This is a genomic window from Pseudomonas sp. Irchel 3E19 (genome assembly GCF_900187585.1).
In the GTDB taxonomy this organism is placed as follows: domain Bacteria; phylum Pseudomonadota; class Gammaproteobacteria; order Pseudomonadales; family Pseudomonadaceae; genus Aquipseudomonas; species Aquipseudomonas baetica.
Window position 1 is genome coordinate 1 of record NZ_FYDT01000027.1, and the last position, 54,109, is coordinate 54,109.

A 54,109-nucleotide genomic window follows, 5' to 3' on the forward strand; every position below is an offset into this window, starting at 1 on the left:
GGGCTGGAGCACGATCTACATCACAGGCAAAAAGCCTAAGGAGCTGCACGGCTTCCAAATCCCTCCCTCGATGATCAGTCGAGAACTATCGCTCCTGATGGAGCGATAGTCGAGATACAAGGAGCTGCCGCAGGCTGCGATCTTTTGATCTCGCGTTTAAAAAAACAGATCAAAAGATCGCAGCCTGCGGCAGCTCCTACAGGGGGAATGCGTGTTTTCTTGGGGGCTCAGGTACGGTCGCGAGGGATCAGGCTCTGCAACTGTTGAGCGAGGAAGTTTGCGTCGAAGGCAAACGTATCCGGATCCTTCAGACCATTGGTCTTGCGCCACTGCCACTCACCGCTCGGCAACCCCACCAGCGAAATACTGCCGTAGCGCGCCGCCGTCAAACCCATCACCGCCAGCGAAATCTGCCCCGCGCTGCCCATCACATCCGGCACGAACTCCACCGGTTTGCCGGCAATCACGATCGTCAGCTTCTCGGTCTTGAAGGTCGAAGTCTCGACCGGCGTGCTCGGCCCGAAGGCAACATACGCCTCACGGCTGACCTCCAGCAGATTCGGTGCCTGCACCGGTTCCAGCCATTGCTGGATCTGCCCGAACAATTCGGTAATGCGGGCTGCCCACGCCTGCGACTGCGTTTCGAACAATTGCTTCTTGTGCGCCTCACTCTCGGCATAGTGACGAAGCATTTCGCCCAGCTGTTGTACGTCGTTCATCGGTACGTTCCTCGGGAGAGAGCCTGCGATAGTCGATAGTGACAGATCGAAGCGCTGCCGTACGTTTATCCTCGAAAGCCGACACCGGGACACTTTGCACAAGGATCGACAGTACAGTTGGCTTTGCACTGGCATGCGCCCTTGAACAAATGGACACTCTGTCGCAGCCCAACCTTCATAACCAGGGAAAACCCAATGCGCACCATCGGTCTGATCGGCGGCATGAGCTGGGAGTCCAGCGCCGAATACTATCGAATCATCAATCAACAGGTGCGTGATCGCCTCGGCCCGTTGCGCTCGGCGCAGGTGCTGATGTACAGCGTCGACTTCGGCCCCGTCGAACAGGCCCAGCACGCCGGGCGCTGGGACGATGCGGCGGCGATCCTGGTGGATGCGGCGCGCAGGCTCGAAGCCGGCGGCGCCGAATGTGTGGTGCTGTGTACCAATACCATGCACAAGGTCGCGGAGCAGATTCAGGCGGCGATCAGCATTCCGTTCCTGCACATTGCCGAACCGGCGGCGCACGCCGCGCTGGCGATGGATGCACGCACCGTCGGGCTGCTCGGTACGGCGTTCACCATGGAACAAGACTTTCTCAAGCAACGCCTGGTCGCCCAAGGCCTGACGGTTTTGGTACCGGACGAGGCCGAGCGCAAGGAAGTACACCGGATCATCTACGACGAACTCTGTGTCGGAGTGATCAGCGAATCGTCGCGCAAGATTTACCAGCAAGTAATCGAATCCCTGACCGCGCGCGGCGCCCAGGCGATCATTCTTGGCTGTACGGAAATCGGCCTGCTGATCAAACCCGAACACAGCACCCTGCCCCTGCTCGACACCACCGAACTGCATGCGCAGTCGGCGGTGGCCTTCGCGCTGGGTGACTGAGTCAGGCTTTAGGCGGGCGGCGCAGGCGGGCCATGCTCAGGGTGTCGACCCATTGCCCGTCGCGCACCGCGTAGTCGCGAAACAGCCCTTCGTCTTCAAAGCCGAACTTGCGGTACAAAGCGATGGCCGCTTCGTTATCGGCATACACCGTCAGTTCGACACGGTGCAGGTTCATCCAGTTGTCGGCGACGTCCAGCGCCGCCGCCAGCAACGTTGAACCCACGCCTTTGCCCTGCCAGGCCACCGCCACACCCATGCCGAAGCTGCCGGCGTGGCTGCGGCGAATCCGTGAATAGTGCTCAAGGCCCAAATGGCCGATCACCTCGCCCTGATGCAGCGCCACCAGTTTCAACGCCCGCTCGCTATCCGCCATCACCCGTTGACGCCAGACCTCGACGGACTGAAACGGCATCTGCAGCACCTGGCGGGCCACGGCCGGGTCGTTGTACAGCGCGGTGACAGCCTCGACGTGGGAATCGTTGAAACGTTCGAGATCAATGGTGGGGTTGTGCTCGGGCATGGCAGATCCGTCCTGGATCGATGTGTGGCCGACCACTCTAAACCGCAAACCTCGAATCTGGCGAGATCAATATGTGGGAGGGGGCTTGCTCCCCAAAGCAGTGGGTCAGCCCCCTCATCCTTGAATGGTCCAGCGCATTCGGGAGCAAGCCCCCTCCCACAGGGGATTCGGGTTTCAGGAGGAAATGGGCTCAGTGCTGAAACCATTCCTGGCGTTCGTTGAACGTGTGGTGAATCAGTTCCACCAAGGTTTGCACTTCGGCGATATGTTGCGACTCGATGTTCACCGCCAGCCATGCCTTAAGCTGCATCGGTTCGCTGAACAAACCCGGCAACGCCACCAGTCCGCGGTCGTAGCGGCTCATGTACGCCGGCAGCAAACCGATGCACGCACTGCAGCGGATCATTTCCAGCATCAGGTCATAAGATTGCATCTGCACCACGCCGGCCAGACGTTGCTCGACCAGTTCATTCCACGGGCGGAAGCTGTCGATCTGCCGATCGTGTTGCCATTGCACCAGCATGAAATCCGCAAGGTCGTCGGGGCTGTCAGGGCGTGCGGTGACGCGGGAGTAGCGTTTGGCGATGTGTGGCAAGTAGTCAAGGCTCGCCAAGGGCTGCGGTGGATTGGTGGCGAAGGCCGGGCCGGGCAGCGGCGTCTCGCCGTGGGCCAGCCACAGGACGACGTCAGCGCTGACCGCACGCAGCGACAGTTCGCTGTCAAGGGCGATGATTTCCAGGCGTACGCTGGCATTGCGGCGCAGTAGCGCAATCAGGTCGCGGCCAAGGATGTCGTGCAGGATCGATTCGGCGACGGCCAGGCGGATCAGCGGCTGTTCAACCACCGGTAGTTTGCGCTCGTTGGCCAAGGCGAGCAGTTTTGCCTGCAACTGCTGACCTTCGCGGGTCAGGCTCAAGGCGCTGCCCTGAAAGCTGAACAGGGAATGCTGGAGTGCCTGCTCAAGCTGCGCCAATTGTTTGCGCAACAGGGTCGAACGCACGTTCAGGCTGCGCGCTGCTTGCATAAAGCAACCGCAACGGGCACTGACCAGAAAGTACTGCGCGACCTCGGCGTCGATGGTCGCGGCGTGTGACAGCCAGGGTTCGCTGGCGTCCTGCGCCCAGCGAAATTCGGCGCCGCCCTGTCGTCCTGCGGATTCGGTGAATGACATCGATGACTCCCTGTCGATCTTTGTACTGGAAAACGCCTAGGTTTAAATGTGGGAGCGAGCCTGCTCGCGAATGCGGTGCGTCAGGTACCAACGATATTGGATTGACCGACGCTTTCGCGAGCAAGCCCGCTCCCACAGGGGATTTGCGCTGCATCAGGACTATTGTTTTTCCTCGAGGACTTTATTGAGTTGCGCCCCATCAATACTCAGCGTCGCGGTATTAAGCATGCCGTCCAGATACGCCTGGGCAATTTGCTCCTGACGCTGGGCCCGCAAGGCCTGGGTCAGTTGATCGCGCAATTCATCCAGCGTCGCGGTACGCGCCGGTTGTTGCTCGGTGAGCTTGATCACATGAAACCCGGCCGCGCTCTGCACCGGATCAGACACGCTGCCAACCTTGAGCCGTGCCACCGCACCACGCACCTCCGGCACCAGCTGCTGCAACGGTTGCAGGCCGCTATCGCCGCCGCGCTCGGCGGTGACGCGGTCCTGCGAATACTGGCTCGCCAGTGCGGCAAAGTCCCCCGGTGTGGCCTGCGCCTTCTTGCTCAAATCCGCTGCCTGCTTGCGTACGGCTTCAAGGTTCTGCGGCTCGTTCACCCCAAGAAAAATCTGGCTGACCCGGTACAACGCCGGGGTCTGCCAATTCGCCTTGCCGGCGTCATAGGCTTTGTGCAAATCCGCCGCACTCGGGTAATCCGCCGGCACCTCGCTGACGGAGCGCAGGTAATCGCGAAAGACAATCTGCTCAGTCGCCGCGCGAGTCTGCCGCGCAACGTCCGGGCGCTGCGCCCAACCCTGCGCATCGGCCTGCTCCAACACGGCTTTTTCCGCCAGTCGCGTGCGAATCCAGCGCTCCAGCGCTTCACGATTAGCGCGCAGTTGTTCACGGGTTTCAGGCGCGACGGTCGCCAGCAACGCCTGCAACTCCTGTGGCGACACCTGCTGATTACCCAACCGCGCCACCGCTGGCCCGCCAGCAACCGCCGCCACTGGCGACGATTGCTGGGCGGCGACCGGGTCACTGCCCGGCCGCACCACCAGCGCCACGGCCACCAACAACAGCGCTACTGCTCCAGCGCCGATCACCATGGCAGGTTTTTTCACAGCGCGACTTCCTCTTGCTCGGCAACGGCCACTTTTGCCGACGAGGCTTGCGCGGCCTGACTGAAGTCACGCAGGTAAACGATGAACTCCTGCAACAAGCGATCCCACAATTCCAGGTTGCCGCGCAGGTGATCGTTGCTGACGCCAGCGGCCAGCACCACGTCCATTTCCATCACCAGAAACTCGCCCTGCAACGACAAGCGGGCAAAACGACGGGTCGCGTTCCACTGCTCGGCCACACCCTGCGGTAATTCACCCTGCACCCGCAGCGCACAGCTGAAAGTGAAATCGACATAGCTGCCCTGCTCCACCGCCGGGTTGCCGAAGCGCACGGCGTAGCCAATGCCCTGGCTGGCGCTGAGCAACTGGACGATGCCGTTCTGTTCGGTCTGGTTGACGCGATAACCGGCGGCTTGCAGGACGTCGGTCAACGATTGCGGGGAAACGTGGCTGATCAATTGAGTCATTGTTTCTTCCTTGTTTATCAGTCTTTTAAATCAGGCTTTTTAATCAGTGCGAGAGCGCGGCTTGCGGCGCGTCGAATTGAGTCTTGTAGAGCTCGTCGCCGAACCCCTGGGCCAGTTCATCGAACTTGACCCGGGCGCTGCCCGCGAAGGGCTGGCGAATCTTCATCACCTCGGCCACATCGATGGTTTCGTAGGCGCTGAGGATCTGTTTGGCGACGCCGTACATCTGCTGATTCTTGACTGAACATTGCTGCACTTGTGTGTCACGTTCAGCCAATTGCGCTTGAAGCTTAGACCGTTCTGCCTCTTTGGCACGGGCCATGACCAGCAACTCGTCATAGGCCTTTTTGAACTTGCCGGTCTGCTCAGCGCTGGCCGCGACTTGCGCCAGAGCCAGGCTGTGCAGGCTCTGTTGTTGCCCGGCCAGTTGCTCGGCGACGCCTTTGGCCTTGGCCAGTTCGGCGCTCAATTGCTTGATTTGCGCCTGCGCGGCCTTGACCTCGTTCTGCGCCGCCAGTTGCGCGGCGCTGGCCTGGGCCTGCTGGCTTTGCAGGGCCTGCAACTGCTGAGTGGTGCTGCGCAACTGGGTACGCAGGCGTTCTTCCATGCCTTCGGCGCTAGCGTTCTGGGCGATGAACAAACTCAGCCCCAGCAGTAAAACTCGTGCGTGCATGATCGTTCTCCCGGCGCCTTAGAAGCGCGTGTTGATCTCAAGCTGCATGACGTCGATGTCGAACGGTGCGCCGTACACCGCTTCCGTGCTCATCCAGCGACCCGTCGCATAAACGTTCTTCGCCAGGCCGTAGTTGCCGCCGATGAAATAGCCCTTGGCGTTGGTGCCGCCGAGGTGGAACGACGAGTCGTTGAAGCCGTCCGGCAAGGCATCCGGCTGGATGTACTTGTAGCCGGCAAACATATTCCAGTCGCCCTGCTTCTTCAGGTCCAGCGCATTGCCGAGGGTGAACTGCACCATCCACGCATTGGCGCCGCTTTCGATATCGCCATTGCTGTTGAGGTTGTTGACGACCTGTCCGGCCGAACGCTTGCGCATATCGCCTTCGTCGTAACCGAGGTTGTGGATGTAGTTGCCCTGGCTGCGCAGCTTGAAGTCTTCCGGCAGGTCGGCATCCCAGACCATGTTCAGGTCGAGCAAGTTGAATTCGGAGGCGAGGCCGACAAATTGCGGCTGCGGCGTGGTCGTCGGGTTGAGCGGGTTTGGCGTGATGTCACGCAGCAGGAACACGCTGTTGCCCTTCTGCATGAACGCCGCGCGGCTGCCATCGCTGTCGCAACCCGGGGCACCGGCCCACGGAGTGCAAGGGCTGGAGCGCTGGCCTTCGATGTCGTCGAAACGGTAGTAAGCCAGTGCGCCCTTCAAACGGTTGTTGCTGTTGATTGCCCACTTGGCGCCGATCTGCGCGCCGTACAGCCATTTGTTGTCGCTCTCTTCCTTGTCAAAACCGTTGCTGCTGGCGGTGTCGTTGGTGTAGTCCACCGGGAATGCGCCGACGGTACCGAACACGCCCCAGTCACGATTGAGCTTGTGGTCGAAAATCGCCGCGACGCCGTCGAAGTTCAGGTCGTTGGAATACAGCATATCGGTGGACATGAACGGGTTGGCGAAGCGGCCACCGGTCAGGGTCAGCTCATCCGTGGGTTTCCAGTTCAGGTAACCCTGATCGAGCCAGATGTCTTTCTTGGCGAAACCGCCGCCGAGGTTCTGCGTGGTCGACACCGGGTTGTTGTCGGAGCCGGTACCGATGCGGATGCCGGCGGTCCATTCCGGCGAAATAACGGCTTTCATGCCCAGCCGTGCGCGCAGACGGAACAGGTTTTCGCGGTCTTCGCGGGTGTTGAGCAACGGCGGCAGGTTGGTGCTGCTGTTGGGGTTCACGTCGTAGGGGCCGTTGTTGTTGAGTTTGGCAAAATCGACGATTTCGTTGCTGTTGCTGCCCGAGTAGTAGCGCGATTCGTCACGCAGACGAATATCACCGTCAAAGCTGATGCGCGAGGCCCAGTCCGGGAAGGTGTTGGGCGCGGCCCAGTTTTCTTGCTTGGCGGTGGCCATGACTTCAGCTTTGACCTGATCGCGGATCTGGTCGCGCACCGCCGCCGGCACGTATTGCACGCGCACATCGCCCGGTGCAGCAACAGGCCCTGCCGCCACCGCCGTGGTTGCCGCCGCTTGCTTGGCCTGCGCCGCTTCGTTCTGCGCCTGAGCGATCAGGGCGTCAGCCTTGTCCTGCTTCAGAATGCCCTGCTCGACCAGCAAGCGGATCAGATTGATCGTGGCGTTCTCCGAGGGCGCAGGCGCCGCTGCGGCCTGACCGACCAGGGTCGCGATGACCATGCCGGCCGCCAGGGACAATCGACTCACGTTGGAAATCATCTGCACACAACTCCTTTTGGCAAAAATCTAAGAATTCGGTTAACCCGGACGCCGCCCTTGCAGGGACAGGCGTACAGGCAAAGTCATGGAGGCCGGTGGCCGTTCACTTAAGTGCGGCGCGTTGCGCAGTGCCGCCAGAACCTGGGTATCGATTTGCGGGTTGCCACTGGACTTGATCAGCTCGACCCGGGTGATCTCACCGACGCTGCTCAGCCAGACATCGGCCTGCAGGGTGAAAGCGAGGTTGCGCAGCTCGGGGTTCTCGCGCAGCAGCTTCTGAAAGGTGAACGCGAGGAACTGGCTGTACGTGCCGTTACCCAAGCGCCCGCCCCCAGCGCCGGCCATGCCGCCGCCCTTGCCCGCGCCGATGTTGAAGGCGTCGTCGCCGGACTGCGCATCGCCGTCCATTTGCATCGGGTTGGCCAGATCGTCCGCCGGCGATGGCGGCGCCTCTTCTTCGGGCTTGACCTCTTCGGGTTCGGGCGTTGGCTCGGGCTCGACGACTTTTTCTTCCACCGGGGTTTCCGGCTCTGGCGGCTTCTCGGGTGGCGGCGGTGGCGGTGGCGGCAACGGAATGATCGTCGGCACTTTCGGCGCTTCGCGGCGCACACCACTCATGTCGTTGGCCCACTGCCACAGGAACCACGCGGCGAGCGCACCGAGCAGCAGCCCGGCGCCCCACTTCACAAAGCGCAGTGGCGACGGCTTCACCGGCAGCGGCTCGATCGGGAGTTGTGCGGTCATCACTCAGCCCTGCGTCGGTTTGCCGGTCACGAGACCGACCTGGGACAGTTCGAGCCGGCGCAGCAGATCCAGCACTTCGATGACTTTCTGGTATTGCACCGTCGCATCGCCGCGCACGATCACCGGGAAGTCCGGGCTCTGCGCCTTCTCGATGCGCAAGCGTTCTTCCAGTTCGGCCAGCGTCACCGGGTAGGCATCGAGGAATACCTGACCGCCATCGTTGACCGAAATCGCCTTGGTCTTGGCTTCGGACAAAGACACTGAAGCGCTGGCCTTGGGCAGGTTGATCTGGATCCCGGACACCTGCGCGGTGGCGGTGAGGATGAACATCACCAGCACCACCATCAGCACATCCACCAGCGGGGTGATGTTGATGCTGTCCACCGCCGCGTCTTCGTCATCGTCGTGGGAGGCATTTACGGACGCCATGTCAGTGCTCCTCAGGCCGGTACGGAGTGGTTGGCGTGATGGCCGCGCTGATGCGCCGCCTCACTGAACTGGCTCTCGCCGTGCATCTCTGCCAGACGGGTGATGAACTCGTCGACGAACACGCGCATGTCGGCGCTGACTTCCTTGTTGCGGGTGATCAGGCGGTTGTAGCCAAACAGCGCCGGGATCGCGACGAACAGGCCCATCGCCGTGGCCAGCAACGCGGCGGCCATCCCGGGAGCGATGGCGTTGATGTTGACGTCGCCGGCCATCGCAGTGCCGAGGAACACCACCATGATCCCCAGCACGGTGCCGAGCAGGCCGATATACGGGCCGCCGGCGATGGCGTTGGACAGGGTCGAGAGTTTCGAGCTGAGGGCCTGGTTTTCTCGGGTGCGCACGCCGTCCATCGAGCAACGAATGGCTTCGATGGTTGCAGCGGAAACCGAGAAGGTATCGGCGCCCTGCTCGCGGCGGGTGCGGATTTCTTTCACCGCCACCAGATACAGGCGCCACAGCGACGAATGTTGCAGGCGCTGAGCGAGTTGCGCGTCGTCAGCGAACATTTCCAGACGCGTGCCGACCTTGGCGAACTGCTCGCGGAAGGCTTCGTTGGCCTTGCTGACGCGACCGAGCGTGCGGTTCTTGCGCAGCATGATGATCCACGACTGGAACATCATCAGCACCAGCACGGCGATGATCACCCAGGCGTCCACCGGTACTGCGTTGAGCAGGAAGCCGAGGCTGCCGAAGCCGTAACCGGACTGTTCTTCATCAACGCCGTAAGCCACCAGTTTCGACTCGGCACCTTGCGAGGTGGCATCGGCCAGGATCAGCGGCGCAGGACGGGCGACTTTCGACAGACGCAGTTCGTCGATGGCGCCCACGAATGGCTGCAAGGCACTGGCGGAAAGATCCGCGCCGATGGCCATGACCGAGTTGAACGCGGGCATCGCGACCGCCAGTGTCGTGCCTTCGCGGCCATTGATGTACAGGGTGACTTTGGAGCCTTCGGCGGTCAGCGCGACGTGTTGCCATTGGCCCGGATTGAGCGGTTGCGTGGCGACCGCGCGCTGGCCGTCGATTTCCACGAACGGCACGCCTTGATTGACGCCGACCAGCAGACTGTTGGCGCCTTCCCGACGGGCCAGAATCAGTTGCTCGCCATTGGCCTGATCCAGGCGCAGCCAGGCACTGAAGGTGAATGCGCTGCCAGCGTTGTGCTGCAACGACGGACTGGCCGGCAGCAGCAATGGCTGGTTGCTGAACTGCAAGGCCCGCCCGACTACGCCGTCAATCGCCGCGCCGGTCGCGCTTTGCGCGGTGTTGCCGTAGGCGGTGGTGTCTTTGGCCGGGGTGCCGGTGCCGGTGGCGCCGTCGAAGTGATACAGCGCGGTGTAATTCGGATCGAAGGTCAGTTGACCGTTGCCGGTGGCCGGAGCTTTCTGGTTGCCGTAATACATCCAGATGTCTTGGCGCTGACCGCCCTCGACATTCGGTACATCGACCCAGATCAGCGCCATGCCCATCAGCGCATCGAAGCTTTCGATCTGGTGATTGAGCACGGTCTTGTCATCGGCGCTGACAAAGCGCAGGTCCGAGCCGTCTTCCTTGACGCCGTCGAAGGTGAAGTTGCCGGTGTGCAGACGCACCAGCAGCGCGGTGCGGCCCAGGGCCTGATTGATTGCTGCGCCTTGCGGCGTGGTGTCGACGGCGATCTGTTTGCGGTAATGCCAGTCGTCCTGCCACCAGGCCTGAGCCGTGGCCGGGAGCACGAAGCCCAGGCAGATCAACAACGAAAGGAAGAGGCGCTGCATGTACGTGCTCCTTTAGAAAGTGGCTTGAAGGTTGAAGTGCAGGCGCGATTCCTGTTTCGAGGTGTTCGGCCCTTCGAGTAGCGGATAGCCCCAGTCGAGGCTGCCGGACAGCCATTTGCTCAGGCTGGCGCGGGTGCCGAGGCCGACACTGGCCAGGGCGTAATTGGCGTCCTGATCCGGCAGTTCGTCGCGCAGGTACAACTGCGCGCCTTCGGCGAAGGCGTAGAAACGCCAGTCCTGCATCCACGTGCCGGCGTACTTGGCCAGCGATGGCGTGCGCAGTTCCTGGCTCAGCAAGTAGCCGTCATCACCCGTGCGTTCGGCGGCCAGATAGCCGCGTACCGAGGTCGCGCCGCCGGCGGAGAACTGTTCGTTGGAGACCAGTGGCCCCGAGGCCAACTGGAACGCGGCTTTGCTCGCGCTCTGCCAGTCGTTGGCGAAGGTCCAGGTGAAATTCGTGTCGCCCTTGAGCACGGCGAAACTCGGCTTGGCGCGGTAGCGTTTGTAGTCGAAGTCTTCGTCGGAACTGCCGTAGCCGAAGAGGCTGCGTGTGGCGGCGACCAGGCTCAGGCCGAGGCCGAGCTGGCTCTTTTCGGTGTAGCGATAGCCGTTGTAGGCGAAGGTGAATGGCGCATATTGCAGCGGCACCTTGTCGCTTTCGCCGGACAGCGTCAGGCGTTCGTCAAAGTCCTTGAAGTCGATGCCGGCCGACAGCGAGTTCGACCAACTGCCGCTGGACGGCAGCGTGTAGATCGCCGACACGCCGTAGGAATGGCCCTTGCCCAGCACGTTGCTGCCGCCGATGGTCGCGACGTTGCTGTCGGACTGGTAACCGGAGAGCTGCACGCTCCAGCGATCCGTCAGCGGCGCGGTGTAGGAACCGGACCAGACTTTGGCGTTGTCGGTGTCCTGTGGCGCGGTGAAATAGGTCAGGGAAATGCTGTGACCGAGTTGCCAGAGGTTGTTGTAACCAAGGCTGGTGACGGCGCGCAGCTTCTCGGTGTCGGCGCTGTAATCGTTGTTGAGGCCGACGCTGGCCGTCCACGGGTTCTGGTCTTCAACCTGCAAATCGACGTCCATGGTGCCGGGGCGCTGACCTTCGCGCACCAGCGGCATGACCTGGCGGCCCGGGGTTTTGTTGAGTTGCGCCAGTTCGCCCTGAACCTTGGCAAAGTCCGGTACCTCGCCTTCCTTGAGCGCCGGCACTTCGTCGCGGATGTCCAGCGGCGAATAGTGTTTGGCGCCGACCACACGCACCCGGCCGACCTTGGTTTCGCTGACTTGCAGATAGACGATGCCGTCCGCCACGGCTTGCTCTGGCAGTTCAACGAACACCGATTGATAGCCACGCTGCTGATAGGCCTTCTGCAAGGCATCCCGGGCGCCTTCGATATCGTTCATGCCTTTTTGCGGGCCGAGAAACGGGTACACCGCTTCTTCAATCGCCCGGGCATCGAGCACGGTGTTGCCGCGCACAAAGTATTCGTTGACGTCGACCAGACGCTGCGCCGCTGCGTTTTCGGTGGCCTCCTCGGCCAATGCCGGCTGCACGCCCGCCGTCACCAGCAGCCAGCCCCACAGCGCCAGCCGTGACTTGAAAATCGGTTCCACACTACCCCCTGAATTCGCGTTGACCTGTTGGCGCTTGTGCACCTTGTGTGTTGCGTCAGTTGCTGGCTGTCGAAGCGCAGGCGTGTTTGCCGAGCCACGTGTGCAATAGCGCGAAGTTCAAGGAGAACTCGGGCATTTGCAGCAAGGCACCGCAGAACACTTCGCCGATGATTTTTTGGATGAGTTGCACCGCCTGCGGGTTGTTGAGCAGCGTGGCGATGTCGCGACTGAGGGCGTTGAAGCTCCAGACTTTCTGATGCAGGCCCAGGCCAACGAACCAGCGGAACAGCAGGTTGTAACTGAGCTGTTCGTAGAGCTGCTGCTCACTGGGCACCGAATACAGCAGTTGCAGAAGCAGGATGTGCATGACCGTTTGCGCAGGGATCAGCCGGCCGGGTTCGGCGTTGAGGTCGTGCAGAAGGTCGCGGTGGGCGTCGAGCAAGTCGTCGATCTGCGGGCGCAGCAACACCAGCGAATGGCCCGGCGGAATGTAGCTGGAGACCTCTTTCAAGGCGCCCTGCCAGTCATCCTGCGAGACGATCCAGACCCACGGCGCGCCGTAGCGATACACCGAAACCGGCTTCTTGCGCGCGGCTTCGACGATCTTCGACAGGCGTTGATCGAGTTCCTGCATGCCCACTTTCGAGTAGCGTTCCATAGTCCCCATTGCCTCACTCCCGGCGTCCCGCCTCGGCTTGTGAAAAGCGCCCCGTTGGGCCCCTCAAGCGCGTTACATAGGCATGACCGGACTGGCGATGTGCTACCGAACTTTTGTCATAAAAGCTTCATTACAGGATTGCTCGAGATTTAACAGGCGACACTAAACCTGTGGGAGCGAGCCTGCTCGCGAATACGGTGTGCCAGTCAAGTAGAGGGTGACTGACAAGACGCTTTCGCGAGCAGGCTCGCTCCCACAGGGAGATTTACGGTGGGTTGGGGTCAGGTATAGACCGCCCAGGTATCGACGATCTTGCCGCCACGCACCGCCAGCAGATCGCCGAATTGCAGAAGTACGGCTTCGGTCTGGGTCGGGCGCAGGAAGACCTGATCTTCCACGGTCAGGCCCACATTTTTCGAGCCATTGACCATCTCCTGATTCGAGCTACGGCCATACACCCCGTTGCTCTGCAACCCCGACGGCGATTCGAACTCCGCCATCCAGTTGCCGCCGTAGATGAAAAACGTCTGGCGCTGATTTTGATCCCACCACGAAAACAGTTTCGACTTGTCATCCAGCGCCGGGATGTTCACCGCGCCCGTGCTCTTCAACACCGGCGTGGCGATGTAGGCTGCCGGCACGTGCTCGACCAGCGACGGCAAATCATAGTGAGTCGGCTTGAGCATCGCCGTGCCCACCGAGACTTCCGTGCTCAGCTGTTCGTTTTCATGAATGCGATAACTCGGGCTGCCGGCGGTGTTCAGGCACAGGCCGTCGTGCCACAACGCCGGGAACTGCTGCCGGGTGAAATCAACGCAGCGCTGATAAATCACCATGACCTTGGCAAACAGCTCTTCGGGCGAACCCAGAATCCCCGGTACGCCCATGCCCACGAACGGGTCGTAGCCCATGAACCCGGCAAACTCCAGATGCTGCGGGTTGGCGTTGATCAACGTGAGCATCTGCCCTAGCGCTTCAACGTCACTCACGCCGCCACGATGCAGGCCCACATCCAGTTCAATGTTGATGCGCATCCGCGTGCCCAACCCCTTAGCCAGCGCGAGGTATTGCTGCAACCGTTCAGGGCCGTCGAGCAGCCATTGCAGTTGCTTTGCCGGATCAAACGGGCCTTTGTGGCTTTCGTAGAACAGCTCTGCCGAACGCACCGGCAGCGGCTTGCCAAGCAAGATGTCGGCTTGCGCGAAGGTCACGGCATCATGATTGAGAAACGGCTGATGGAACGACATCAACCTATGCGTCCCGGCACGTTGCGCGATGTAATTCAACAATCCCGGCGACGGTAGAGACTTCTCTACCAGCCGCAACTGCTTGGCGCTACGCTGCAGCGATTGCATCACCACATCGATGTTGTGATCGAGGCGATCCAGATCGATCAGCAGCACCGGACGCATCGGGCCTTTTTCCTTCAGCTCCCGGTTCAGCGCGCGGAAGTATTCGTTATACGGCGCGCCGCGATCACCCGGCCTTAGCCAAGTGCCAACACCCACCAATACAGCGCCGACACCCAACGTGCCGAGGAGGAAATTACGTCGGTTGACCGCCATCAGCTCACCCCCAGAATCGACGACAGATGCGCATTGAGAAACCGTCCACTGGGGTCCAGCGCCTGGCGCACATCGATAAATTCGCGCCAGCGCGGGTACAGCGGTTGCAGGGTTCGCGCATTCAGCGTGTGCAACTTGCCCCAGTGCGGCCGCCCGTTGTACTTCCAGAAGATTGGCTCGACGGCGGCGAAGAAGTTGTGATGGTCCATCTGATAGTGCTGGTGCACCGAAATCGAACAGCTGTCACGGCCCTCGAACATGCTCAGCGGAATATTGTCTGCCTTGACGTAGCGGTACTCGATGGGAAACCAGGTGCGCAGATCCTTGTCCTGAATCAGCTTGAGAATCTCGCGCAAGCACGCCGGGCCGTGCTCGGCGGGCACTGAATACTCCATTTCGTTGAAACGCACCGTGCGCACGTTGGCGTAGATGTCGAACGAGTCGCCCACCCGCTCATCGAAGCTCGCCAGATGGCGCAGGCTGTTGAGCAGCGTGCGGCGCAGCTCGGGAAAGTCGCTGCCGTACTTGTCGATCTTTTCGATCAGGGTGACGAACTCGTTGCCGCCCTCCTCTTCGGGGCTGATCGGCGGCGTGGCCGGGTCGTCGGTTTCGTTGAGGGCGATGGACAAGGCGTAGTCGGAATGGGTGACGACGAGCATTTCCCAGTGCTGGTTTTCGCGGGTGTTGTTATCGAGGTCTTCCAGCAACGCTTCGGTCTTGGCGATCCATTGGCGTTCGCGCAGGCGATAGGCCGGGCGGTTTTGCAGGCGGATCTTTGTCGCCACGCCAAGCGCACCCAGGGAGACGCGAGCGGCATTGAACACCTCGGCATGGCGCTGGCTGTCGCAGTCCAGTACCTCGCCGCTGGCGGTCACCAGTTGCATGCCGCAGACATGGGCCGAGTAGGACTGGAAGTTTTTGCCGGTGCCATGGGTCGAGGTGGCAATCGCCCCGGCGAGGGTCTGGTAATCGATATCCGCCATGTTTTGCAGGGCCTGGCCGACATCTTTGAGCGGCACGCCCATGCGCGACATCGGTGTGCCAGCGGCGAATTCGGCTTGCAGGGTTTTCGCGTCGTGGTCGAGCAGACCGCTGAAATAGCTCAGGGATAACAGTGTGCCGTCGGTGGGCACCAAAGCGCTGAAGGAATGCGCCGAACCGACCGGGCGAATCTTGCCCTGGGCCTGGCGAATCACCGTCGTCAGTTCATCCAGATTTTTCGGCGCCAGCCGCGCTGCTGGCAGGCAACTTTGTCCACCCGACCAGTTGCGCCAGGGAATCAGCCGTGGCGCGCGCATCAATTGACCCAGTGCCGGGTTGCTCGCCAATGCGCTGAACGCGCCGATGATGCTCGCCCGTTGCAACAACTGACGCCGTGTCAGATCCATCGTCATGCGTGCACCCTTATTGTGGGAGAGGCTGGTCGGCCATGAAGCCGATCAATTGCAGGAACTGGTCTTGCGAACACTCGACGCACTGGCCCATCGGCGGCATGCCGTTGTAACCGTTGATGGCGTGGTCGAGTAGCGTAGCGGCGCCCTGCTGAATGCGCGGCGCCCAGGCTTTGCGGTCACCGGTCAGCGGCGCGTTGGCGGCGGGATTGGCGTGGCAGAGTTGGCAGTTGTTGATGTAGATCTGCGCCAGTGCCGGATCGGACGGTGTGGCGTTGGCAGCTGTTGTCGGCGCTTGGGTTTCGTCGCCACAGCCGGGTAGCGCCACGGCCAGCGCCAGCAACATAGTGAATCGGATTGCCCGCATAACGATCCTCGCGTGGGGATGGCGCTTATTGTGGTGAGCACACCTTAAGACAGCCGCACCAGACGGCTGAGGGCTTTGCCGGACAGTGAGGGGGGCATACGGGGCCAGCCGAAAATTCCGAACCGCCACAATTCAACTGTGGGAGGGGGCTTGCTCCCGAAGGCGGTGTGCCAGCCAAAAATGGACTTGATGACCCTCCGTCTTCGGGAGCAAGCCCCCTCCCACAATGAGATTCATGTCACTCCTGCTGCTCTGCTCTGCACCTTTGCGTGACATTCGGGTGACATTTGCGGGTTTAAATTCCGGCGCATACAGGCGTATAACCTGTACAGACTTTTTGATTTGCACGCGGACATCAACACGGGGTAGCGACATGACCACAGCAAACATCCTTGGCAATCTGTTCCCTTCTGTCAGCGACATCCCGGAAAAGTACCGTCTCGACGGCCAGATCGAACAACGCGAATATCTGGTCGACGGCCAGTTGCGCCGCTGGGACGGCCCGCTCGCCACCGTGCGCAGCCCTGTCTATCTGCACAGCGACAACGGCGACGAACAAGTGATCCTCGGCAGCACGCCGCTGCTCGACGCCGACACTGCCCTCACCGCCCTCGATGCCGCCGTCCGCGCTTATGACCGTGGCCAGGGCCTGTGGCCGACCATGCGTGTGGCCGAGCGTATCCAGCACGTCGAAGCGTTCCTTGGCCGCATGCGCCAGCAGCGCGATGCGGTGGTCAAGTTGCTGATGTGGGAGATCGGCAAAAATCTCAAGGACTCGGAAAAAGAGTTCGATCGCACCTGCGACTACATCGTCGACACCATCAATGCCCTCAAAGAACTCGACCGCCGCTCCAGCCGTTTCGAGCTGGAACAGGACACGCTCGGGCAGATCCGCCGCGTGCCGCTCGGCGTGGCACTGTGCATGGGGCCTTACAACTATCCGCTGAACGAGACGTTCACCACGCTGATCCCGGCGCTGATCATGGGCAACACCGTGGTGTTCAAACCGGCCAAGCTCGGCGTGTTGCTGATTCGTCCATTGCTTGAAGCGTTCCGCGACAGCTTCCCGACCGGTGTGATCAACGTGATCTACGGCAGCGGCCGCGAAACCGTCAGCGCACTGATGGCCAGCGGCAAGATCGACATCTTTGCATTCATCGGCACCAACAAGGCCGCCAGCGACCTGAAGAAGTTGCACCCCAAACCGCACCGCTTGCGTGCCGCATTAGGCCTGGACGCGAAGAACCCGGGTATCGTCCTGCCGGAAGTCGATCTGGACAACGCCGTCAGCGAAGCCGTCACCGGCTCGCTGTCGTTCAACGGCCAACGCTGCACCGCGCTGAAAATCCTCTTCGTGCATGAGGATGTGGTTGATAGCTTCATCGAAAAATTCAACGCCAGACTGGCCACGCTGAAACCGGGCATGCCGTGGGACAGCGGTGTGTCGCTGACGCCGCTGCCGGAGTCGGGCAAGGTCGACTATCTGCATGGGCTGGTGGCCGATGCGCGCAGCAAGGGCGCCGAGGTGGTCAACCCCAATGGCGGTGAATCGCGCGAATCGTTCTTCTACCCGGCGGTGCTGTACCCGGTGAATCCGCAGATGCGCGTGTATCAGGAAGAGCAGTTTGGCCCAGTGGTGCCGATCGTGCCGTACCGCCACCTCGATACCGTGATCGACTATGTGCTGGAGTCTGACTTCGGCCAGCAGTTGAGCATCTTCGGCACCAACCCGGTAGCTGTCGGCCGCCTCGTCGACACCTTTGCCAACCAGGTCGGGCGGATCAACCTCAATGCCCAGTGCCAGCGCGGCCCGGACACGTATCCGTTCAACGGTCGCAAGAACTCCGCCGAGGGCACGCTGTCGGTACACGATGCATTGCGGGTGTTTTCGATCCGCACCCTGGTGGCGACCAAATTCCAGGACAGCAACAAGGATCTGATCAGCGAAATCATTCGCGGGCGCGATTCGAGCTTCCTGACCACCGATTACATTTTCTGACGAGGGCCTTGCACTGAGTACGTTCAGCACCCACCGACTGCCACCGCTGTTGCGCCGAATCCTGCGTCCGCTGCTGGACCCGTACCGGCGCTACCGCCACGCCCGATTGATCCATGCGGTGCGGGTGGCATTAGGGTTGCTGGCAACGATTGTGCTGACCACCGGCATCAACCTGCCCCACGGCGAATGGGCGTCGGTGACCATGCTGGTGGTGATCGGCGGTTTGCAGCACCACGGCAACATCGGCAAGAAAGCCGCCGAACGCGCCACTGGCACGCTGATTGGCGCGGGCGTCGGTCTGGTGCTGGTGGCGCAGCAGGCGTGGCTCGGCATGCCGTGGCTGACCTACTTCGCCATGGCCGTGGTTTGCGGCTTCTTTTCCTATCACGCCATCGGCAAGGGCGGTTATACCGCCCTGCTCGCCGGCATCACCGTGTTCATTGTCGCCGGGCATGGCGACAACCCGATCACTGACGGTTTGTGGCGCGGAGTCGATATCCTGATTGGCATCGCCCTGGCCCTGGCGTTTTCCTTCGCCTTGCCGCTGTACGCGGTGTATTCGTGGCGCTACAACCTGGCGGACGCCCTGCGCGACTGCGCCACGTTGTATGGACGGATCATCAGCGGCGAAGCGATCAGCGCCGATGAGCATTTGAAGCTGATGGGGCGAGTCTCCACGGTGATGGTGCAACTGCGCTCGCTGATGCCGTCGGTGTCCAAGGAAGTGAAGATTTCCATGACGGAACTGGATGCGATTCAACGCAACTTGCGCATGTGCGTCAGCACGCTGGAGATCCTCGGCAACACTCGCCCGAATGCCAGCGACCGCGAAGCCATGGCCCATCTGCAGTCGGCGTTGAAGGCCGAGCACCGATTGATTCGCGTGCAACTGATCGGCATGGCGCGGGCCTTGAAATCCGGTGCTTCCAAGCGGTTGGAGCGGCCTCTGGAGTTGGCCGACGCCAGCCTTGATGCACCGGTCTATAACGCGCTGGACGGTTACCGATTGCTGACCCGGCAACTGGCGGCGAATATCGGCGAAATGCGCCAGCGCCTGGCCAAGTCGGCGCCGCGCTGGAACATCTGAGCAGTAAAAAATCCATGTAACAAAGCCGACAGGATCACTACAATGCGGCCCACAACGGATGTGGACATGGATGCATAAATGCTGTTCAGGAAGAATATCAACGCGTTACGCGCGCTCGCCGTGCTCTCGGTGGTGCTGTTTCATTTCAAGATCCCGGGTTTCGGCGGCGGATTTGCCGGCGTTGACGTATTTTTCGTCATTTCCGGTTTTCTGATGACCGGCCTCATCTTCAACGGCCTGCAACAACAGCGCTTTTCCCTGCCAGGTTTCTACGCGTCGCGGGCCAGACGGATCATTCCGGCGCTGCTGACCCTGTGCATCGTGCTGCTGATGTTCGGCTATGTGTACCTGCCGCTGGAAGACTTCCGCGAGACGATCAGAACCCTCAAAAGCAGCCTGCTGTTCAGCTCCAACTTCACCTTCGCCAAAGACGGCAACTACTTCGAGGCCCCCCCTGCACGAAAACTGGTTGTTGCACACATGGTCACTGTCGGTCGAGTGGCAGTTCTATTTGCTCTATCCCGTGCTGATCATGGGCTTCTACAAATTCCTGGGTGCGCAAAAAACCCGGGTTGCCCTGATAGCGCTGGCCTTGTTGTCGTTCGCTGCCTCGGTGGTGCTGAGCAAGACTCATCCGGTCTTCGCCTTCTACATGCTGCCCACTCGCGCTTGGGAAATGATCGCCGGCGGGCTGGTTTTTCTGTATCCGCTGCGTCTGGGCAGCCGCAACGGCTCGATCTGCGAGGGTTTGGGTCTGCTGGCGATTTTCATCAGTGTGCTGTGTTTCTCGCAGGATGATCTGTGGCCGGGTTATCTCGCACTGCTGCCGGTCCTCGGTACGATGCTGGTGATTTACGGCAATACGCAGTCGGTGTTCAGCCGCAATCACACGATGCAATTTGTCGGCAGTATTTCTTACTCGGTTTACCTGTGGCACTGGCCGCTGGTGGTGCTCTTGTATCTGTGCGGTCTGTTGAGCAGTTGGCCTCATGTGCTGGGCGCGATCGTGCTGTCGTTGGTGCTCGGGGCCCTCTCGTACTACCTTATCGAATCGAGAGTCAGCAAAGTCACGACGGCGCCGCGGACACTGCTCAAGTTCGCTTCGTGGACCGTGGCCGTCATCGGGCTGTCCGCCCTATCGGCCTCGCTGGTGAAGAAATACCCCGACGCCCGCCTTGCCTTCGTCGACCTTGGGCAACCGGAATACACCAGCAAGCTCTACCCACAAGAGTGCTACCCCAATGCCTACGCCGCGGCGGACTGCAAATTGGGGACGGGTGATGTTTCGGTGATTCTGTTTGGCGACAGCCACGCCCAGTCTACGGCGGCGGTGCAAATCGATAACCCGCAAGCCGCGTTGTCCTGGTCGCTTGGCGGTTGCCCGGCTTTGCAAAACTTCGCCATGCGCGACAAGGCTCTGGAGAGCAAATGCCGCGCGTTCAACCACGAAAAGCTGCAAGTGCTGAAAGACTCATTCCAGGGTGTACCGGTGGTGCTTTTCAGTCGCGCAGCGCTGTACGCCGACCCGAGCAGAAACAACCCTTGGCGCATTCACTTCCCTGACAGCCCGCTGGTTGGCGAATCGGCGTTTATCGATGCTTACATCGCCGAGTACGCCAATACCGTCTGCGCGATCGCTGAAAATCATCCGGTGTATATCGTCAAGCCGATTCCGGAAATGCCGTTCAGCGTCTATAAAGGCCTGAACTTGAACCAGCGCCTGTTCCAGCAGACGGCAGACATTTCGATTTCGCTGCTCGATTACGGGAAGCGCAACAGGATCGCCAACTACACCATTGAAACGGTCGCCCGGCGCTGCAACGCTTCAGTGATCGACCCGACGCCGTACCTGTGCCCGAACGGCAACTGCATGGGGTCCAGGGACGGTGTACCGCTGTACTTCGATGACAATCATCTGGTCGATGCGGGTAACCAGCAGCTCAAAGGTCTGTTCAAAGGCCTGATCAAACCCATCTAGGGCCGCGCCGCTACAGCGGCCCGCGCCTTCAAACCCCAGCCCTGTTGCATCCCGGCGGCGGCCAGCAGGATCGCCGCCACGCCAACCCATTGCAGGGTTTCGAGGCGATGGCCGAAGGCGAACCAGTCAACGAAGATCGCGGCAATCGGGTAGATGAATGACAGCGCGCCGGTCAGTGCGGTTGGCAGTTTCTGAATGGCACCGTAGAGCAACACGTACATCAGGCCGGTATGCACGATGCCCAACGTCAGCAGGCTGAACCAGGCACTCGGCGCCTGCGGCATCGCGTGAAAGTGCGCGAACGGCGCGAGCAGCAGCACCCCGGTGCAGACCTGAACCAGTGCGATCAGGTGCGGCGGCGTACCGGTCAGACGCTTGATGATCAGCGCAGCGATGGCATACAGAAGCGCCGCGCCCAGTGCCAGAGCGATCCCCTGCAAGTAGTCGCCGCCGCCCTCGCCTTGCCCGCCATGGGCACTGACAATCGCCAGCATGCCGAGAAAGGAAATCACCAGCCAGAACAGCTTCTGCAGGGTGATTTTCTCGCCAAGAAACAGTGCCGCCAAACCAACCAGCATGAACGGCTGGACGTTGTACACCGCGGTGCCGATGGCAATCGAAGCCCGTGAATACGAGGCGAACAACAGTACCCAGTTGCCGACAATGGCCACCCCGCTGAGCACCGCCAACAGGAACGTCGTGCGGGTCAGAATGCCCGGGCGCAGAAAGCCGAATGCTGCGCAAATCAGCAGCAACGTCCCGGCGCCGAACACGCAGCGCCAGAACACCACATCGAGCACCGGTTGCCCGGAGACCAGCACAAACCAGCCGATCGTCCCGGATATCAACATGGCGGCAGTCATTTCAAACGAGCCGCGACGCTGGGTCTTGTCCATCATCATTCTCCTGTACTTGTGACAAAAGTATGCCCAGCGCAGGCTGCATGCCTCCAGCGCAAAAAGCAGGCTAAACTCGAATTCTGCCTTTTTTATCGCGGGTGAATTCCGTCAATCGCCTAATACTGGAGTTGCCCCATGACCGACGATATCGACCAGATTCTCATCAGTGCGCTGATGGAAGACTCACGCCGCTCGCTCAAGGCACTGGCGCAGCTCAGCGGCCTGTCTTCGCCAAGCGTGGCCGAGCGTTTGCGTCGTCTCGAAGAGCGCGGGGTGCTCAAGGGCTACACCGTCGAGATCGACCCGAAATGCTTCGGCTATCAGTTACAGGCTATCGTCCGGATACGGCCGCTGCCGGGGCGTTTGCAAGAGGTCGAGCGGCAGATCCTGTCGATCCCCGAGTTCACCGAGTGCGACAAGGTGACCGGTGAAGACTGCTTCATCGCACGCTTGCATGTGCGCTCGATGGAACAACTCGACACCCTGCTCGACCGCCTCAATACGCTGGCCGAGACCAATACGGCGATCGTCAAGAAGACCCCGGTCAAGCGCCGGTTGCCGCCGATGGCATAAGTGCTTTTTCTGCACGTTCGGCGTAGATTGAGGTTTTTCCGGCGAAGGATTGACGGTATGAAAACTCAGGCAATGCTGCTGGCGGCCTTGGCGCTTGCCGGTTGCGGGACAGTGCAGACCGTCATGCAGAGTGATGAGGCGGCGGCGAAGAGCCTCAGGGAGGAGAAAACCTACTGCGGTGCCGTCCCGCGGATCTACAGCGGCGTGACTTTCGACTTTTGCATGATGCACGCAGAATTGCGCGACGGGGTGGATGCCTTTGAATACAACAACGCGAATTTCGGCATGCTGGTCGATGTCGCCGCCTCCGGGGTGCTCGATACCCTTCTACTGCCGTATACGATCTATAAACAGCATGCTGATGGCAGCATCATCGTCAATTGATCATTTCGCAGACAACAAAAAACCCGCCTAAGCGGGTTTTTTGTTGTTTCCCTGACTGTAATCAGTCGTCGCGGCTCATGATGCCGAAGATCTGCAACAAGCTGATGAACAGGTTGTAGATCGATACATACAGGCTGATGGTCGCCATGATGTAGTTACGTTCGCCGCCATGGATGATGGCGCTGGTCTGGAACAGAATGCAGACCGACGAGAACAGCACGAAACCTGCGCTGATCGCCAGTTGCAGACCGCTGACCTGGAAGAAGAAGCTCGCCAGCGTTGCACCCAGCAACACGAAGAAACCGGCGGTGATGAAACCACCGAGGAAGCTCATGTCCTTGCGGGTGATCAGCACGTAGGCCGAAAGACCACCGAACACCAGCGCGGTCATCGCGAACGCCGAGCTGACCACTTCCGCGCCGCCCTGCATGCCCAGGTAACGGTTGAGGATCGGGCCGAGCAGGAAACCCATGAAACCGGTCAGCGCAAAAGCGGACACCAGGCCCCACGCGGAATCACGGAGTTTGTTGGTGAGGAAGAACAGCCCGTAGAAGCCGATCAGCACCACGAAAATGTTCGGGTAGCCAACACGCATCTGCTGAGCGACGAAAGCCATGACGCCGCTGAATGCGAGGGTCAGAGCCAGTAGGCCATAAGTGTTGCGCAGGACGCGGCTAACCTCTAGCTGCTCAGCCTGCACGCTGTTATTAACTGCGTAATCCTGTTCGCGCATGGCGACACTCCTGTTGGTTTGAAACGTTCAGTCGCAAAGATCATAACAGACGCTCTGTAACAAGCCATGCAGAGAGTTTGACAGTGTGTTTCATTCAGGTATTATGGCGCCCGCAACGCAACGGAGGTGTGGCCGAGTGGTTTAAGGCAACGGTCTTGAAAACCGTCGACTGTAACAGGTCCATGAGTTCGAATCCCATCGCCTCCGCCATCTTATGTACGACAAAGCCCTGATTATTCAGGGCTTTGTCGTTTCTGGGGTTTGAGATTTCCACCGCGTTCCGTGAAGCGTTACAAAACTTTTTGAGACGCGTTACAAAACTTTCTGCTTTTTCTCCCTTCTCCGGCGTCCTGCCAAACGTAAAACACTCTTCATGTAACACAGTGCTACGCTGGGTACTTTCACGGAGGAAACCCAATGTCGAATTTAGATCTGCTCCCTTCCCTGCTCTTCAAGATCAACGAAAACCAACTCGCCCTCGAAGCCGCTATCATGGAACTGACTCTATGGGCTGAGAAGTTAGGAGCAACCGAGGTCGGAGATAACGCACGCGGCGCACTCTGGGCCATCGACAAAAATGAAGAATTTATCAAAATGACCTTGGCCGTACTGATGACTCCTGACTGACAGCTCGTCGCCTCACCCTCGCCCACTTGGTGCGCCTCGATTGCTGTATATCCAAACAGTACACAGCAAGGCGCCTTCCGTGGATCCCTCCGATATCGAAAACACCGACGACTGGCTCGGCTGCCCGACGCCGCTCGAAACTTGCCGGCACCAGCTCGCCCTCTACGAGAATGAGTTCGAGGAGCTGAACCTGCAACTGCGCCAGGCCAGGGAACGGATATTCAAGCTGGTCGAAATGCACACTGCCGCCTCTGCCGAGCGCGAAACACTCCGCACCCAACTGGCGGCGGCGAAGTCAGAAGCGGTGGATGCCAGCAGGCGCGCCAACGACATCGAAACCAAAAGCACATGGGAGCTGATGGCGAAGACCAAGCACATCAGCGAATTGGTCACAAAACTGGAAGCCGCCACCGGTATCAATGTGCGAACTGGCCAGCCGATCCGATAACTTCACTCAAAGTGTGCAGGTGCCAGCGCTTTGATATAGGCCTGGCATGCCTGCAGCGCAATCAACCCCCGGTCGCCGGTGTCGGTTATGGCGATAATTCGTTGAGCATGCGCTGAGTCAAGTCGGGCGCGTACGGCTGCATGATCCACGCCGCCGGAGCCGGTGGTGGTTGGCACGTTGCAGCCTTTGGCAGCGTCGGCCGTATCGAGTAGGACTGACAGCCTGACATCAGCAGTGGCAAGGCGATCAGACAGGCGTTGCTGAGCTTTTTGCGCATCGGAAAGTTTCCTGTAGTGGCTTTCATCGTTGTCTTTCAAACGCCCTTCCAGAGCTAGGCGCTTGTCCTGCTCGATCACCAGCGCCTCCACCATCGCCTCGGCGGCAACCTTGGCCACGTCGGCGGACTGGCGCGCCTGCTCAGCTAGCGCGTTACCGTAACGCCAATCCTGAATCACCCAACTGCCGGCAGCACCGGCGCCGGCGATCGACAGCAGTACCAGGGCGATCGCCCACGGCCGCACCGGTGTCGGAATCAGATCGAGGACTGACATAACACCGCCTTTGCCTTGGCCCACAGCTCGCGGCGATCGGCCAGACCGGCGCTGGCCACGTTGATTTTCCGGGTAATGCCGTCGAACAATCCCGCGTCGGCCAGATCGTTAAGGCCTCGATCCCACCAGTACCAGGCCGCCGACAGCGCGGCGTATTCCGGCTGTTCCAGCAGCTCGGGCCGATCGAGCAACGGCAAGCCGAGCGCCTTGCCGCACAGACGGTAATTGTCGCGGCCGGTGATCTGGATCAGGCCGCGCCCGCGATAGCGGTAGCCATCACCCGAGGCCTCGGGGCCGTTGCCCATGCGATCGGCATAGACGCGGTTGGCCATCTTTTCCGAGTCTCGCAGGTAACCCCGCGCGTCCTCGATCTCGGCCGGATCTAACCGGCCGTTGCGGTTCAGGTCGAAACCGTACTTGAACAGCCGCGCGACTCGCTCGGCGTCCTTGTAGTAGAGGCTTTCCGACAACTTGGTCAGGTGCTGCGACTCGTGCCCGCACTGCGCGATAAACGCCGCTTGGCGCACTGGCGAGGTGATGCGGAAACGCGCCATGGCCGCCTCAAGCACGGACACAAAAACGCCCGCGACGGGGCGGGCGTTAGGGAGGATTTGCAGCAACTGCTGCTGACTGATAGGCATACAAACTCCAGACACAAAAAAGCCGCACTCAGGCGGCGATGGGATGCGGTTACTGTTTCTCTATGCTCACAACCTTGAGCGGTGGTTTCGGCCCTTTCTTTTTCTTGCCCTTGGATTTACCGGCTTTGCCGGCATTGCATTCGACCGTAGTGGACCAGCCGGACTGGGTGAACACCTGCTCGACCGAATCCGCCAGGTATTCGCCATCAAGCCCGACCTTGAAACCCTGAGCGATGATGGGACGCTCGGCGAAGATGTCCGTTCGACCGGGCATTTCAAGCCGCACATCGGCGGTCGAGCGGTTGAACGCCGACAGACGGGCCTTGGCCGCCGCTTCAGCAGCGCCCTTGTCTGGGTAGATATGACGGTCGGTATGCACTGCCGGCAGGCCATCCGGCGCGTCGTCGTTGTCGATGGTGACCACCGCGAGCTTGCCGTTCTTTTTGTCCTGATGCTTGGTCGCAACCGCCTTGTGTGAGTTGCGATCTCCGAGACTGAATTGCCAACGACTGAGGTCGCGTCGAGTCAGGGTAATGGCGCCGAACGTCTTGCCGCTGGCTGTCTGGCCACCTTGGCGCGGCATCACCAACAACTTGCCGTCGGCCACCTTGGCCGTGCAGTCGTATTGCTTGGACAGACGGGTGATGAAATTAAAATCAGACTCGTTGAGCTGGTCGACCCGGGCGACCTTGGTCGATACAGGGCACACCGGTTGCCAGCCATTGCGCGCGGCGACGTCAGCCACGATCTTCGACAGCGGCACGTCTTCCCAGCTTCCGCTACGGATGGTCTTGCCACTGCCACGCACGTCGCTGGCCTTACCCTTGATCACGATGGTGTCGGGTGGGCCTGATACCTCAATCGTGTCCACGGTGTAGCTGCCCATACGCGCCAAGGTCGTCTCGGCATACCCCAGGTAAATCTCGATTGAGCTGCCACGCCGTGGCAATTGCACTTGCCCGTCACGGTCGTCGATACGCAACTCAAACTCGTCTGACTCCATGCCCGGCTTGTCAGAGGTACGCAGTAACAACAGCCGATCATTGATCTTGGCCGTGACATCGGCCCCATCGGCGACAATTCGAAACATCGGGGTCATGGATTTTTTCCAATAAAAAACCCGCGCAAGGCGGGCCAAAAAAAACAAGGCGTCGTTACGCGTAACGCGGCGCCGCGCCGGCGACGGCAGAGGTCAATCCCACAAGCTGACGCCTTCACTGGTCGGGCTGGGCAGATCCGGCAGGACGATGATCACGCCCGACCGGAACGGCTGAGGCTCATCAGCCAGCCCCTGATTGGCATCAAGCACAGCCTCGACGCTGCCATTCAGATGGCCGTAAACGTTGTTGCAAATGACATCGAGCATGTCGCCATCAGACGTCCTGCATGTCGTCGCCATAACGCTCAAACTCCAAAGTAAACCCCTGTTTGCGGGGAATCCCGCCGTGCAAAAACGCGCCCTGTTCATCGTTGACCGTCTTCAGGCACCACGTCCCGATCACCTCGCCATAGCCCGTGGTCAGGGTCAGCGGTTGCAGCCTGGCCCCGATGGAACGCAGCGTGTCGAGCTGCTTTAAACCGCCTTTGAAGCCCGGATAGACCGTGCCCTTGAGCGTCAACTTTTCATCGCCCATACCGATGGCCTGCTTCGCCGGGCGGCGCGTCAGCCGCTCCTGCGAAGCCCAGCGGAATTCGGTCGAACGGCTCAGCTCGTCGAAAGCGGCCGTGTCCAGGTTGAAGTAATACGGCTCAATCTTCGGATCGCGCGGCTGAATGATCATCAGATGCGGGAACGGCTTCACCGCCTCCGGCGCCGGCGTGGCCTCCACAGCAAAGGAACTGGTGGGCACGATGTTGGCCAGCGACGGACTGACCTTGCCGGCAACGTTGTTGATCGCCGTGGCCGCCTTGCCCGCCTGTTCCTTCAATGTACCCAGCCGCTCCTGCACTTCGGCCGCCGCCCGGGTGGCGCGGCCGTACACCGCCGCCACCTGACCGACCTTGGCCTGAGCCGCGTCGACGCCGCGCATCACGCGCTGAAGTTTGGCGCCGATGGCGGGACCGACAAACGGGATATTTTCCAGCTCGGACGCGGCGCCGGTCAGTTCGCGGATCGCACCGTTGACCGGGGTCAGCATGCCGTCAGCACTGCGCCGCCCGGTCTCCGCTGCCTCGACCAAATACTTCAGGCTCGATTGCATTTGCTCCATGTAAGCCATGAAACCTCCTTAGATATGGGGTTCGTCGTACAGCTTGGCGGCGTTACTCCTCGCCGCGTCCGCCATCATTCGTTGCATGTGCGGCATCAAATCCTGCGCCAAGGTTTGCGGGTCTTTGACATCGCCCTGCACGGTCACCGGCATGCTCAGTGAATACTGAAACTGCTGATCCACCTTGGTCGGCTCCGCCTTCGCCGGCTCCTTGGGCTGGATGGCCAGCGCCGCCGACTTGAGCGGCGCCGTCACCGCCATCGAGCGCGCGACATCCCCCAGCACCGGGCCTTGCTGCGCCGCTGAAGCCATCATGAGCGGCGTTACTGGCACCGGCGCCTTTGCCGTTTGCTCGGGCTTTTCATCCTCGCCGCCGAACAGCGACTTACCCAACGACCCGCCCAGCGCCGCGCCGCCCTGACTGCCGAGATAGGCACCGATCAGGCCGCCGATCGCGGTGCCAATGATCGGCACAACCGAACCGATGGCGGCGCCTGCTGCTGCGCCTGCCATCGTGCCGGCGAGATTGCCCGCAGCCGCACCGTAGCCCTCGGCTTTTTCGTCCTTGGTCTTGGCGTTTTGAAAGGTTTCAAAAGCCATCGCGCCGGACTCCAGCAGCGTGCCGCCAGGAATGACCTTGGCCGCCTTGCCGACCTTACCGACGGTTCCTGCGACGACGCCGAGCTTGGACAATGCCCCACTTTGAACGGAAGGGACTGATGGCGATGGGATCGAAACAGGGGGACGAGGCACAGACGGGCGCGCCCCCCTCGAACTCGGCAACGTTCGGCGCCGAGCGCTGCGGCTTGATCCACGTCCGCGTCGGCGCGATTCGCCCGGCGCATCCACACCGCCACCTATAGCGCCGGCATTAACGACGAAAACCTTTTGGACGCCGTCGTTACCTGCATCATTTGCAGCACCAAGGCCACCGCCTGTAGCCGCTTCCTTCACCCGCGAAACAACATCCAGGCCAGTCGCTACCAGATCAAGCTCACCGGAATTTTTATTGCGGGTTTCGCTACCACCCCGACCACCGCGCGACCCTCGCGCAAGGTTTAGCAGCCCCTTGCTGATCTTGATCGTGCTGAAGATACCTTTTAAGGCGATCAGCCCCGCCCCGACCGTGGCGATACCGGCAACCACCCCGGGCGCGCTATCTGTCAGCGACGTAATGCCTTTAGTAACCTTGGTCAACGACTCGGCCACGGTGTCCGTCACCGGGCGCAGCGCATCGCCGATGCTGCGCATGGCGTCATCCATCGACTGGGCCATTTCCGCCCATTTCTGCGATGACGACTCGCGCCGCTCGGCGAGGTTCTTGTCGAGGATCCCGGTGGCGTCACGCGAATCGTTTTTGAGCTGGCTGTACAGCGCCTTGTTCTGCATGTAGGCCGACAGCGCGGCCTTGACCTGCATATCGGCGAACAGGTCGCCGGTGCGCAGGGATTCTTCCAGCGAGGCCATCATGGCCTTGGCCTTTTCGGGATTGGCTTCTTTGCTGATTTTGGACGTCGCTTCGGCCATGGCGGCCGCGCGCTTCGGATCCGTCGCCTGAATGTACTTCTGAGCCAGCGCCATACTGGTCTCAAGCGTCGACATACCGTTTTGCAAACCGGTCTGCATCGATCCCTTGTAATCGATCCCGGCTTTTTCGTAAGCCTTGACCGTATCGGTCGAACCGATTTTGCCCATCCAGTTTTTCAGGTTGTTGGCCGCTTCGTCCGAACTGCCGGCCTGCTTCATCTGCACCTGCAACATGGCGCCCAATTGCGTCACTGCATCCAAGCCAGTGATGCCGTTGCTGGCCATGTTGGCCAACAGCTCCGGAAACCACTTGGCCATGTCGGCCGCTTCAAAGCTGCCCGCCTGTCCTTGGTACGCAATCGCCTCCAGCGCCTGCTGCATCTGCTTGGGGTCGGTGATCTTGGCGTTCTGCCCCAGGGCGTTGATCATCTTCGCCGTGTCGACACCGCTGGATCCCTGCCCCACGACAAACTTGGCCGCGACAGGCGCGTACTCCAGCGCCTTGCTCAGGTCCATACCGGCACCGACCAACTGATTGACCACGTCGGCCACATCGTTGCGCGCCATGCCGGTGTCGCGTGAAGTGTCAATAATCTTGCGCGACATCTCCTGCTCTTGCGGCTTGTTGGCAATGCCGGCCTTGATCGCGATGTCACGCACAATCGCGCCAAAATCTGCGCTGACCTTGGTCGGTAACGCCATGGCACCAACACCGACCACCGCCGCACCGACAGCGCCCTTCATGCCCTTTACGCCAGAATCGATCTGCTGATGCCCCTTGGCTTTCAGCTCGGCTTTGTTGGCCGTCTGCCCCATCGAGCGATAGGCTTTTTCCAGCCGGCCGACCTCAATCCCCTGCTTTTTCAAGCTGTCGAGGTTCGAGTTCAAGCGGTTGAGTAATTTGGAGGCGCCGGCAGCGCCAGTGTCGTGAGCCTTTTTCCATTCTTCGCGCAGGCGGATGGTGTCGCCAATCGTGCGCTGCAGCACGCGCGCTTTATTGCCTTCTGCCTCGAGGCGCTTGATGCGCCCGGTCACGTCCTTGAACGCAGCGCCGACTGTGGAACTGACGGCACCGCCGATCACCAGCCCGAGGGCGAGTTTGTTTGCCATGTCATGGCCCTCATGTGCCCAGCACTACCGATGGCGACTCAATCCGTGAGCCACCACACCATATCCGCGAACGGCATCGACTGGATCTCGGCAGCGGAAAATCCGGTTTCCGCCGCCAGACGTTTCGCCGCCGACTTGATAACGCTCGGGTTAAAGCCCGTCATCGTTGTCCATGCGAAAATAGCCGGCCTGCAAGCGGTTAAAATCCACCAGCTTCAGCCCCTCCAGATCCGCGACGGGCGCACCGGACAACGCGGCAAACAACACCAGCTCGCGCTGTTCGTCATCGCCACCCACTTCACGGTTGGCCGCACGCACGTCGCCCACGGTCGGCGAACGCAAGGCCAGCTTGTCGACGGTCACGCCGTTGATTTCACTCGGACACGACAGCGTTACCAGCACCTGATCGGTGGTCAGCGACAACCACGCCGGCATCGAGTCCGAATAATCGGTTTTTGGTACCAGGTGCGAATATGCCGTTTGCACACGGCGGTAATCCGTCAGCTTGAGGCCTTCCAGATCCTTCAGTCCGACTTCAGCGAGACCTGCGAACAGCATCAACTCGCGCTGTTCGTCGTCGCCGTTGGCAGCACGGTCTGCTGCGCGCACCTCACGCACGGTCGGGTTACGCAGGTTCAGCGTCTCGACGTCGATGCTGTTGGCTTTGCTTGGCCGGGTCAGAGTCACGACCGCGCCGAGCGCACTGAGCGACAGCCAGGCCGGCAGGTTTTTAGCGATTGCTTGAGTCATCTGAATCTTTCCTTACAGGCCGAGCGCCTGGCGCACTTCGAGGAGTTGGTCTTTGCCGTCGATCACCTGAATGCCGGCGACCATGTCGATCTCGTACATCAGGCGCCCGTCGATTTCGAGCTTGTAGTACGTGACCGCAACGGCGTGTTTGATCTCGGCAGCATCGCCCGCTTTCCAGTCACCGAGATCGACCTCTTTGAGGCGACCACGCAGGGTGGCAACGACCGCTGTCACCGCGCCCTTTTGGCCCTTGAAGGCACCTCGGAACGTGGCGTTGAACGCCGTGCCGTCAGCCAGGCCGAAGTATTTGAGCGACTCGCGGCGCACGCCCTTGGTGACAAACGAGGCTTCCATTTTCTCAAGCCCCTGATCCATCTCGATGGGGCCGGCCATGCCGCCGCCACGGTATTCGTCGGTCTTGGTGGTCAGCTTGGGCAGCGTCAGGCTCGGCACGTCGCCGGAGAAGTTCACGCCGTCGACGAACAGGTTGGTGTTGTACAAAGTCTGAGGAATCATTGGTTACGCCCCCTTAGGCTGCTTCAAGCACTTCGGTCATCCACTGATCGGTGACTTCGAAAAGGAAATTCGGGTTTTCTGCCGGCGGCACGTCGGTGAAACGGATGCGCCAATACACTTTGCCCTGGGCGATCTGGCTGGCCGTGTTCAGTTCGGTGTCGGGGAAGACTTCAAAGTTGATGATCGCGCCCTGAGCTTTCAGGTCGGCCATGAACGCGTTGAGACCGTTGGTAACATCGGTCACGTAAGTCTTGGTGATCGAGCGGTCGACCGCCCATTTGTGCCCGGCCTGCACCGCGTCCATGAGGATGAACAGCGTGCGAACGCGGGTAACGAATGCCCACTTCGGATCGCTCGACAGCGTGCGGTTACCCCACAGGCGATAACCGTCGTCGCGAATGATCGTAGTGATATTGGCGTTGTTGAGCAGGTTGGCCCGGCAGGTCTCGTCGCCGTCCAGGTACTCGACCGCGCGGCCGGTGCCGGTGATGCCGGTCAATTCCTTGTTCGATGGCGAAGCCCAGAAACCGTATTCAGCATCCGTCCACGCAAACAGGCCTGCTGCCCATGCCGAGCCGGGCGCGTCGACCGTCGAACTGGTGACGGTGTCCCAATACTTGACGCCCGGGTCGACCATGAACAGGTTGCGACTGCCGAAGTTATCGGCGTAGGCCATGGCGGCCTCATCGGTCGTGCCCGGGCCGTCGATGATGCCGATGGCTCGCAGTTTCTGCGCCAAGCTATCGAGCGCCGTGGCCACCGCCTGAGTCGCTGTGTGACCCGGCGCGATCAGCAATCGCGGCTGCGCGTTGAACAGGCTTTTACCGTCGAGCAGAGCCTGCAACCCGGTGCGCTGACCCGAGGCCAGAACGCCGCCGATGATCGCCGAGGTCTGCAGCGCGGCGTCTTCCAGCTTGGCCACGCCGATGGCGACGATCACCGCTTTGGCCTTGACGTAGATGGCCTGACAGGCCTTGGTGATCGCCGAGTTGGGGCCGAAAGCGGCGATGGCTTCGCGCTCGGTGGTGATCAACTTCAGCTCGCCCGCCTTGGCCGTGCCACCGCCGAGAACGCCAGGTGTGAAGGTATCGCACAGACCGATAATCGACGACGACGGCAGCGAGATGGTGCGCGCGCCAGTGTCGACCGAGGTGGTCGTAACGCCGTGAAAGAAACTCATAAGGGTCAGTCTCCAGAAACGAAAAAGCCCCGCATGAGCGAGGCTGTGAGGGTGTTCGTGTTACGCTTAACGGAAAAGAAAACGCCCCGTCAGTGCGGGGCGTTTATTGGGTTTGGCCGGCGATCCAGTCCGGCGCAATTGGACGATTTTCTACCGCCGGAAAATCTGGCGATTGCGGCACGTCACGCAGGGCCTGCATGTAAACCAGCAGATCGTTGAATTGCTCCGCCGTCAGCGTGGTTACCTCGGAAATCTCGAGCTGGTCACGGTGGCGCTCGCGCATCCACAGCACCGCAGATAGCTCTCCGTCGCGCCATGCTCGCTCCAGAGACTCCAGATCATCCACAGGAGCCGGAGCGTCGATTAGATAGGGCAAACCCTTCTCGTCGTGCGCTCGGATCTTACCGGACGGAGGATTGCTGATAACCAATTCGCACAAAGCATCAGAAATTTCGACCGCGTCCGCTGGCATCGAAGTATGAAGCCCATGCAGATAAGTGCATCCGGTGGTTTGGCTGTAATAGCGCTTCATGTTGGCCTCAATTTCCGATAGCAAATATTTTACGAGCCACCCAGCCGGTAATGTGGGCATAGGTGCTAGAGCTGACACTGAGCAGTGTGAAGTTATCAATACGGCAGGTTGCGAAGCCATTACCATTATTTGACTTGCCCGTACTGCCGATCACATGCCAGCACGCATTGGGAAATGCTAGCGTCCAAGGCCCGGTTACATCCTCTGCAAACCCTTGGGAAATTTGCCCTGTATTGTTGGTCAACCACTGAATGATTATCCCGCCCAGCCATGACGGGAAGACGATATAGCCATTTTGACCTTTCAGAATCGAGAATCCCCAGCGCAGCTTCTTCGGCGTCACGATCGTAGCATCATCGGTGCCCGCATCGGTCTGCACCTGCGTGGCGATCTTCGCTGTACCCAGCTTTATTTCCGTGGCCTGCGTCGCTAGAGCCGCGAGTGCAGCAACGTCAATATTTCCCTGATTGATTGGTGCGTTCCACGCCTTAATACACCACATTACCGCCAAGTTACGGCCGCGCGTTTCGTTAGCAGTTCGCGCCACCCTGGAAGCGTCAAACGTCATATTGATCACGCCGGAGGAGGCAGTTCCGTTCGGAAGCTGTGTCCCGCCATTCGCCGTCGCAATGAAAGCGCCTAACACCGTTCCTGTAGCCGCGAGCTGTACGCCGTTGTTAGCAGCATATTGGCCGGTAATGTTCTGCAAGGCATCAAGCTGACTGCTACCAATTGCCCGATCAACATCTACACCGCGCCCATGATCCCAGCCGCGCAGAAACTCGCCGCGCGATTCCGGCAGGCGGAAATTACCGGCACCCTCGTCGCCCTTGTTAAACGCCGTGCCGAGGAACGCCGCCAGATCTGGATAGACAGCAATGCTCTTAACGCTGCCATCAAGCTCCAGAAAACCCGGCGCCACCTTGTCCAGCGGAAACGCCACTGTCGCGCCGACCGGCAAAGCCGAGGCCTGCGCAATCATCGCCTCGATTTCGGTTTTGGTGTAGGTGTCCTTAATGCCCATCCCAGCCAGCGTTTCCGGGTTATCACCCGACACGAACACGCCGCGATCGTTGACCTTGACGCGGGTGTATTGGCCTGCCGCCTTGTTCTTCGGCAGCACTTCCAGAATCGCCGCATCGACGTAGGCCCGCGAGGCCAGCACAATCGCCGGGTCAATCTTGAGCTGAATGTTGCCGGTACTGGTGACGATGAAATTCATGCGCACAATTTGCGTGCGGCCCGAGCCTTGCGACAGCAGCGGCTTGAAGCTCGGCGCGCAGTTGGCCACCGCCACCAGATCGCCGTCTGCATCGTAGAGGCCGATTTCGCGAATCCACTTACCGCCCTCATCGGCCGGAATGATTTGCTCGGCGATGATTACCGCCGGGTTGACCGGGTCGATCTTCAGTTGGTTCAGCGGCTTTCGGCGCCACTCGTTGAGCAGCTTGGTCTGACCTGCCGCCGGCACCGGGTTGGGCGGATCGGCCAGCCCGTTCGGGTTGGCATCCCCCACGCCCATTTGCGTGATCAGCCAGGGAATGCCGAGCGCGTCGGCGTTCGCCTGCTTGGCCATCCCCACGTCCGTGAGGATCGCGAAAAACTGCGAATTCGCATCAATCATAATAAACGTCCAGGGTGTCTATGGTGTGTTCGCGACCGACCACGCCGAAGCTGCCGGTGACCTCGATGTCACGCATAACGGGCGGGTAAACGTCGATTTCGTCGCCCTCGTAGAGGGACACGGCGATGTTTAAATTGCCTTGGGTTTCCAGGCTGATCGCCAGCCCGGTCAGGTGCCGGGTGACGGGCTTGGCGTCGTCGATCAGGCGCTCTAGCTCCTGATACATTTCCTCAGTGATGCCGGTATCGAGAACGCCGACCTTCAACGCGAAGGTGCCCGGCACGCCCTCCGGCACCGTCTGGAACCACTCGACAATCTCAATCAGATAGCCCAGCGGCTCGACCACCCGGCGCAGCGCGCCGATGGTGCCCTTGTGCTTGTGGATGTAATACGACGCCTTGATAGCGGCGCGCTTGGTGGCTTCAGTCCAGCGGTAATCCCAGCGATCCACCGACCACGCCCAGGCCAGATGCGGCAGCAGATGCACCGGACAGGTATCGGCGTTGTAGAGGTCGCGTAGTGGGACAATCGTTTTCTCGAAAAAACCGGCCTCCATGGCCCGTTCCAGTTGCGTGCTGTTGATCGGCAGAAAGCTCTTCATGTCAGCCCGCCATCGTCACGGTGTAGCCCACGCAGTACGCCGCCTGCTCTTTCGTCGGGGCCAGATCCACCCAGTCGGGCAACTCCACCCGGGAAACGCCGGCAACGTGCAATTGAGCGTCGACCGCAGAACGTGCGACCTCCACGCCCAGGCGCTTGCGGGGATTGATCCACGCCGCTAGCCGGGCTTTGGCTTCCGCCAAACTGGCATCCATTTCGGGGCCGGCGCCGGCCATGTGCAGAATGGCGTCAATGCGGTAATCAATGATTTCCGCACTCTTGACCGTGACCCGATCACCGACCGGACGCACGTCGTCGTCGTTTAGCTCAGCCCGCACCGTAGCCAACAACTCAGGACTGGCCACACCGCGCCCATCACCCTCAGAACTCAGCACCGTTACCGTAACGTAACAAGGCTCCGGGCTTTCGGCTGACGCATCCGCCACCAGCCCCGAAGCATTGCGCGCGTGCAGGATGTAGCTGTTACGCGGGCCGGCCGTGGTCAGGCCTTCATAGGCCAACTGGATGCGCTCGCGAAACGGGTCGTCTTCTTCCTTGACCTCGGGCACCGGTGGCACGGCTTGCAGATCCGCCGCCTGAATCACCAGGCGCTTCAAATTGACGTTGGCCCCGAGGTGATCGAGGTCGCCTCGAATGGCGTACGCCAGCAGCAGACCCTTGCCGGCGTCGTTGACCCGGGCGCGGTTTCCGACCTTGATATAGGCGCCCGTCTCCAGAACTTTGACCACCGGATCACTCTCCAACGAGGCTGTCCAGTTGTCGCCCATGTATCCGCGAAAGACCCCTAGCGTGTCTTGATAGGTGTCCTCGAAGTCGAGCGGCTCCAGCACGGTCGGCGCCGGCAACGCCGACAGATCCACGATATTCATACGGCCACCTCTAGCGTGACGCTGTCGCCCAGGTACTGACCGACGATTTTCAGATTGATTTGCCCGCCGATCACCGAAACGACGCTCACCCGATCCAGCTTCAAACGCGGCTCCCAGCGGCCCAGCGCGCGAGCGACTTCAGCCTGCACGGCGCTGATCCACCCCTTGTTAACAGGCAAGTCGATAAATCGCCGGAGCTTGCTGCCGTACTCGGGCCGGTGCCGCCGACTACCCAGCGGCGTGCCCAGAATGTCGGAAATCGACTGGCGCAAGTGAGCGATGCCGGAAATGGGTTGGCCGGTGTGGCGATCCATTCCGATCATCTATGTCACTCCAGCGGTTCCAGTTCGGGATGCGTCTTCAGGAAGCTGACCGCCTGCTCATCGGACGCCGACACCTCGACCACATGCTTCGCCACTGCCAGCGTGCGATCCGTTCCTGGGATGCACAGGGTGCGTGAGGTGTAGAGCTTGTCGCGAAACTTCAGCAGCAGATCCGGCGCTCGCAGGAGAGCGGTAGCGGGCTGTCGAGTTAATGGCAGCGATTGCTCCTCGACAGACTGGTCATTGATCTTGGCCATGTATTTTCTCCAGGTACAAAAAAGCCCGCACGCGGCGGGCTAGATGAATGTTTGGGTTAATGCTTGTGGTGGTTGTCGCTGTCGCCGGCGGCCATGATGTTGCCAGCGCTGTCGATGTTGCCCGTTACGGATAACGCGCCGTCGATATTGACAGGCCCTTTGATATTCACGGTCGCTTCAAGATCGATCGTTCCCGACTTCACCGTTACCGCGTTATCCGTAACGACGACGTCCGTGCCGCCGACCTTGATCGCCACCGTGCCACTCGGCAGGGTGATGGTGTAAGACTTCGCCTGCCAGTCGTAGACCAGCGAGCCGCCATCATCGAAACGCCAGACCTCGACATGATCGCGGTTGTCCGGTGGTGGACCGGCATTCCCGTACAGGCCCGGCACGAACGTGCCTTGCGACACGTCACCGCTGGGACTGATCAAGCTGCCCTGCTCGCCCATGGACGGTGCCCGCCAATGTCGGGCTTTGCCGGCGGCGATGCTGTGCCAACGCACCCATGCGCTGACCCAATCACTGCCATCGGACACCCGACATACCGGCGGTGAAGCGGATAGATCCACCGCGACCACGTAGCAAGCCTTGACCGCCCCCGCGATCATGCGGTCATGTTGGGCGAGCGCGTAACTCACGGCAGATCCTCGGGCCTGAATGGCCCGTCGCCAGGATCAGCTTCAAATACCAACGTTCTTGGTGGTTCATTCCGCCACGGCCATTCCTCAACGCCGAGGTAAACCTGCTGAGTCCACTCCACCAGCCACACGGTGTATCCATCCAGGTGCGGCTGCGTCCAGTCCTGCAGCGATTGCACAAACTCGGCGGGCTCAACTGCCAACCCCCACGTCTGCGCACGCAGCAGCACCGCCAACTGGGTCGCCAATTGCACGGCCTGTTGATGATGATGCGGCTTGATCGGGTCAACAATGATCCGAGCCTCGAACTTGCAAACCAACGAGGTTTCGCCGGTGCCGATATCGGTACCCGGCTCGATCTCGGCCACCTCCAGAAAAACCGCCGGCAGCAACACGCGATCCTTAATGTCTGGCCAGGCTGTGACGGCCTGCACGCCAGGCAAGTGGGTACGCAGATGCTGTTCTACCGCCCGATAAAGCTGGTCCAGGCTGAACGGTTCGTCAGACATTGCCGATCCTCTTAAGGTATTTCTGCAGCTCAAAGTTGAGTTCCTGCTTGAGAATCGCCAACAGGATCTCATCTGCCTTTTTTACCCAGCTGTCGAAATGCGGCCGGGCTTTCTCCAGCGACACCTTGGCTTTGGCCAGCGGGAAACGACTACCGTTTTCGGCGACCCAACCCGAACTCGGCCCGCGACCGGGGGACACCGTGCTGTCCGGGTAGTCGTCACTGTTGAAATGCTTGCTGGCTGTGCGGATCCAGATGTCGGGCTTATTGCCATAGACCTTCTTGAGAAAGGCACCTTCGTAACGCCGCCCCGCCACCGACACACCGCTCCCGGTCTGCCGCGCCCGGCCGATCCGGCTGGATTCGATGGTGTTCAACCCGAACCACAGTTTGCCGCTCGCGGCCGCGCCGGAAACTGGATAGCTGCGCAACCGCTGACGCACCGCTGCTACGGCAATGCGCTCTGACCGGCTGACGGCTCGGGCGATGTGCGTGCGCAACCTTCCCAACGTCTTGTTGATCGCGCGCCGATGCGCCGCAGCAGCCGCTTTCGGCACCACCTTGGCAAAGTCCTGGAACGCCTGAAAATCTGCGGCCGAGGACTGGATAGAGATCATCCCGCCCCCGGCCGAGGGTTTGAAATAGCTGCCGACGCTCATGGCCGCAACCTCAGAATCAGGGCGACCAGACCGTCGCCGCTCGGTTCAAGCTGGATCAAGTCGTAGTCACCGCCGCCATCCAGGGCAGGCAGGTCAACGCTGACCAGCATGCCCTGCTCCAGACCTTGCGAATCGCTGACACGAATCTCGAAGCGCGGCTCTCGCAAACCGGTGTTGAGCTTGCCGAACTTGGGTTGCAGCCAGGGCGCGGCAAACATGCCGAACACTGGCTCTTCGCGACCCTCGATCCGCGCCGTATCACCCAGCGTTTCGAACACCACCGCGTCGATGTCGGCGATCAGATCGCGAAAGCCCACGGTCAGAGTTCCAGCAGGATCTGAGCGCGCGGTCGAGTGCACAGGTGCAACGGGTTGGACTGAGCCTCACCGGCCATACCTTTGTTGAAGGGCAGCGGCTCAATCATGCTGTAGTACGGGATACCCTGGGTGTTGACCGTTTCCATGTAGTCGGCCGGCGCGAACACCGAGATGTACAGATCGGGCACGCCTTCGGGAACCAGCAGCGCCTTGTCGTCGTGGACAAAAGACACGCCGGCGACCTTGCCACGGTAACGTTCCCAGATGATGCCGCCGAACTCGAAGCTTTCCCGGGCGTCGCCACGCAGCGCTGCCGCTTGCTGACTGTTGAGGTAGGTCTCTTTGACCGACTTATGAACGATCAGCTTGTTCCAGAAGTTCTTGCCGCAGAAAGCGCGCGAACCGGTACTGGTCACGCTGCCCAGCGCATCCTCCTGCATGTCCAGCGCCTCACCGCACATGACGCGCAGCTCGGTATCGGCCTTAGTCAGCCCCATGGACATCTTCTGACGCTGCACACCGAAGCGCTCATAGAGATCCAGCAGTACGGTCTGGCCATCGGCGTCGAGGATCTGGCCGTTGAGTGCGCCCATGCGCTGGAACTCATGCGTTGCGTCCAACTGACGACGCGCCTTAGCCAGACGGGCATTGACCACGTCCTGCACCGCCTGCAGCTCAGTGCGAGTGCCGAAGGCGCGGATGCCTTGGATCTCATCCGCCTTGATGGTGAAACGCTCCGGCAGGTGCACGGTGTTGAACGGGATTAGGTTGCGCTTGCTGGCAGCAACCACCAGGCCAGAACCACCGCGCTCACCGGCAGGCACGAGTGCCAGGGTGTCACCGTCCTTTTCAATCTGCACGGTCAGGGTGGTAATGCCTTCCTCGCGGAACAGGCCCAGGGCGCTGATGCGGCCCGGCAGGTAGGGTTGATCATTGAGCGCAGCGGTCAGCGAGGTAACGGTAAACGCTTCGTCTTCAAAAATGGCGATATCGGCCATGGGTACTCTCCAGAAACGAAAAATCCCGCACGCGGCGGGATGCATACAAAAGAAGGATCGACTTAGCGGACGATCACGAAATGAGTGGCGAGCGCTTTCTCGGCGGCCAGATCCAGACCGGTCAGGTGCGCTTCGCTGACCTCGGCCAACCGCACCACGGCGCGACCGCGACGCACCACATCGGATTCACCGAGCGGGCCGTACAGAATGGCGACCGCGTTTTCAGTGCCGTCCTCTGCCGTCGGTTCGTACGGTGCGAATTCGCCGGAGGCGGTCACCAGTCCGAGGATTTGTCCGGGCCACAACTCTGGACCGGCCGCGACGTTGATCGCTTCACGCGAAATATTGCCGGCGCCTTCGGACAGCAGGAATTCACCCGCGTGCATCGGTTCCTGTTTGATGGTCATGCTCTTGCTCCTTTCGCGCTTTGCGCGGTTCCAGTTTGGGCCGCTTGGCGAGCAGCCCAAATCGAGTTGGGGTCAGGTTGTTTGGCCAGCACCTTGGGCGCCAGGTCGTCCGCCAGCGGCAGACTGTTGTCGATTTCAAAGCCCTTACCGCTGGTGACAATCTTGTCGAACAGACGCGCCCGCACCGCCGCCTCGTCCAGACCTGCAGCGACATACTCGGCGCTGAATTCCGGCAGCCGCGCAGCCACGCAGAGGTCGTTTACCGCCTTGGCGCGCGCCAGACCGGCTAAAACGATCTCTTCGCTTTCAAGCTGGGTTGACTTGAGCAGCGGCTCGACCAGGTTGCTGATGCCCGCCGCCGTGCAGCGCTGAGTGACCATCAATGCCAACTTGGCCGAGTCGACTACTGGCGGCACCAGCGGCGGATCGACAGGATCAAGATCAGGATCCGCTTCAGGTGGCTCTTCGAGCTGGGCCAGCAAATCAGCCGGTGCGTTCTGGAATCGTTGCAGCACCGCGCCTTGACCGAGACAGGCTTTGACCTTGACGCCGTCGCCCACTTCATCGGCCAGCCCCAAAGCCACCGCTTCGTTGGCGGTCAGCCAAGTTTCAGCATCAACCATTCGCCGCAGTTCGGCGTCATCAATGTCGGGCGCCTTGGCCTTATAGGCCGCGATGATCGCCTCCAAGGTCTGATCCAATACTTCAGCAACCCGGCGGAAGTCCTCAGCGCTACCGCCTGTATAGGTGTATGGGTTGTGAATCATCAACATGGCGTTGGCCGCGATTACTACGCGGTGTGCGCCGCACACGGCCACACTGGCGGCACTCGCTGCCAGTGCATCGATCCGGCCGGTGCAGCGTTCGCCCAGCCGCGACAGCGCGTTGTGCATGGCCAGACCGTCGAAAAGGTCACCGCCGATACTGTTGAACGCGGCGACCACCGGCGACACACCATCATCCATGGCGCGCAGATCCTGCACGAACTGATTGGCAGTGATACCCCACGCGCCGATCTCGCCATAGACGAAGACCTCGATCACTCGCTCGGCGGCCTCGCCGCTGGCATGAACGGCGTACCAGGTCTTGTCCTTAACCTCGACGCGTTTGCCGGCGCGGTTGTAAATACGCGGTTTCGCGCTCTTGCTCATGGTTGCTCCTTGTCGTCGGTGTCTTCGACGGCATCAAGGGTGTTGTAGTTGAGGCCCAATAAGGTGGCGCGTGCCAGATCAGCAGCGTTTTCCAGATCGACCGTTTCGGCGTCGTAGCCAGTGCGCAAAACCATCTCGCTGCGCGACGAAAAACCGGCTCTAACCTCCATCGCTCGTGCCTGCACGTCCTGCACCGGCTGGATGTAAGCCCAGCCTTGTGGCACCCAGCGGGTGCGCAGGTATTGGCGGCGCTTCTGTGCGTAATCGTCCAGCACCAAGACACCCGACAGCACCGCCATGTCCATCCACGCAGCCCGTACCGGGCGGCAGAGTTGATGCACGTACACGCTGAACTGCAGTTGTTCCAGGCGACGCCGAAACTCGTTGAGTACCACCCGCAGCGCTCGATCGTTGATGCCGCGCATGTCGCCGGTGAGGATCTCGTAAGGCGTGCCCGATCCCGCTGCTGCAGCCATCAATTGCTGCCGCATGAAGTCCGGGTAGTTGTTGCCCGCATCCGGCGGTTTGGAAAACTCAACCTCCTCTCCCGGCCCAAGTTCCTGCATGGTGCCGGGTTCGAGCGCGACCATGGGGGTGAAACCGTCACGGTCCAAATCCAGCAACGCGCCGGTGACCGGATCGCGTGGAGCCGGACCCGAGTCAGGCGACGGGCGCTTGATGAAACCGGCGAACAGGTTGGCCACCTCCTGACGGAACAGCACCGCGTCGTCGTAGTTGTCCAAACTGCGCAGCCGTTTGAGTACCGGCGACAATCGCGGCACACCGCGCAACTGGCCAGGCTCCACCGGTTCGAAGATGTGCAGCACCTGCGCGGCCGGGACGCGCACTAGCTGGTTGTAGCCGGCGTTCAACGAGGCCGCATCACGCGGGTGCGACAGGTACATCCAATACGCGACCCGCTTGCCGCCGGGCGTGAACTCGATGCCGGCGCGGATGACGTTGCCGTTCTTGGTGCTCTCGAATTTGTCGTGCGGCACGAACTCCGGCGCCAGAATCTGCAACTGCAGCGGAACCGCCAGGCCTTCGTCCCGACTGCGAGGACGCAAGCGAACAAAGCATTCACCCGATGTTTCCACCGTGCGCGCCACCAGCGCCTGCTGGCCGTAAAAGTCGGTGCGGTCATCCGCATCAGATTCATCAACCCAATCGCTCCACAGCTCCTGCAGCAGCTTGCGCAGGGCATCATCATCGGTCGCTGGCCGAGGGGTGATGCCGGTGCCGATCAGGTTGCTGACGCGCTTGTCGATGACGTTGAAGGCATACGGGTCATTGCGAACCGCTGCCCGGGAGCGCGACCGCAAATTGCGCAGTGCCGGGGTGTTGATGCTGTTGATCCCGTTGTCGGGAGCGTCCCAGTTAGCGGATCGGCGGCCTTCACCAGCGCCTTCGTAACTGGCCTTGATGTTGGACGGCAGCACAAAGCCGTTACGGGTCAACGTCGGAAAATGTCGGGCCATTAAAGTCCCTTGCCTCCGTGATAAAGGAGAACCACGCGCGAACGTGGCCCGGCGGCGCTGGCCAGCGACGAGCGTATTTCTTCGCGCGCCTTGAGCAGCTCATCGACCGTGCGGTATTCCACGGTACGGTCGGTGTAGCGCACAGTCTTCTCACCGCGAGCAATGGCCGCCTCAACCGCGTCGAGGTGCTTTTTCGTAAATGACATATCAGCGTCTCTTCAGGTAGCCACTGGTGGAGCTGCGGCGTTGTGGGGGAGCGGCTGCCGGACGTGATTTCACGGCTGGTTGCGCCTGTGGTGCTGCCGGTGTTTCGACTGGCCGGCTGAGCCGCTCGCTCTGAACGGGTTGGCCACTATCGCCCGAAGCCGACTGGATGACCGCCTGCCGAATCCGCGCCCAATCGTGATCCTGGTAGCGATTGATGCCGAGGTAATGGGCCATGGCCAGGTTGTAAACCAACAGGTCGAGCGCTTCGTTGCGCTCGGCCTTGCCCTTGGTCCATTCGATGCGTTTATGCCCCCTGACGTAACGGGTGACTTTGCGCTCAGCCACACACTGGGCGAAAAAGTCATCCGGCAGGTCGTTGGCAAAGTGCAGCGCTCCCGGGCCGGTGTCGAATGCATAGCGGTTGTAGATCCAGTCCTTCGCCGTGTCGGTACCGACAATCCATAGCTCGGCGCCATGCCGTTCAGTCAGGCCCTTCCATGTCACGTCGACCATCGAAGGTCGCTGCGCGATCACCGGCCGGCCCCGCTTGCTCGCCCCTTTGATGGCGAACACACTGCGCCAGCGGCGCATACGACAGAACTGATAGACCTCATCCGTATGGTTACCACCGGAGTCGACCGCAGTAGCCATGATCATCAGCTCAGCACCACAAGGGTGTCGGTAACGGGCCTTGAGTAACTCATCCAGCGCCACCCAGGTGCGCTCATCGGCAGGGTCGCCGGAGACCACTTGAAAGTCGACCACCCAGCGCTCCATGCCAGCGCCCCAACCCATCACCATCAGTTCCAGGCGGTTGGCTTGGGTGTCAACGGAAGCGGTCAACATCAATACGCCGTCGGGCATTGAGCCAAGCCCGTAGCTTTCCAGTCGCGCCCGATCCATCAGCACACCGGCAGAGGTTTGCTCCTGAGCGCTATCCCAGACCTTGGCCAGACGGGTGTTATAAAACACCTGCATCGGCTCCAGATCGCCTTTGGCCTGAGCCTTTTTAGCCTTCTCGAATTGCTTGGCCAACGACGCCCAACCCGTCCAGCCGGGCGGCGAGTACAGCGCATTCAAGTTAAAACCAATGGTTTCGCCATCGCCTTGGGTGTGTGCCCGCCACTCCCCTTTCGCCAGCATCTCGCCCTTATAGCGCTCATCGATCAGGACGTCGCAGTCGGGGCCGGCACATTGGTAATGCACAACCTGAAAGTCCGCCGAGTAATGCAAACGCTCCCATTCGAGAACCTGCATGTGGTCACAGGTTGGGCACGGCACGTAGTAGTAACGCTGATCGCTGACCTCAAACAAATCAGCGATCCGTGACGCCCCCCTGACCGTCGGCGAACTGGAAAAATAAAATTTGGCGTTACGGCCGAAAGTACTGCCGCGAGTCTCGGCCAGTTCGACCGGATCGCCCTCTTCGCCCACGTCCACACTCCAGCGATCAACCTCGTCGCCGTAGATGTAGCGTGCGGAAAGCTCCGCCAGGTTGGCCGCTGAACCGGCCGTGGTGATGTACAGCGAACCACCCTCGAACTCCTTCGTGTCCATGGTGTTGCGCGCATCCCGCGAGCGGTTGGACGCCACGCGCTCACGCAGCACCGGCGTGGCCTTGATGGTTTTACCAATCCGCGACGATACCCGCTTGGCCAACCCAAGACTGGGCAACAACGTGAGGATGTTGGACGGTGCCATATGGATCAGGCCACCGATCCAGTTCAAGGCGATCTGCGTTTTCATCAACTGCGAAGCCACCATAGTCACCACGCGTTTGCACGGGTGGGCTGGTGACAGACAGCGCATCGGCTCACGCGCATAAGGGGTACGCGAAGTGTGGTATTGACCAGGCTCGGCCGCACCCGTGTCGCGCGGGATGCGCATGTACTCGTCGGCCCACTGATCAATCCAGACATCTGGCTCTGGTCGCTGCCCACGGAAATACGCTTCGCGGTACACCGTCGCACCGTTCGACATTTCTAAGGACATAGGTTTAGCTCGGGGTAATGGCTTGTTGTAGATCTGCTGCTGACAGCCGCTCAGCATCTTCCAGTGTTTGTCGCAAAGCCGACGTCAGACGCTTTTCGATTTGCCATGGATCAGACAGCGAGGCCAGTTCCGGCGATAGCTGTGGCGCCATTCCAAGCAAAAGATCACGCAGTAAGCGACCGGCGTTATAGGCCGCATCTTCGACCGCTTTGCGCTCTACCAAGGTGCCTCGGGCTTTAAGGAAGTTGTCTTTTTCCTGAAGCGATAGGTAGTGCTCACGAAGAGCGCGTGACTTTTGAAAGTCGGGTACCTGACCAGAGGGGTCATCTACAAAGTCTGCGATGACTATTTCCAGCGGTCGCTGATCACTCCGCTTCGGGCGATTGCGTTCATGTCGAGCGGCGACGGCGGCCTTGCTCGGGTCGCTCGTCATGGCCAGAAGCTGCTCGCTGGCCTCCACATCAATCTGCCCGGCAGCATTCAGAACCAGTCGTTCATTCTTGACCAGCTTACCAACGTACTGCCGAGACCACCCCTTCAGCTCGCAGTACTCCTTGCGAGTTACAAAAGCCATGCGGCCTCCATCGTCGTGGCTTGTTAAGCCTGTCAACTAACCCGGCTTAGTTGACAAGCCTTCTGGCCATTGCACAGGGGCTGCTGTTCAAGAAATTGAACAGGCATGAAAACGCCTACAGCCCAATAGAACCGGGGGGACTCCACTAAAAAACACTGTTTGGATCATGCGAACCCTGTCGCTGAAAACACAGAATTCCTTGTCAACCTGTCAACCGCTGTCAACTAACTTTCCAGCCCTGTGGCTAACGCTTTCCCGCGGGTTTGCGACCCCGTGTCCTTCAGATATCCCTAGGGTCCCCGGCGGTTTCGGCGCACCGGATCGGTGCGTCATCCCTGTTCGCCCCCGGCAGGTGGGACCTCGCAGACGCCCAGCCGCTTGGCAGCCCATCGTTCGTACAACCCGATGGCTACGTCCGCACCGGCCATTGCCGTGAGGCATCCCAAGGCGCCCGCCGTCCAGATCGTCATACCGGCGGCGATCATCAGCATCATCGCCGACACCCCGCAGACAATGCAGGCACCGGAGCGAAGCGCGAGCCGACGTAACAACGCCCAGCCCCGCGCCCCGTCCTTGTCGGCGCGCCACATCTCTCCCGACACGCCACCGACCAAGGCCAGGACGATCACTAACCAAATCGGCATCTCTGCCAGCGCTTGCTGTTCATTTGTCATTGCTCAAAGCCCTGGTGGTGTCATTGAAAGGTTCGGCCTCAACAACATTCCCAGCTCAGAAAAGTGGGTGCGGTGGAGCCAGAAACGAAAAAGCCCCAGCAAGTGCTGAGGCTCGGAGAACTGCAGAAAGCAAAAAGCCCAGCAAGTGGCTGGGCTTTGTGTGTCGTCTCTCATAACGCGCAAGGACGACATGATGGGGCTAAATTACGATCATTCCGCCACTGCGTCAAGCGGCATCAATAAAGATTTCTTCCCGATCAAATATCTCTGTTGCGGTGATGACAGCAGCCTCTTCCAACGACTCAAGGCACTTGGCGATTCCGGTCTTCCAACGGCGGCGAGTTGACTCGGGCTTGGCCTCCGGATCCCAGGTGTTCATGTCGTAGAACTCGGCCGGCAACACGATCATATCGGTGGATCGCTTGCCATTCTGGACGCCCTTGAGCTTGGGGATAGCCCAGGCAGTGAGCGCCTTGTAGATGAATAGTTGTGGTGCTGGAGAAACCATGCGGGCAACCAAACGCCCGATGGCCGCGACTTTGTTGGCGTTGTGCGTCGAGTACTTGGCGACCAGCACATCCCACTGAGCCGGTTCAAGCTGACGATGCAGCAGCGCGTAAAGGCAGCAGTCATAGTCGAACTTGTCATGCACCGACAGCGAACTGCCGGTGCCACCCTGCCGAAGGTCAGCGTCGATCAGCTTCTGCCAAGACTGCTTAGTGCTGTTGTCGATGTTGTCGGCAGCGAGTACCCGCACCAACGTGCTCATCACGTCCTTATAAATGCCCACGTTCAGTCTCCTTTCATGGCTGAGCCGCCCGGCCCGCGAGTATTGGTTTGCTGGTACAGATCAGCCATGGTCATTGGTTCTTGCGGCAACGTCGCCAAGTGACGCTCACGGCGGATCAACATGCCAAGCTGAACCACTAAGTCTTCCACCGGCAGCGGTTCGAGCGTCTCGGCGTGTACCAGGCCAGACGCGTGACAGCCGATGCATTCGAGCTGATGAAACAGGCCCTTGATCAACCCTTTCCCGGCACAGGATGGGCAGTCAGTGAGCGGAATCTGGCGGCGCACAAAGGCGGGGCCATGAGTCTTTTTTTCCATTTTTAAACCTCGCCTATGGTTGTTTCTTCAATGGCCTTGCAGGCCTTATGGTCTGTGGCTTGCAGCGAATTACCGGAATCTTCAAATCTAAAGCCGGTCAATCCATGAATCGCTGCAAAGCCTTTCTGATCTAGATGCGCGTGCCACTGCTCGAGGGCATCACGCTTGCGGCTCATCACGTCCGACTGGATGTAAACCTTCACGTTGTGGCCCATCGCGTGGTTGATCAGCAGCTCACCAATCAGGTGATCGATGCCAAGGTCTGCCCAACCGGTGCGCGCCACCTTGCGCAGGTCGTGGCTGGTCCAATCGCCCTGCCCCAGTCGACGAAACACTGCGCAGCCCTGAGCCTCGCCCAGCGCCTTGCCATTACGTGCCGGGAACAGGCACTGGCCGTCATAGCCTCGAGCGTATTGGCCTTCTCGATACCGGGTCAGCAGCGTGCATACTTGCTCGGTCAGAGGCAGGTGATGCTCAACACCGGTTTTCGTGTTCTCGGCCGGGATGAACCATTCGCGTTCAGCTAGGCTGATGTGCGACCAGCGCGCCATCCGGGTTTCACCGATCCGCGTGCCATGGCAGAGCATCATCAGTGCGAGCATCGAATCCAGCGGCGCGGTGCTCATGACTTCGGCCAGTTGCCCGAGCAGACCTTCCAACTGAACGCCGCGCAGACGGGACGGCTTGATGCCGACCTTTGCCTTAGAGAAGTCGTTGAACCGAATCGCTGCCATCGGGTTGGACGTGATCATCCCCAGCTTGGCCGCTTGCCGGAATGACAAGGCCAACAGCTGAAACGCGGAACGCACGTAGTCGATGGAAACCGTCTCCTGCAGCGGCCACATCAGCAGGGTGTCGAGAGCGGCCTTGTCGATGCCGATCAGGGGCAGCTCGCCGAGGCGCGGTTTCAGGTGGCACTTGATGATCGAGGCGCCGGTGTTTTTGCGTTTGGTCGACAGATTGCGATCGCGCGACATACGATCAGCGAACCAGTCCAGCAGTTCGCCAACAGCGTTCCACTTCGACAGGCTCGCGCCCTCCCCGGCGGCCAAACGCAGCCGAAGCGACGGCAGCGCCGCTACAACCTGTTTGTGAGTCAGCTCGGGGAACGTGCCGATGGGATTCCACTTGCCCTTCAACACCAGGTACCACGAGCCACCGGTTCGAGCCTTGTTGAAGCGCAGGTACAGGCCCTTATTCTCGATGTCGCGTACGTCCTGTACGGTGCCGGCCACTTGGCGCTTGATCTCAGCTTCGGTGATCTTCACCGCGGCGGTACTCATGCGGCCCCCTTCACGGTGAGAATTCCAGCCCTGATCAGGGCTTCGTGGGTTTCGGCGATGGCGCGCGGCACGTCCTGCCAGTCGATCTCGCCGGGGGCGCGGCCGTCGATCACGTCGTGGCAAGCGCTGCACGCGTACACCGCCACGGTGTCAAAGCCTTTCATGCCCATGCCCTTCTGCCCGCAAGGCAGATGCGCGAGGACGGTGGTTTCTGGATTGTGATTACAGATGCCTGGCATCCGGACGGTGCACTCTTGGCCATTGGCCGAGGCGCGAAGCTTCTTCGAGCTCACTCGCATGAAGGCTTCCCCCTCACGACGTCAACGACCTCATAGGTCCCCGGCCACATCCACGAGCCATAACGCTTGGCCATGGCCTCGTCGGCAAACAGCGCCAGCGCGTGATCAGGTGGCGAACTCAAATCGACCTTGAACGAGCAGCAGAACACTGCGAAGCGATATGTATCGATTTCGGGTACAGCAAGGCGACGGTCACACACGTTCTGCCCTCCCCGCACGCATCGCGCGCAAGTTGGCCAAAGCGGTGTTACCCACTTCAGGGTTGCGATCAGGCTTAGGCGCAGCAAGTTCAGCAATAGGGATAGAGCCTAGGGGTTCACCCTTCCAGATCTTCCTGCACTGGGCCAAGTAGTGACGCTCGAAGCTCGCCAAACCAAGTTCACGCGAGAGCAATGGCAGGCCATGAAAACCAGCGGCCGCAGTAGCGTGGTAGACCGCAGCGTGCATCCACTTGGCCGAATCACGCATAGCGGGATGGCAGTTGCGAAGACCTTGGGCGTACGCCTTTTCGACGCTCGGCAATCCCAGCCCTTCAGGGGCAAAGCACCAGCTAACGAAAACGCCAGGCGCCGGAACAAATGCCGACTTACTCGCACTCAGGACGCGCATGCCGTGGTCTATTTGCTCCATCCGGTTGATCCCGGAGCGCATGAACTCGCCGAGCCATTCAAGCTTCGAGGCGTTCATCACGGCCTCAGTCGGCCAAGACTGGCGCCATGCGCCACAGGCACCGCGAAGACGCAGGAACAAATCGTCGATGACAGCTTTGGTCGATGGATCAACCTCGGCCACTACTGGGTTGGACGCCGGCTTGTAGGTAGGGTCGGTTCGCCGTTCGGCAATAAGATCGCGTGCAGATTTCATACCCGAACCCCCTTGGCAGTCCAGTCACCGGTCGCATCCATCTCTTCCTCAATGTCGCCGGACTTCACTGCGCGATCACGCTTGATCCACTTGGCAAGGCGGTGGCACCAGCCGGCGGCGTTGTCACGGGTATCGGGTTTGGCGATGAAGAAACCTTTGAACGAGTTAATCAACTCATCGGTAGCCGACGAGATCGGCAAGCACATCAGGCGAAGCTGGTCTTCCAACTGTTTAGCGCTGAACTCCCAGTCGGCAAACATCGAAAAGCGCTGGCGAGGATCTTCGAGAGCATCGAGAGCTTGTCGATCCTGATCATCGACCACGCCAGAAAACTCGCGCTGCAGCTGCTGTTCGGTTACCTGATGGTTAATTGACGTATTGGGTGCAGCCGCTGCACCCCGTTCTGTCGTAGATTGCACCCCGTTCTGTTGTGGATTGCACCCCGTGCCGTCATTTGCACCCCGTTCCGAACGGGGTGCAGCATTTGCACCCCGCAATATTTGAAGGTCGTAAACGACTGGGCGTCGGTCATGGCGATCAATGTGAACAGCAGCAATCGCCTGATTGCCCTGCTTGATCAGTCCCGACTTCTCCAAGTCATCTAACTTGTAACGCACGGTGCGCTCGGATAGACCGGTGTCCTGAGCCAGGGTGGAAGCTGACGGAAACGCGCCAGCGCCGTTCGATCCGGCATAGTTGGCCAAGCACAGCAGGACGTGCCGTGCGCTAGCATCCTTGAGAACTTGCGTGGGCAAAGACAGCGCCCATGACATTGCTTGAACGCTCACAGCGAGGCTCCGATATTCAATTCGGCAGAACGAGATGACGTGTGTTGCGACACGCTTTGCGAACTCTGAAAACGTGTCGCGACATTGTTCTGGGTATTGCTAGAATTTGGCTGGCTCTGCATAATCGGGCCTCTCTAGTTTTGCGAATCAGCCGACCTTCTCCGTCGGCTTTTTTGTGCCCAGGATTCAGGCGGCCTTCACCGAGGCATCCATCACGTCTAGGCTCTGCCGAACGTGATTGATCTCTTGGCGGATCAAGTTTTTCTCGAAAGAACTGACGTGGTTGTCATCCAGCGCTTGGTGAACTGCGATGGTCAGATCGGCGACCTCTTTGCCGACATTGATCAGCGACTTGGTGAGCGCTTGTGGCGCGGGCGCGGTTTTCGTAACGAGGTCGAAACCAAACTCGTTCGCCAGTGCAGCCAGAGGCCGCATGTCGCCGGTGTGCAGCAGAATCCCGAACAGATGCTCCACGGTCAGGTGGTGTGCATCGTTGTCTGGATTGGCGCGCTGAAGCAGGCCAACGTGAGGAACGCCCATCTTTGCAGCAAGGGTCTTGGCTTCGTTGTCCAGGACAGCGCTCTGGCAAGCCCGCAGAAAATCTTCCATTCGTAAAACCTCAAATTTATTTCCGTGGCGCGCTGCCATTGCGTGGGAGAGTATTTGTTCAGGCAGTCAGCAACGAACGTTTCAAGCTGCTGTGCGTTTGGGCCGCGCAGGGATCGGGCGAATCTCGTTCGCCTCAATGCGCCCGTCGTCATAAAGGGTGATTTCAATGCTTCTGCCGGCTCGAACCATTTGCGAGATCGCGCTCTGGTTCACGCCAAGAGCAGCAGCAAGCGCGGCTTGAGTGCCGTGCTCTTCTAGGTATTTGCTCAAAGGGATCTTTTTCATGGAATTTCCACGGCTTGGTATCTGCCATGGATAGTAGCAGCGCTGCTTTTTATCAGCAACAAAATAATAGCAGCGCTATTTGCTTGGGTATCAGCTCTGCTAATACTCTTGTCCGTATGAAAATACGCCGCCCCCTTACCCCCGAAGAAGTCGCTGAGAGCGCCAGGCTCAAGGCCATCTACGAACAGCGGAAATCAGCTGCAAAAGCTGCCGGCCGCAGCCTGACGCAGGCGGATGTTGCCGAGGCGTGCGGATGGTCTGGGCAAAGTGCATTCAGCCAATACGCCACCGGCAAGGTCCCGCTGAATGTGGAAGCGCTATTGAAGCTCGCGAAGGCGTTGAATTTCGACGCACAAGACGTCAGCTCCCGGCTGATGTCCACGGTTGCCACTGTCCAGCAAGAGCGCATCCATCCCAGCGTAAAACTTGGGACTATCGAGACCTGGGACGACGAAACCCCGCTCGATGATGACGAGGTCTATGTCCCTTTCCTTCAGGAAGTTGAGCTGGCGGCTGGGTCTGGAAGGTTTGCTATTCAGGAAAGCGATACCTCTCGGCTGCGCTTCTTTAAGAAAGACCTGCGTCATAACGGTGTACAGTTCAGTAACGCGAAGTGCGTCAGGGTTGGCGGGAACAGCATGATGCCTGTGCTGCGCGACGGAGCCACCGTTGGCGTAAACGTGGGGAAAAACTCACTGAGCGACATCGTCGACGGCGAGATGTACGCCATCAACCAAAACGGTCAGCTTCGCGTGAAGCAGGTGTACCGAATCCCGATCGGAATTCGCCTACGCAGCTTCAACCGTGATGAGCATCCTGACGAGGACTACACGTTCCAGCAGATCCAGGAGCAGCAGATCTCGATTCTGGGACACGTTTTTTGGTGGGCCATGTACTCACGCTGAAGGTCGGAGGCTGAGGACAAGCTGGCTGGCAATGCGAACGAAATAATGACCGGCCGAGTAAAACGGGACACGGACAAACATAGATGACCTCGTTCAGAAATCTGGGCTTCTGGGGAAAGCTATGGGCCTTTGCTTGGACAGTGTTCTTGGTGCTGACCGCCTGCGAATCAGGCGTTAGCTGGATGGGTGGAGGCTCGCCAGGCCGCAAGCGCGTTTTCAGTCTTGGCTTTCTGGTGTTTTGCATTTTCGTGGCTGTGGTTGAGTTGATACTGCTCAACCATTTCTACGGTGTGGAGACGAGGTGAGCGCGAGAAGGATTGAGCGAAGATGTTAGACCGAGCGCTGATTTGTTAGCACTCATTAAAGGCTGGAGTGCGTTGCGCCCTCCAGCCCTGAGAAAAAACTTATCCTTTCTTTTTAAACTCGACCACATTAGAGCCTGAGTCATCTTGAAGGCTCTTAAGCTTCGGAAGTGGGTTACTAATTATCTTAGGATGAAACGCTAGGAAACCGTCAGCGAGTCCGCAAAGCTGCTCAACATCCTTCACAGGCATCATCAAATCTCGAACTATCGACACCTTTGTTTTAATATTAGCATCTAAAATGGCTTTTATTGCCCTCGGCATTAGCCGAACGCTCTCTAGAGCAGAATCATTGTCGAGCGGTTCGCCCTTCATCCACCCGCGAGCGGAGTAGCTTTTCCTAAGCCTTAACGCCTCCTGCTCACCGATTAGCAGCGACTTCTCAGCTCGGTAAATGATCGCAGCTACAGAGACATTCCATCGCCGCTTCAATGAAAGCAAATTCTCCAGAGATGGATATCTTGGAAGCTCAATAGACAGGAGCTCCTCAGGCAGCAATAGACAACTGGCAAAATAGTTTGCCTGCTGTTCAATCTCTTTGAGATGTAAAATGTCAAATGTCTTTATATTTTTGTGAAGAACTACATGACCGATCTCATGTGCAAGGTCGAATCTAGAGCGGTAATAGTTACCCTTATCACTAGAAAGTAAAATAAAAGGTCTTTTCTGAGACTCGTCCCACTGAGACAGACCGTCCATTTTTGTGTTGCCTTGATGGA

General features: G+C 60.1%; 65 protein-coding genes, 1 tRNA gene and 1 pseudogene (1 of these 67 cut by a window edge). 12 read left to right on the forward strand and 55 right to left on the reverse strand.

Features of this window, described 5'->3' with window-relative positions:
* Positions 1 to 227: 227 nt before the first annotated feature.
* Positions 228 to 719, reverse strand: coding sequence for a hypothetical protein (locus CKW18_RS17455; RefSeq protein WP_095189945.1), 492 nt, complete (start codon positions 717 to 719; stop codon positions 228 to 230).
* 195 nt (positions 720 to 914) lie between these two features.
* Here CKW18_RS17455 and CKW18_RS17460 point away from each other — a divergent pair, with 195 nt between their 5' ends.
* A complete protein-coding gene (locus CKW18_RS17460) occupies positions 915 to 1,607 on the forward strand; it encodes an aspartate/glutamate racemase family protein (protein ID WP_095189946.1) in 693 nt (230 codons plus the stop codon).
* A gap of 1 nt (position 1,608) precedes the next feature.
* Here CKW18_RS17460 and CKW18_RS17465 read toward each other — a convergent pair whose 3' ends face one another.
* The 14 genes from CKW18_RS17465 to CKW18_RS17530 all read right to left on the reverse strand — a co-directional run bounded on the left by CKW18_RS17465 (position 1,609) and on the right by CKW18_RS17530 (position 15,843).
* Positions 1,609 to 2,127 carry a GNAT family N-acetyltransferase gene (locus CKW18_RS17465; RefSeq protein WP_095189947.1) on the reverse strand — a complete coding sequence of 173 codons (519 nt, stop codon included), beginning with the start codon at positions 2,125 to 2,127 and terminating at the stop codon, positions 1,609 to 1,611.
* Between the two features lie 190 nt (positions 2,128 to 2,317).
* The gene (locus CKW18_RS17470; protein ID WP_095189948.1) at positions 2,318 to 3,298 is read right to left on the reverse strand and encodes a LysR family transcriptional regulator; all 981 of its coding nucleotides are present in this window, start codon (positions 3,296 to 3,298) and stop codon (positions 2,318 to 2,320) included.
* A gap of 159 nt (positions 3,299 to 3,457) precedes the next feature.
* Positions 3,458 to 4,405 (reverse strand): peptidylprolyl isomerase, encoded by a 948-nt coding sequence (locus tag CKW18_RS17475; protein WP_095189949.1) that lies wholly within the window; start codon positions 4,403 to 4,405, stop codon positions 3,458 to 3,460.
* Complete coding sequence (locus tag CKW18_RS17480) at positions 4,402 to 4,872, reverse strand: YbjN domain-containing protein (protein ID WP_095189950.1); 471 nt, start codon at positions 4,870 to 4,872, stop codon at positions 4,402 to 4,404. The genes CKW18_RS17475 and CKW18_RS17480 overlap by 4 nt, the downstream gene beginning before the upstream one ends.
* A 43-nt stretch (positions 4,873 to 4,915) precedes the next feature.
* Complete coding sequence (locus tag CKW18_RS17485; protein ID WP_095189951.1) at positions 4,916 to 5,545, reverse strand: DNA repair protein; 630 nt, start codon at positions 5,543 to 5,545, stop codon at positions 4,916 to 4,918.
* 18 nt (positions 5,546 to 5,563) lie between these two features.
* A complete protein-coding gene (locus CKW18_RS17490; protein ID WP_095189952.1) occupies positions 5,564 to 7,261 on the reverse strand; it encodes a putative porin in 1,698 nt (565 codons plus the stop codon).
* 39 nt (positions 7,262 to 7,300) lie between these two features.
* Positions 7,301 to 8,005: an energy transducer TonB gene (locus CKW18_RS17495; protein ID WP_095189953.1), complete on the reverse strand. Its 705-nt coding sequence runs from the start codon at positions 8,003 to 8,005 to the stop codon at positions 7,301 to 7,303.
* A 3-nt stretch (positions 8,006 to 8,008) separates the two neighbouring features.
* Positions 8,009 to 8,434: a biopolymer transporter ExbD gene (locus CKW18_RS17500; protein ID WP_003224462.1), complete on the reverse strand. Its 426-nt coding sequence runs from the start codon at positions 8,432 to 8,434 to the stop codon at positions 8,009 to 8,011.
* An 11-nt stretch (positions 8,435 to 8,445) separates the two neighbouring features.
* Complete coding sequence (locus CKW18_RS17505) at positions 8,446 to 10,251, reverse strand: DUF2341 domain-containing protein (protein WP_095189954.1); 1,806 nt, start codon at positions 10,249 to 10,251, stop codon at positions 8,446 to 8,448.
* A gap of 12 nt (positions 10,252 to 10,263) precedes the next feature.
* Positions 10,264 to 11,862, reverse strand: a complete 1,599-nt coding sequence (locus CKW18_RS17510) for a ShlB/FhaC/HecB family hemolysin secretion/activation protein (RefSeq protein WP_095189955.1) — start codon at positions 11,860 to 11,862, stop codon at positions 10,264 to 10,266.
* A 55-nt stretch (positions 11,863 to 11,917) separates the two neighbouring features.
* On the reverse strand, positions 11,918 to 12,529 hold the full coding sequence (locus CKW18_RS31500; RefSeq protein WP_095189956.1) for a transposase: 612 nt from the start codon (positions 12,527 to 12,529) through the stop codon (positions 11,918 to 11,920).
* A 272-nt stretch (positions 12,530 to 12,801) separates the two neighbouring features.
* On the reverse strand, positions 12,802 to 14,085 hold the full coding sequence (locus tag CKW18_RS17520) for a DSD1 family PLP-dependent enzyme (protein ID WP_095189957.1): 1,284 nt from the start codon (positions 14,083 to 14,085) through the stop codon (positions 12,802 to 12,804).
* On the reverse strand, positions 14,085 to 15,413 hold the full coding sequence (locus CKW18_RS17525) for a D-arabinono-1,4-lactone oxidase (RefSeq protein WP_170947279.1): 1,329 nt from the start codon (positions 15,411 to 15,413) through the stop codon (positions 14,085 to 14,087). The genes CKW18_RS17520 and CKW18_RS17525 overlap by 1 nt, the downstream gene beginning before the upstream one ends.
* Before the next feature lie 76 nt (positions 15,414 to 15,489).
* Positions 15,490 to 15,843 (reverse strand): cytochrome c5 family protein, encoded by a 354-nt coding sequence (locus CKW18_RS17530; protein WP_095189959.1) that lies wholly within the window; start codon positions 15,841 to 15,843, stop codon positions 15,490 to 15,492.
* A 373-nt stretch (positions 15,844 to 16,216) separates the two neighbouring features.
* On the opposite strand from CKW18_RS17530, the gene CKW18_RS17540 reads away from it, so the two are divergent.
* The 4 genes and pseudogenes from CKW18_RS17540 (at position 16,217) to CKW18_RS17550 (ending at position 20,907) form a co-directional block, all read left to right on the forward strand.
* Entirely contained in the window at positions 16,217 to 17,842 is a 1,626-nt protein-coding gene (locus tag CKW18_RS17540; RefSeq protein ID WP_095189961.1) for an NADP-dependent glyceraldehyde-3-phosphate dehydrogenase, read from the forward strand.
* Between the two features lie 49 nt (positions 17,843 to 17,891).
* On the forward strand, positions 17,892 to 18,929 hold the full coding sequence (locus tag CKW18_RS17545) for an FUSC family protein (protein WP_170947276.1): 1,038 nt from the start codon (positions 17,892 to 17,894) through the stop codon (positions 18,927 to 18,929).
* 78 nt (positions 18,930 to 19,007) lie between these two features.
* Positions 19,008 to 19,235 (forward strand): annotated as a pseudogene (locus CKW18_RS31055) (acyltransferase family protein); the annotation flags it as partial.
* Positions 19,236 to 19,401: 166 nt separating this feature from the next.
* A complete protein-coding gene (locus CKW18_RS17550; RefSeq protein WP_256586996.1) occupies positions 19,402 to 20,907 on the forward strand; it encodes an acyltransferase family protein in 1,506 nt (501 codons plus the stop codon).
* Here the strand turns inward: CKW18_RS17550 and CKW18_RS17555 are convergent.
* Positions 20,904 to 21,803, reverse strand: a complete 900-nt coding sequence (locus CKW18_RS17555; protein WP_095189962.1) for a DMT family transporter — start codon at positions 21,801 to 21,803, stop codon at positions 20,904 to 20,906. The genes CKW18_RS17550 and CKW18_RS17555 overlap by 4 nt on opposite strands.
* Before the next feature lie 138 nt (positions 21,804 to 21,941).
* Here CKW18_RS17555 and CKW18_RS17560 point away from each other — a divergent pair, with 138 nt between their 5' ends.
* Positions 21,942 to 22,379: an Lrp/AsnC family transcriptional regulator gene (locus tag CKW18_RS17560; RefSeq protein WP_095189963.1), complete on the forward strand. Its 438-nt coding sequence runs from the start codon at positions 21,942 to 21,944 to the stop codon at positions 22,377 to 22,379.
* A 57-nt stretch (positions 22,380 to 22,436) separates the two neighbouring features.
* Complete coding sequence (locus CKW18_RS17565; protein WP_095189964.1) at positions 22,437 to 22,763, forward strand: YceK/YidQ family lipoprotein; 327 nt, start codon at positions 22,437 to 22,439, stop codon at positions 22,761 to 22,763.
* A 61-nt stretch (positions 22,764 to 22,824) separates the two neighbouring features.
* Here the strand turns inward: CKW18_RS17565 and CKW18_RS17570 are convergent, their stop codons facing one another.
* The gene (locus CKW18_RS17570) at positions 22,825 to 23,496 is read right to left on the reverse strand and encodes a Bax inhibitor-1/YccA family protein (protein WP_007915443.1); all 672 of its coding nucleotides are present in this window, start codon (positions 23,494 to 23,496) and stop codon (positions 22,825 to 22,827) included.
* 122 nt (positions 23,497 to 23,618) lie between these two features.
* On the opposite strand from CKW18_RS17570, the gene CKW18_RS17575 reads away from it, so the two are divergent.
* The 3 genes from CKW18_RS17575 (at position 23,619) to CKW18_RS17585 (ending at position 24,571) form a co-directional block, all read left to right on the forward strand.
* Positions 23,619 to 23,706 (forward strand) — tRNA-Ser (locus CKW18_RS17575).
* Positions 23,707 to 23,913: 207 nt separating this feature from the next.
* Positions 23,914 to 24,123, forward strand: a complete 210-nt coding sequence (locus CKW18_RS17580) for a hypothetical protein (RefSeq protein ID WP_095189965.1) — start codon at positions 23,914 to 23,916, stop codon at positions 24,121 to 24,123.
* Between the two features lie 79 nt (positions 24,124 to 24,202).
* On the forward strand, positions 24,203 to 24,571 hold the full coding sequence (locus tag CKW18_RS17585; RefSeq protein ID WP_256586997.1) for a hypothetical protein: 369 nt from the start codon (positions 24,203 to 24,205) through the stop codon (positions 24,569 to 24,571).
* 2 nt (positions 24,572 to 24,573) lie between these two features.
* Here CKW18_RS17585 and CKW18_RS17590 read toward each other — a convergent pair whose 3' ends face one another.
* From CKW18_RS17590 to CKW18_RS17765, 37 genes are all read right to left on the reverse strand, one after another.
* Complete coding sequence (locus CKW18_RS17590; protein ID WP_095189966.1) at positions 24,574 to 25,122, reverse strand: lysis system i-spanin subunit Rz; 549 nt, start codon at positions 25,120 to 25,122, stop codon at positions 24,574 to 24,576.
* Entirely contained in the window at positions 25,104 to 25,763 is a 660-nt protein-coding gene (locus CKW18_RS17595; RefSeq protein ID WP_095189967.1) for a glycoside hydrolase family 19 protein, read from the reverse strand. Before CKW18_RS17595 ends, CKW18_RS17590 begins: the two co-directional genes overlap by 19 nt.
* A gap of 49 nt (positions 25,764 to 25,812) precedes the next feature.
* Positions 25,813 to 26,862, reverse strand: a complete 1,050-nt coding sequence (locus CKW18_RS17600; protein ID WP_095189968.1) for a phage late control D family protein — start codon at positions 26,860 to 26,862, stop codon at positions 25,813 to 25,815.
* Positions 26,863 to 26,955: 93 nt separating this feature from the next.
* Positions 26,956 to 27,162, reverse strand: a complete 207-nt coding sequence (locus CKW18_RS17605) for a tail protein X (protein WP_064596196.1) — start codon at positions 27,160 to 27,162, stop codon at positions 26,956 to 26,958.
* Positions 27,137 to 27,982 (reverse strand): phage tail protein, encoded by an 846-nt coding sequence (locus CKW18_RS17610; RefSeq protein WP_095189969.1) that lies wholly within the window; start codon positions 27,980 to 27,982, stop codon positions 27,137 to 27,139. Before CKW18_RS17610 ends, CKW18_RS17605 begins: the two co-directional genes overlap by 26 nt.
* A gap of 9 nt (positions 27,983 to 27,991) precedes the next feature.
* A complete protein-coding gene (locus CKW18_RS17615) occupies positions 27,992 to 30,610 on the reverse strand; it encodes a phage tail tape measure protein (RefSeq protein ID WP_095189970.1) in 2,619 nt (872 codons plus the stop codon).
* Between the two features lie 38 nt (positions 30,611 to 30,648).
* Positions 30,649 to 30,774, reverse strand: coding sequence for a hypothetical protein (locus tag CKW18_RS31060; RefSeq protein WP_256586998.1), 126 nt, complete (start codon positions 30,772 to 30,774; stop codon positions 30,649 to 30,651).
* Entirely contained in the window at positions 30,761 to 31,360 is a 600-nt protein-coding gene (locus CKW18_RS31505; protein ID WP_095189971.1) for a phage tail assembly protein, read from the reverse strand. The genes CKW18_RS31060 and CKW18_RS31505 overlap by 14 nt, the downstream gene beginning before the upstream one ends.
* Positions 31,361 to 31,372: 12 nt before the next feature.
* Positions 31,373 to 31,876: a phage major tail tube protein gene (locus CKW18_RS17625; protein ID WP_073473004.1), complete on the reverse strand. Its 504-nt coding sequence runs from the start codon at positions 31,874 to 31,876 to the stop codon at positions 31,373 to 31,375.
* Between the two features lie 13 nt (positions 31,877 to 31,889).
* Complete coding sequence (locus tag CKW18_RS17630) at positions 31,890 to 33,056, reverse strand: phage tail sheath family protein (RefSeq protein ID WP_095189972.1); 1,167 nt, start codon at positions 33,054 to 33,056, stop codon at positions 31,890 to 31,892.
* Positions 33,057 to 33,159: 103 nt separating this feature from the next.
* Complete coding sequence (locus CKW18_RS17635) at positions 33,160 to 33,588, reverse strand: phage tail assembly chaperone (RefSeq protein ID WP_256586999.1); 429 nt, start codon at positions 33,586 to 33,588, stop codon at positions 33,160 to 33,162.
* Between the two features lie 7 nt (positions 33,589 to 33,595).
* A complete protein-coding gene (locus CKW18_RS30795) occupies positions 33,596 to 35,212 on the reverse strand; it encodes a phage tail protein (RefSeq protein ID WP_256587001.1) in 1,617 nt (538 codons plus the stop codon).
* Positions 35,205 to 35,813 carry a phage tail protein I gene (locus CKW18_RS17645; protein WP_095189973.1) on the reverse strand — a complete coding sequence of 203 codons (609 nt, stop codon included), beginning with the start codon at positions 35,811 to 35,813 and terminating at the stop codon, positions 35,205 to 35,207. Before CKW18_RS17645 ends, CKW18_RS30795 begins: the two co-directional genes overlap by 8 nt.
* A gap of 1 nt (position 35,814) precedes the next feature.
* Positions 35,815 to 36,702 (reverse strand): baseplate J/gp47 family protein, encoded by an 888-nt coding sequence (locus CKW18_RS17650; RefSeq protein WP_095189974.1) that lies wholly within the window; start codon positions 36,700 to 36,702, stop codon positions 35,815 to 35,817.
* Positions 36,699 to 37,025, reverse strand: a complete 327-nt coding sequence (locus CKW18_RS17655) for a GPW/gp25 family protein (protein WP_095189975.1) — start codon at positions 37,023 to 37,025, stop codon at positions 36,699 to 36,701. The genes CKW18_RS17650 and CKW18_RS17655 overlap by 4 nt, the downstream gene beginning before the upstream one ends.
* A 5-nt stretch (positions 37,026 to 37,030) precedes the next feature.
* Positions 37,031 to 37,282 carry a hypothetical protein gene (locus CKW18_RS17660; RefSeq protein WP_095189976.1) on the reverse strand — a complete coding sequence of 84 codons (252 nt, stop codon included), beginning with the start codon at positions 37,280 to 37,282 and terminating at the stop codon, positions 37,031 to 37,033.
* A gap of 56 nt (positions 37,283 to 37,338) precedes the next feature.
* On the reverse strand, positions 37,339 to 37,923 hold the full coding sequence (locus CKW18_RS17665) for a phage baseplate assembly protein V (protein ID WP_095189977.1): 585 nt from the start codon (positions 37,921 to 37,923) through the stop codon (positions 37,339 to 37,341).
* On the reverse strand, positions 37,920 to 38,432 hold the full coding sequence (locus CKW18_RS17670) for a hypothetical protein (RefSeq protein ID WP_095189978.1): 513 nt from the start codon (positions 38,430 to 38,432) through the stop codon (positions 37,920 to 37,922). The genes CKW18_RS17665 and CKW18_RS17670 overlap by 4 nt, the downstream gene beginning before the upstream one ends.
* On the reverse strand, positions 38,425 to 39,090 hold the full coding sequence (locus CKW18_RS17675) for a hypothetical protein (RefSeq protein WP_095189979.1): 666 nt from the start codon (positions 39,088 to 39,090) through the stop codon (positions 38,425 to 38,427). Before CKW18_RS17675 ends, CKW18_RS17670 begins: the two co-directional genes overlap by 8 nt.
* The gene (locus CKW18_RS17680) at positions 39,087 to 39,407 is read right to left on the reverse strand and encodes a hypothetical protein (protein WP_095189980.1); all 321 of its coding nucleotides are present in this window, start codon (positions 39,405 to 39,407) and stop codon (positions 39,087 to 39,089) included. The genes CKW18_RS17675 and CKW18_RS17680 overlap by 4 nt, the downstream gene beginning before the upstream one ends.
* A gap of 2 nt (positions 39,408 to 39,409) precedes the next feature.
* Positions 39,410 to 40,405, reverse strand: coding sequence for a major capsid protein (locus tag CKW18_RS17685; protein WP_073473022.1), 996 nt, complete (start codon positions 40,403 to 40,405; stop codon positions 39,410 to 39,412).
* A gap of 62 nt (positions 40,406 to 40,467) precedes the next feature.
* Positions 40,468 to 40,812: a head decoration protein gene (locus CKW18_RS17690; protein ID WP_064391001.1), complete on the reverse strand. Its 345-nt coding sequence runs from the start codon at positions 40,810 to 40,812 to the stop codon at positions 40,468 to 40,470.
* The gene (locus CKW18_RS17695; RefSeq protein ID WP_095189981.1) at positions 40,809 to 41,963 is read right to left on the reverse strand and encodes a head maturation protease, ClpP-related; all 1,155 of its coding nucleotides are present in this window, start codon (positions 41,961 to 41,963) and stop codon (positions 40,809 to 40,811) included. Before CKW18_RS17695 ends, CKW18_RS17690 begins: the two co-directional genes overlap by 4 nt.
* Positions 41,960 to 43,441: a phage portal protein gene (locus CKW18_RS17700; protein ID WP_095189982.1), complete on the reverse strand. Its 1,482-nt coding sequence runs from the start codon at positions 43,439 to 43,441 to the stop codon at positions 41,960 to 41,962. The genes CKW18_RS17695 and CKW18_RS17700 overlap by 4 nt, the downstream gene beginning before the upstream one ends.
* Positions 43,441 to 43,647: a phage head-tail joining protein gene (locus CKW18_RS17705; RefSeq protein ID WP_095189983.1), complete on the reverse strand. Its 207-nt coding sequence runs from the start codon at positions 43,645 to 43,647 to the stop codon at positions 43,441 to 43,443. Before CKW18_RS17705 ends, CKW18_RS17700 begins: the two co-directional genes overlap by 1 nt.
* Position 43,648: 1 nt before the next feature.
* Positions 43,649 to 45,640, reverse strand: coding sequence for a phage terminase large subunit family protein (locus CKW18_RS17710; protein ID WP_095189984.1), 1,992 nt, complete (start codon positions 45,638 to 45,640; stop codon positions 43,649 to 43,651).
* A gap of 4 nt (positions 45,641 to 45,644) precedes the next feature.
* Entirely contained in the window at positions 45,645 to 46,214 is a 570-nt protein-coding gene (locus CKW18_RS17715; RefSeq protein WP_095189985.1) for a terminase small subunit, read from the reverse strand.
* A gap of 329 nt (positions 46,215 to 46,543) precedes the next feature.
* Positions 46,544 to 46,888, reverse strand: coding sequence for a phage holin family protein (locus CKW18_RS17720; protein ID WP_095139908.1), 345 nt, complete (start codon positions 46,886 to 46,888; stop codon positions 46,544 to 46,546).
* Positions 46,889 to 47,114: 226 nt separating this feature from the next.
* Positions 47,115 to 47,678: a hypothetical protein gene (locus tag CKW18_RS17725; protein WP_095189986.1), complete on the reverse strand. Its 564-nt coding sequence runs from the start codon at positions 47,676 to 47,678 to the stop codon at positions 47,115 to 47,117.
* 2 nt (positions 47,679 to 47,680) lie between these two features.
* Positions 47,681 to 47,995, reverse strand: a complete 315-nt coding sequence (locus tag CKW18_RS17730) for a hypothetical protein (protein WP_095189987.1) — start codon at positions 47,993 to 47,995, stop codon at positions 47,681 to 47,683.
* A gap of 2 nt (positions 47,996 to 47,997) precedes the next feature.
* On the reverse strand, positions 47,998 to 49,278 hold the full coding sequence (locus CKW18_RS17735) for a site-specific integrase (protein WP_095189988.1): 1,281 nt from the start codon (positions 49,276 to 49,278) through the stop codon (positions 47,998 to 48,000).
* Complete coding sequence (locus tag CKW18_RS17740; protein ID WP_095189989.1) at positions 49,275 to 49,577, reverse strand: nuclease domain-containing protein; 303 nt, start codon at positions 49,575 to 49,577, stop codon at positions 49,275 to 49,277. The genes CKW18_RS17735 and CKW18_RS17740 overlap by 4 nt, the downstream gene beginning before the upstream one ends.
* On the reverse strand, positions 49,568 to 49,777 hold the full coding sequence (locus tag CKW18_RS31075) for a hypothetical protein (RefSeq protein WP_095189990.1): 210 nt from the start codon (positions 49,775 to 49,777) through the stop codon (positions 49,568 to 49,570). The genes CKW18_RS17740 and CKW18_RS31075 overlap by 10 nt, the downstream gene beginning before the upstream one ends.
* Positions 49,770 to 50,441 (reverse strand): replication protein P, encoded by a 672-nt coding sequence (locus tag CKW18_RS17750; RefSeq protein WP_095189991.1) that lies wholly within the window; start codon positions 50,439 to 50,441, stop codon positions 49,770 to 49,772. Before CKW18_RS17750 ends, CKW18_RS31075 begins: the two co-directional genes overlap by 8 nt.
* Positions 50,438 to 51,214: a helix-turn-helix domain-containing protein gene (locus CKW18_RS17755; RefSeq protein WP_095189992.1), complete on the reverse strand. Its 777-nt coding sequence runs from the start codon at positions 51,212 to 51,214 to the stop codon at positions 50,438 to 50,440. The genes CKW18_RS17750 and CKW18_RS17755 overlap by 4 nt, the downstream gene beginning before the upstream one ends.
* 201 nt (positions 51,215 to 51,415) lie before the next feature.
* Entirely contained in the window at positions 51,416 to 51,838 is a 423-nt protein-coding gene (locus CKW18_RS17760; protein ID WP_095189993.1) for a phage regulatory CII family protein, read from the reverse strand.
* Between the two features lie 81 nt (positions 51,839 to 51,919).
* A complete protein-coding gene (locus CKW18_RS17765; protein WP_025110113.1) occupies positions 51,920 to 52,123 on the reverse strand; it encodes a Cro/CI family transcriptional regulator in 204 nt (67 codons plus the stop codon).
* Between the two features lie 116 nt (positions 52,124 to 52,239).
* Here CKW18_RS17765 and CKW18_RS17770 point away from each other — a divergent pair, with 116 nt between their 5' ends.
* Positions 52,240 to 53,028 carry a S24 family peptidase gene (locus CKW18_RS17770; protein WP_095190031.1) on the forward strand — a complete coding sequence of 263 codons (789 nt, stop codon included), beginning with the start codon at positions 52,240 to 52,242 and terminating at the stop codon, positions 53,026 to 53,028.
* 83 nt (positions 53,029 to 53,111) lie between these two features.
* Positions 53,112 to 53,333 (forward strand): hypothetical protein, encoded by a 222-nt coding sequence (locus CKW18_RS17775; RefSeq protein WP_095189994.1) that lies wholly within the window; start codon positions 53,112 to 53,114, stop codon positions 53,331 to 53,333.
* Positions 53,334 to 53,432: 99 nt separating this feature from the next.
* Here the strand turns inward: CKW18_RS17775 and CKW18_RS17780 are convergent, their stop codons facing one another.
* A protein-coding gene (locus CKW18_RS17780) for an ImmA/IrrE family metallo-endopeptidase (protein WP_095189995.1) crosses the window boundary here: on the reverse strand, positions 53,433 to 54,109 show its 3' portion. 511 nt of this gene lie beyond the right edge of the window; the window shows 677 of its 1,188 coding nt (coding positions 512-1,188); its start codon lies beyond the right edge, outside the window; it ends in the stop codon at positions 53,433 to 53,435.

Bases quoted from the DNA above. Each gene is read 5' to 3' on its own strand.
- CKW18_RS17455 (WP_095189945.1), bottom strand. From the start codon at position 719: ATGAACGACGTACAACAGCTGGGCGAAATGCTTCGTCACTATGCCGAG.
- CKW18_RS17460 (WP_095189946.1), top strand. From the start codon at position 915: ATGCGCACCATCGGTCTGATCGGCGGCATGAGCTGGGAGTCCAGCGCC.
- CKW18_RS17465 (WP_095189947.1), bottom strand. From the start codon at position 2,127: ATGCCCGAGCACAACCCCACCATTGATCTCGAACGTTTCAACGATTCC.
- CKW18_RS17470 (WP_095189948.1), bottom strand. From the start codon at position 3,298: ATGTCATTCACCGAATCCGCAGGACGACAGGGCGGCGCCGAATTTCGC.
- CKW18_RS17480 (WP_095189950.1), bottom strand. From the start codon at position 4,872: ATGACTCAATTGATCAGCCACGTTTCCCCGCAATCGTTGACCGACGTC.
- CKW18_RS17485 (WP_095189951.1), bottom strand. From the start codon at position 5,545: ATGCACGCACGAGTTTTACTGCTGGGGCTGAGTTTGTTCATCGCCCAG.
- CKW18_RS17490 (WP_095189952.1), bottom strand. From the start codon at position 7,261: ATGATTTCCAACGTGAGTCGATTGTCCCTGGCGGCCGGCATGGTCATC.
- CKW18_RS17495 (WP_095189953.1), bottom strand. From the start codon at position 8,005: ATGACCGCACAACTCCCGATCGAGCCGCTGCCGGTGAAGCCGTCGCCA.
- CKW18_RS17500 (WP_003224462.1), bottom strand. From the start codon at position 8,434: ATGGCGTCCGTAAATGCCTCCCACGACGATGACGAAGACGCGGCGGTG.
- CKW18_RS17505 (WP_095189954.1), bottom strand. From the start codon at position 10,251: ATGCAGCGCCTCTTCCTTTCGTTGTTGATCTGCCTGGGCTTCGTGCTC.
- CKW18_RS31500 (WP_095189956.1), bottom strand. From the start codon at position 12,529: ATGGGGACTATGGAACGCTACTCGAAAGTGGGCATGCAGGAACTCGAT.
- CKW18_RS17520 (WP_095189957.1), bottom strand. From the start codon at position 14,085: ATGGCGGTCAACCGACGTAATTTCCTCCTCGGCACGTTGGGTGTCGGC.
- CKW18_RS17530 (WP_095189959.1), bottom strand. From the start codon at position 15,843: ATGCGGGCAATCCGATTCACTATGTTGCTGGCGCTGGCCGTGGCGCTA.
- CKW18_RS17540 (WP_095189961.1), top strand. From the start codon at position 16,217: ATGACCACAGCAAACATCCTTGGCAATCTGTTCCCTTCTGTCAGCGAC.
- CKW18_RS17555 (WP_095189962.1), bottom strand. From the start codon at position 21,803: ATGGACAAGACCCAGCGTCGCGGCTCGTTTGAAATGACTGCCGCCATG.
- CKW18_RS17560 (WP_095189963.1), top strand. From the start codon at position 21,942: ATGACCGACGATATCGACCAGATTCTCATCAGTGCGCTGATGGAAGAC.
- CKW18_RS17565 (WP_095189964.1), top strand. From the start codon at position 22,437: ATGAAAACTCAGGCAATGCTGCTGGCGGCCTTGGCGCTTGCCGGTTGC.
- CKW18_RS17570 (WP_007915443.1), bottom strand. From the start codon at position 23,496: ATGCGCGAACAGGATTACGCAGTTAATAACAGCGTGCAGGCTGAGCAG.
- CKW18_RS17580 (WP_095189965.1), top strand. From the start codon at position 23,914: ATGTCGAATTTAGATCTGCTCCCTTCCCTGCTCTTCAAGATCAACGAA.
- CKW18_RS17590 (WP_095189966.1), bottom strand. From the start codon at position 25,122: ATGTCAGTCCTCGATCTGATTCCGACACCGGTGCGGCCGTGGGCGATC.
- CKW18_RS17595 (WP_095189967.1), bottom strand. From the start codon at position 25,763: ATGCCTATCAGTCAGCAGCAGTTGCTGCAAATCCTCCCTAACGCCCGC.
- CKW18_RS17600 (WP_095189968.1), bottom strand. From the start codon at position 26,862: ATGACCCCGATGTTTCGAATTGTCGCCGATGGGGCCGATGTCACGGCC.
- CKW18_RS17605 (WP_064596196.1), bottom strand. From the start codon at position 27,162: ATGGCGACGACATGCAGGACGTCTGATGGCGACATGCTCGATGTCATT.
- CKW18_RS17610 (WP_095189969.1), bottom strand. From the start codon at position 27,982: ATGGCTTACATGGAGCAAATGCAATCGAGCCTGAAGTATTTGGTCGAG.
- CKW18_RS17615 (WP_095189970.1), bottom strand. From the start codon at position 30,610: ATGGCAAACAAACTCGCCCTCGGGCTGGTGATCGGCGGTGCCGTCAGT.
- CKW18_RS31060 (WP_256586998.1), bottom strand. From the start codon at position 30,774: ATGACGGGCTTTAACCCGAGCGTTATCAAGTCGGCGGCGAAACGTCTG.
- CKW18_RS31505 (WP_095189971.1), bottom strand. From the start codon at position 31,360: ATGACTCAAGCAATCGCTAAAAACCTGCCGGCCTGGCTGTCGCTCAGT.
- CKW18_RS17625 (WP_073473004.1), bottom strand. From the start codon at position 31,876: ATGATTCCTCAGACTTTGTACAACACCAACCTGTTCGTCGACGGCGTG.
- CKW18_RS17630 (WP_095189972.1), bottom strand. From the start codon at position 33,056: ATGAGTTTCTTTCACGGCGTTACGACCACCTCGGTCGACACTGGCGCG.
- CKW18_RS17635 (WP_256586999.1), bottom strand. From the start codon at position 33,588: ATGAAGCGCTATTACAGCCAAACCACCGGATGCACTTATCTGCATGGG.
- CKW18_RS30795 (WP_256587001.1), bottom strand. From the start codon at position 35,212: ATGATTGATGCGAATTCGCAGTTTTTCGCGATCCTCACGGACGTGGGG.
- CKW18_RS17645 (WP_095189973.1), bottom strand. From the start codon at position 35,813: ATGAAGAGCTTTCTGCCGATCAACAGCACGCAACTGGAACGGGCCATG.
- CKW18_RS17650 (WP_095189974.1), bottom strand. From the start codon at position 36,702: ATGAATATCGTGGATCTGTCGGCGTTGCCGGCGCCGACCGTGCTGGAG.
- CKW18_RS17655 (WP_095189975.1), bottom strand. From the start codon at position 37,025: ATGATCGGAATGGATCGCCACACCGGCCAACCCATTTCCGGCATCGCT.
- CKW18_RS17660 (WP_095189976.1), bottom strand. From the start codon at position 37,282: ATGGCCAAGATCAATGACCAGTCTGTCGAGGAGCAATCGCTGCCATTA.
- CKW18_RS17670 (WP_095189978.1), bottom strand. From the start codon at position 38,432: ATGTCTGACGAACCGTTCAGCCTGGACCAGCTTTATCGGGCGGTAGAA.
- CKW18_RS17675 (WP_095189979.1), bottom strand. From the start codon at position 39,090: ATGAGCGTCGGCAGCTATTTCAAACCCTCGGCCGGGGGCGGGATGATC.
- CKW18_RS17685 (WP_073473022.1), bottom strand. From the start codon at position 40,405: ATGGCCGATATCGCCATTTTTGAAGACGAAGCGTTTACCGTTACCTCG.
- CKW18_RS17690 (WP_064391001.1), bottom strand. From the start codon at position 40,812: ATGACCATCAAACAGGAACCGATGCACGCGGGTGAATTCCTGCTGTCC.
- CKW18_RS17695 (WP_095189981.1), bottom strand. From the start codon at position 41,963: ATGAGCAAGAGCGCGAAACCGCGTATTTACAACCGCGCCGGCAAACGC.
- CKW18_RS17700 (WP_095189982.1), bottom strand. From the start codon at position 43,441: ATGGCCCGACATTTTCCGACGTTGACCCGTAACGGCTTTGTGCTGCCG.
- CKW18_RS17705 (WP_095189983.1), bottom strand. From the start codon at position 43,647: ATGTCATTTACGAAAAAGCACCTCGACGCGGTTGAGGCGGCCATTGCT.
- CKW18_RS17710 (WP_095189984.1), bottom strand. From the start codon at position 45,640: ATGTCCTTAGAAATGTCGAACGGTGCGACGGTGTACCGCGAAGCGTAT.
- CKW18_RS17715 (WP_095189985.1), bottom strand. From the start codon at position 46,214: ATGGCTTTTGTAACTCGCAAGGAGTACTGCGAGCTGAAGGGGTGGTCT.
- CKW18_RS17720 (WP_095139908.1), bottom strand. From the start codon at position 46,888: ATGACAAATGAACAGCAAGCGCTGGCAGAGATGCCGATTTGGTTAGTG.
- CKW18_RS17730 (WP_095189987.1), bottom strand. From the start codon at position 47,995: ATGGAAAAAAAGACTCATGGCCCCGCCTTTGTGCGCCGCCAGATTCCG.
- CKW18_RS17735 (WP_095189988.1), bottom strand. From the start codon at position 49,278: ATGAGTACCGCCGCGGTGAAGATCACCGAAGCTGAGATCAAGCGCCAA.
- CKW18_RS17740 (WP_095189989.1), bottom strand. From the start codon at position 49,577: ATGCGAGTGAGCTCGAAGAAGCTTCGCGCCTCGGCCAATGGCCAAGAG.
- CKW18_RS17750 (WP_095189991.1), bottom strand. From the start codon at position 50,441: ATGAAATCTGCACGCGATCTTATTGCCGAACGGCGAACCGACCCTACC.
- CKW18_RS17755 (WP_095189992.1), bottom strand. From the start codon at position 51,214: ATGTCATGGGCGCTGTCTTTGCCCACGCAAGTTCTCAAGGATGCTAGC.
- CKW18_RS17760 (WP_095189993.1), bottom strand. From the start codon at position 51,838: ATGGAAGATTTTCTGCGGGCTTGCCAGAGCGCTGTCCTGGACAACGAA.
- CKW18_RS17765 (WP_025110113.1), bottom strand. From the start codon at position 52,123: ATGAAAAAGATCCCTTTGAGCAAATACCTAGAAGAGCACGGCACTCAA.
- CKW18_RS17770 (WP_095190031.1), top strand. From the start codon at position 52,240: ATGAAAATACGCCGCCCCCTTACCCCCGAAGAAGTCGCTGAGAGCGCC.
- CKW18_RS17775 (WP_095189994.1), top strand. From the start codon at position 53,112: ATGACCTCGTTCAGAAATCTGGGCTTCTGGGGAAAGCTATGGGCCTTT.